Source organism: Pseudomonas sp. PVC-3-1 (assembly GCF_057444315.1).
Window position 1 is genome coordinate 1,127,114 of the sequence record NZ_CM172023.1, and the last position, 56,852, is coordinate 1,183,965.

Sequence of the window (56,852 nt, forward strand, 5' to 3'; positions counted from 1 at the left end):
TCAGACCGTCGTTGATCACGGTGTCTTCGAGGTCGCCGGAGAGGGTTACGCCGGAGAGCTTCTCGCCGGAAATCGTGCCGTGGTTTTCCAGGGTGGTGGAACTGAAGCCGCTGTTGCCATTGCCGTCGTCGACCAGGATGCCGCGGTCCACGCTGCGGATAATCGCACCGGCGTAGTTGATGATGGTGCCGCCGCCCATGGCGATGCCTTCGCTGCCGTTGGGCGAGCCGTCCTTGGAACCGGCAGCGCCGGTGCCTTCGATGATGCCGTGGTTCTCGATGTGGCCGGTGTAGTCGATGTCCACGCCATCGCCGTCGCCGTCCGGCACCAGGCCGTTGTAGGCGCCGGTGATGCGTCCGTAGTTGATCACGGTGCCGTCGCCGTCGGAACCGAAGCCCGAGCCGTTGCGGCCGATGATCACGCCGTCCGCGTAGTTGATCAGGGTGGCGCCGACGTCGGTGGTGATGCCGTGGCGGCCGCCGCTGATCAGGCCGTGGTTCTCCACATGGCCGCCCGCGGCACCCTGGAAGTCGATGCCGTCGTTCTTGGTGTCGGCGGTGATCATGTCCGAGCTGCTGATCTCACCGTAGTTGCTGATCGTCGCATTGCCGCCGGGACGGATGGCGTCGTTGCCGTCACTGTGGATCACGCCGCTGGCGCGGTTGATGATCGTGACGGTGGCCGCGCTCTGCAGTTTGTCGAAGTCCAGCGCCTGGCCGGTGGCAGAGGTGATGCTGCCGGCGTTGTCGATCAGCAGGCTGCCCGCGCTGAACGGGTTGTTCATGCGGATGGCATCGTCGTAGCCGACGATCCGCCCGCCCTCGCGGTTGATGATCTGGTAGAAGCGCGTGGTGCTGTCGCTGCCGGAGGTGTCGACCACGCGGCCGGTGGTGGACTGCATCAGGCCGCTGTTGTCGATGACCACGCCCGTGCCGGTGGCCGCGCCCTTTAGGTCGGCGCTCTTGCCGCTGGTGACCAGGCTGCCGGTGCTGGTGACGGTCAGCGTGTCCTGGTTGGCCAGGGTGCGGCTGCTGGTCTGGGCATTGCTGATGATGGGCGATACCGGAACGGCGTTGGCGGTTTCGGCGGCCAGGCTCGCCCCGAGGCCCGTCACAGAAAGTACGGCAATGCTCAGCGCGAGCGGGGAGGGCTTGTGCAGCATGGCGTGGCGTCCTTTTTCTTATCGAAGTGGCCGCCTGTTATAGCGATGGATTCTTACGCTTTTGTAACGGTGCTGGCTCATTGCCAATGCTGTCGCCGGGCAGGGACGGGAGAAACCTTATATACTCTGCGGTCTTTTTACCGTTTCCACTGTGAGAACCGCCGTGAGCCAGCTGCCGCCCTGCCCCAAATGCAACTCCGAATACACCTACGAAGACGGCGCCCAGCTGGTCTGCCCCGAGTGTGCCCACGAGTGGTCCGCTGACGGCTCGAGCGAGGGCGACAGCGATGCCCGCGTGATCAAGGACTCGGTCGGCAACCTGCTGCAGGATGGCGACACCGTTACCGTGATCAAGGACCTCAAGGTCAAGGGCTCGTCCTTGGTGGTGAAGGTCGGTACCAAGGTGAAGAACATTCGCCTGGTGGACGGCGATCACGACATCGACTGCAAGATCGACGGTATCGGCGCAATGAAGCTGAAGTCGGAGTTCGTGCGCAAGGTCTGAGCCTTTTGCGCAGCGATGAAAAAGCCCGGCCAAGTGCCGGGCTTTTTGTTGCCTGCCTGCCGCAATACCTCCGGCTTTTTGTAGGAGCGAGCTTGCTCGCGAACCGCCCAGCTTCGGTGCATGCCTGGAGCCCTGTTCGCGAGCAAGGACTGGGCGTCCCCCTCGCTCCTGCAGGTGACCCATGCCCCTCCGAGAACGGGTCTGAGGCACTTATTCCTTGTAGTAAACGATCTGGTTGCTGGTCGCCAGCAACTCGCCGGACTGGCTCCACAGCTGCGCGCTCTGGTCGAAGAAGCCGTTGCGGAATTCCTGGGCGCGGGCGTCACCCAGCAGGTAGCCGCTGCCCACTTCGGCCATCTGCGCGGCGTCGGTGTGGAAGTAGGTGGTGATCGACACGGTGCCGGCCGGCACTGGAGTGGCGCGGCGCAGCCACACGCGCGGGTAGAAGATATCGCTCATCGCCGCCAGGGACAGGAAGTCCAGCGGGCGGTCCTGGGCGTCACGCAGCCAGAGCTGGCTGCGGCTGGTCTCGCCGCTGCCGTCCCATTTCGTCGGGAAGGCGCCGGACACCGGACGCATCTCGTACTGCTTGGGCCAGGCCACGCCCTTGGCGGCCGGGCTCATCGGTTCGAAGTCGCTGGGCGGGGCGAAATCCGGCGCGGGGATATCGGTCAGGCTCCAGGTTTCTCGGCGCAGCGCGGTGACCAGGGTGGCGGTGGTGGTGACCTGCTGTTCACCGGTTTCATCGGCCTGGGTCAATTGCAACAGCCAGTGCTGGGTGGAACGGTTGGTGCGCACCGGGATGGCTTCGACCTGGAAGGCGCCGGCCACGACTGCAGCGGCGTAGTTCACCGTCAGCGACACCGGGCTGCCGAGCAGCTGCGGATGGCGCAGCGCGCCTTGCAGCAGGACCGCGGCGGTCACGCCGCCGAAGGGGCCGACCATGTTCCAGTAGTCCTGGCTGGTGTGGCCCTCGTAGAGGTTGGGCTGGCCGGCCACGGGTTGCAGGGCCACGGCGCGGTCGAACGGGTGCAAGGCAGTATCGGTCATGACTCTCTCGGCGCTTTTTGTTCTCGGAAGAGGGTCTTTTAGGGGAAAGCGCCGAGGCTGGTCAAGCGAACCGGAGGGTCAGGGCGTGACCTCGAACCGGAGCGTGCCGATGACTTGGCCGGCCTCCGTCAGCACCTGTACCTGCCATTTCCCGCTCGGGTCGTTGGGGAAATTCTGCTTGTGCGTCCAGGCGCGGTAGCCGGCTTCGCGGCCGCCCTTGATGTCCAGGGCGATGCGGTCGACTTCCTGGCCGTCCTTGCGCCAGGCGTGATAGATGCGCTCGTTCAGCCCGCGCGGTGCGTTGATCGCGGTGTAGGCATAGAGACCTTGGGCCTTGATCTGCGCGACGCTGACCGTCTCCAGGCTGTCGCCGGGGGTGCGCTGGGCGTTGTCGAAGCTCTCGGTCACCGCCATCTCGGTCATCCACAGGGTCGACGGCGGCACCCAGGCGCGGGCGAACCAGCCCACTGCGCCGATGGAGAGGGTCAGGCCGACCAGGGCGAACCAGCGCCACCATTTGTGGATCTTCACCGTCACCGCCAGGCTCGGGAACGACAGCAGCACAGCAATGCCCAGTGCCGCCTGGTAGCTCTGCGGGGTGCTCAGGTGGAGGATGATCGGCAGCGCGGTGAGCAGCACCGCGAACAGCGTCAGGGTGTGGTAGCCGAGGAAGGTCCAGCGCCGCACCGATAGCCACTTGTAGTAGACCGGGTCGGTGATCGCCGCGAGCCCCGCCAGCGTCAGCACGCCGGTGAACAGCGCCTGACCGCTGTTCCAGGTGGTGGTGACGAAGAAGAACGGCAGGCAGAAGAACAGGCTTTCCTGGTGGATCAGCTGGGTCGCATAGCGCAGCAGGCCGGGCGGCACTTCCCAGCCGAAGCGACTCTTGAAACGCTTGGTCAGGAGGTTTTCCAGCATCAGCCAGATCCAGCTGACCAGCATGACGATGGCCATGGCGCGGGCAAAACCGGCGCGGTGGCGGTCCACCATGATGAAGCTGAAGACCCCGGAGCAGAAGCCGAACAGGGCGATGACGCGCGGGTAGCGTTGCAGCAGGCCGAGGACGAATGTGATAAGGCGCTGCACGCGCTCTTTCCAGATCAGCATGGGGCGGGGCATTACGAAAACGAAAGGGGGCGAGATTGTAACGCTGGATGTCGGTGAGGGCACGGGGAGTGACGGGAGGGGCTCGGTGCCTGGGTGTTTCCCTCACCCCAGCCCTGCCTGTGCGCCCCGCTCCGAAGCCAGTGCGCGAGCACGCGCGCCCACAGGATAGCGCCGGTGGTATGCGTTGCGGCCAGGCGGCTCTTTGTAGGAGCGAGCTTGCTCGCGAACAGCACGGCGCCGGGGCGGGAAATCGCGGGCATGGCCCGCCCCGGCGCGGGCAGTCCTTGCGAGCAAACAGGCCTCGCAGTTGGGCGGGTTCGCGAGCAAGCTCGCTCCTACGAAAAGCGAAAAGCGAAAAGCGAAAAGCGAAAAGCGAAAAACGGCGTCAGTGCTTCCCGCTCAACTCTTCCCGCGCATAGTCGACGAACAGCTGTGCCGGCTTGGTCAGCTGGGCGCGCTTGAGCCAGGCGGCGACCAGGCCGGAGGCGCTGACGTCCTCGGCGATATTCACCATGACCACCTTCTTGCCGTCATAGGTGCACTCCGAGTGCGGGCGGGTCACCAGCACTGAGAAGCCGAAGCCCTGGCCGACCATGCCGCGCACCATCTCGATCGACGGCGAGCTGAAGGCGATGTGCGGGTTCAGCCCCAGTTCCTCGAAGATACGCACGAAGTAGGTACGGCTGGGCTGCACGTCCAGCAGGATCATCGGTTCCAGCACCAGGTCGCGCAGGGAGACCTTGTCCTGCTTGGCAAAACGGTGGTTCTCCGGCAGCAGCGCGTAGGGGCGCTGGGCGGGCATCAGCGGGTCGGTGGAGATGGTCGCGTCGAGGTCGTGCTCGTAGAGCAGCGCCAGGTCGAAGCGGCCGGCGGTGAGGCCCTGCACCAGTTCCTGCTGCTCGCCGTCGCTGATGCGGATTTCCACGCCCGGATAGCGTTCGCGGAAGCCCGAGATCAGGCGCGGCAGGTAGAGCGGGGCGACGGTCTCGAAGCAGCCAATGTCGATCTGCCCGGCCACCACGTCGTTGTCGGCCAGGGCGTTCTGCTCGAACTCATGGGCCATGCGCAGCAGTTCCTGCGCCTTGCGGTAGAAGCGCGCGCCACTGGGGGTGAGCGACACGCCCTGGGCGTGGTGGCGGATGAACAGCTGCACGCCGAAGCTCTCTTCCAGCCCCTTGATCGCCGTGGAGATGGACGGCTGCGCGATGTACAGCTTGCGCGACGCTTCGGCCACGCTGCCGCATTCCACGGTCGTCACGAAATACTTCAATTGCCGCAAGGTATAGGAAGCCACTGCACGCCTCGTTGATGCTTTTTTATACAAGATACAGCGTTGGGCCGGCCGGCGGGGGCGGCCCGTGGCGAAGATTTTCCTCGCCGGGGACCACATTTTTCATGGCCTTGGCCGCCTGCTGCGACCCTCCGGGCGCGGGCATACTCCAGCGCAGTCGGTGGAACGACCTGCAAATCCCGTACACGCAGCCTGGAGTAAAGCTCATGCGCATGGCCCTTTGGCAGACCTGCGGCCTCCCCGGCGATGTTGCCGGCAACCTCGACCAACTGGAGCGCCAGGCCGGCGCCGCGGCCGCCGCCGGCGCGCAACTGCTGCTCTGCCCCGAGCTGTGGCTGGGCGGCTACAACGTCCCGCAGCGCATGAATGAGCTGGCCGAGGCGGCGGCCGGGCCGTCGGCCAGGCGCATCGGCGAACTGGCGCGCAAGCATGGCGTTGCCATCGCCTACGGTTACGCCGAACGCCATCCGCAGGGCGGCAAACCGTACAACTCGGTGCAGGTGATCGGCCCATCCGGCAGCGCCATCGGGCACTACCGCAAGGCGCACCTGTTCGGTGCCATGGAGCGGGAAGTATTCAGCCCCGGCGATCTACTGGAAGCCCCGTTCGACTATGCCGGCTGGCGTATCGGCCTGCTGATCTGCTTCGACGTGGAGTACCCCGAGGCGGTGCGTACCCACGCGCTCAATGGCGCCGGGCTGATCCTGATCCCCACCGCATTGACGCCGGAATACGGCGCGGTGCCGGGCGTGATCGTCCCGGCGCGGGCGGTGGAGAACCAGCTGTTCGTCGCCTACTGCAACCATTGCGGCGTGGAGGACGGACTGGCCTTCCTCGGCGGCTCCTGCATCGTCGCGCCGGATGGTGAGCGCCTGGCTGCCGCCGGGCCCGCGGAGAGTCTGCTGGTCGTTGACCTGGACCCCGAGCAGCGTGCCCGCCAGGCCGAGACCTTCCCCTACCTGGCGTGCCGTCGCCCCCGGTTGTACGGCGCGCTGACCCGCTGAATACGGGCCCTGCAGCGGTGCGCAGGCACGCACCGCAATGGCGCGTCATGCTCTGCTCCGGTGCGAGGTTGCCCAGCTTTTTCATATAGGCCGAAGACAAATTTAATAATTTTCCTTGGCAAGGCCTTGGGCGACCATCCAATCCACATTCCAACAACAACGATCCTCTACGGAGTGCCCTGGTGTACGAGCTCAACGATTGGCGGCAGCGTGCTGCCCGGCAGACCTTCATCGACAGCGCGCTGATCGGCGGCCGCCGCGTGGCCGCGCAGGATGGTGCGACCTTCGCGTCCATCGACCCGGCGACCAATCGCCTGCTGGCCAATGTCGCCGCCTGTGGCGCGGCCGAGATCGACGCCGCCGTGCGCATTGCCCGCCAGGCCTTCGAGACCGGCCCCTGGGCGCGCATGGCGCCGCGTGAGCGCAAGGCCGTGCTGCAGAAGCTCGCCGAGCTGATGATGACCCACCGCGACGAACTGGCCCTGCTCGACACCCTGAACATGGGCAAGCCGGTGATGGACGCCTGGAACATCGACGTGCCTGGCGCCGCTGGCGTGTTCTCCTGGTACGCCGAAAGCCTCGACAAGCTCTACGACCAGGTCGCCCCGACTGCGCAGAACGCCCTGGCCACCATCACCCGCACGCCGCTGGGCGTGATCGGCGCCGTGGTGCCGTGGAACTTCCCCCTCGACATGGCCGCCTGGAAGCTGGCGCCCGCGCTGGCCGCCGGCAACTCCGTGGTGCTCAAGCCCGCCGAGCAGTCGCCGTTCTCCGCCCTGCGCCTGGCCGAGCTGGCGCTGGAAGCCGGCATCCCCGAAGGTGTGCTGAACGTCGTGCCGGGCCTGGGCGAAACCGCCGGCAAGGCGCTGGGCCTGCACCCGGACGTGGACGCCCTGGTGTTCACCGGCTCGACCCAGGTCGGCAAGTACTTCATGCAGTATTCCGCGCAGTCCAACCTCAAGCAGGTCTGGCTGGAGTGCGGCGGCAAGAGCCCGAACCTGGTGTTCGCCGACTGCCGCGACCTTGACTTGGCCGCTGAAAAAGCCGCCTTCGGCATCTTCTTCAACCAGGGCGAAGTCTGCTCGGCCAACTCGCGCCTGCTGGTGGAGCGTTCGATCCATGACGAATTCGTCGAGCGCCTGATCGCCAAGGCCCGCGACTGGGCGCCCGGCGACCCGCTGGACCCGGCCAGCCGCGCCGGCTCCATCGTCGACAACAAGCAGACCGCCGGCATCATGGCCTGCATCGACCGCGCCCAGAGCGACGGCGCGCAGCTCGCCTGCGGCGGCCGCCAGCTGAGCTTCAATGGCTCGGACAACTTCATCGAACCGACCATCTTCACCGGCGTGCGCCCGGAACAGTCCCTGGCCCGCGACGAAGTGTTCGGCCCGGTGCTTGCAGTCATCCCCTTCGATAGCGAAGAGGAAGCCGTGCGTATGGCCAACGACAGCATCTACGGCCTCGCCGCTTCGCTGTGGAGCGATGACCTGCACCGCGCTCACCGCGTGGCCCGCAAGCTCAATGCCGGCACCGTGTCGGTGAACACCGTGGACGCGCTGGACCCGGCGATTCCCTTTGGTGGCGGCAAGCAGTCCGGCTTCGGCCGCGACCTCTCGCTGCACTCGTTCGACAAGTACACCCAGTTGAAGACCACCTGGTTCCAGCTGCGCGACTGAAGACAAGACAGGCCGCCGGGGTCGAACCCGGCGCCTGAGCAATACCCCGATTGCTAACCGAACCGTTCGAGACGGCCGGTGAGACTGCCCAGGTAAGTCCGTCGCCCTCGATCCCCTGAAGACCCCTCAGGCCGGCTGCCGGAGCACCGCCGAGGGATAGAGGAGAAAGTCGATGACCGACAACACCCGCGCCCCGCGCGACACCCGTGAATACCAGAAAGCGGATGCGGCCCACCACATCCATGCCTTCCTCGATCAGAAGGCGCTGAACGCCGAAGGCCCGCGCGTGATGGTGCGCGGCGAAGGCCTGCACCTCTGGGACAACGACGGCAACAAGTACATCGACGGCATGTCCGGCCTGTGGTGCACCAACCTGGGCTACGGCCGCAAGGACCTGACCGCCGCCGCCACCGCCCAGCTCGACGAGCTGCCGTACTACAACATGTTCTTCCACACCACCCACCCGGCGGTGATCGAGCTCTCCGAGACCCTTTTCAGCCTGCTGCCCGACCACTACAGCCACGCGATCTACACCAACTCCGGCTCCGAGGCCAACGAGGTGCTGATCCGTACCGTGCGCCGCTTCTGGCAGATCGAAGGCAAGCCGCAGAAGAAGATCATGATCGGCCGCTGGAACGGCTACCACGGCTCCACCCTGGCGGCCACCGCGCTGGGCGGCATGAAGTTCATGCACGAGATGGGCGGCCTGATCCCGGACATCGCGCACATCGACGAACCCTACTTCTTCGCCGCCGGCGGTGACCTGACCCCGGCCGAGTTCGGCCGTCGCTGCGCCCTGCAGCTGGAAGAGAAAATTCTCGAGCTGGGCGCCGACAACGTTGCCGGCTTCATCGCCGAACCCTTCCAGGGCGCCGGCGGCATGATCTTCCCGCCGGAAAGCTACTGGCCGGAAATCCAGCGCATCTGCCGCCAGTACGACGTGCTGCTGTGCGCCGACGAAGTGATCGGTGGCTTCGGCCGTACCGGCGAGTGGTTCGCCCACCAGCACTTCGGCTTCCAGCCCGACACCCTGTCCATCGCCAAGGGATTGACCAGCGGTTACATCCCCATGGGCGGCCTGGTGCTGAGCAAGCGCATCGCCCAGGCGCTGGTGGAAGAGGGCGGCGTGTTCGCCCACGGCCTGACCTACTCCGGCCACCCGGTGGCCGCTGCCGTTGCCGTCGCCAACCTGCGCGCGCTGCGTGACGAGGGCTGGGTGAATGCGGTGAAGAACGACACCGGCCCCTACCTGCAACAGTGCCTGCGCGAGGTCTTCGGCAACCACCCGCTGGTGGGCGACATCCAGGGCACCGGCTTCGTCGCCGCGCTGCAGTTCGTCCAGGACAAGGCCACCCGCAAACGCTTCGACAACGAGAACGACATCGCCTGGCGCTGCCGCACCATCGGCTTCGAGGAAGGCGTGATCATCCGTTCCACCCTCGGCCGCATGATCATGGCCCCGGCGCTGGTCGCCGGCCGTGCCGAGATTGACGAGCTGGTCGACAAGACCCGCCGCGCGGTGGATCGCACGGCCCAGGAAATCGGCGTGCTGTAACGGCACCCGCTTCCGCTTTTTTTGAAGGAGCGAGCTTGCTCGCGAACCGTGCCTCGGGGGATGGCCCCTCTCCCTAACCCTCTCCCTGAAGGGAGAGGGGACTGGATCGGTGCAGGCTGATGCCGTGGTGTCAGCCGGCTCGGATAGCTCCCTCTCCCTTCAGGGAGAGGGCGGGGGAGAGGGAATCCGCTAGCGCCGATTGTTCGCGAGCAAGCTCGCTCCTACGAAGAACAAGCTCCAGAACAACGCCGCGAGCGCGAAGACGCCCGCGCGATGGAACCCTTTTGCCCGGCTTCTGGCCGGGAGTACTGCCCAGCAACACAACAACGCCAATCCGGCTGTGGGAGTCGTTCCATGAAAGTGTCCTTGCTCACGCGCATCTCCATCACCTGTGCCCTCGCTGCCGCTGTCGGTAGTGTTAACGCGCAGTCCCAAAGCATCACCGTCATCTCCTTCGGCGGCGCCACCAAGGCGGCCCAGGAGCAGGCTTACTTCAAGCCCTTCGAGGCCAGCGGCGCCGGCAAGATCGTCGCCGGCGAATACAACGGCGAGATGGCCAAGGTGAAAGCCATGGTCGACGTCGGCAAGGTCACCTGGGACGTGGTCGAGGTGGAAAGCCCCGAGCTGCTGCGCGGCTGCGAGGAAGGCCTGTTCGAGCGCATCGACCCGGCGGCCATCGGCGAGGAGAAGAATTTCGTCCCCGGCACCCTCAGCGAGTGCGGCGTGGCCACCTACGTCTGGTCCATGGTCATGGCCTACAACGGCGCCAAGGTCGCCAAGGCCCCGCAATCCTGGGCCGATTTCTGGAACACCAGCGAATACCCGGGCAAGCGCGGCCTGCGCAAGGGCGCCAAGTACACCCTGGAAATCGCCTTGCTGGCCGACGGCGTGAAACAGGACGACCTCTACAAGGTGCTCGGCACGAAGGAAGGCGTCGACCGTGCCTTCGCCAAGCTCGACCAGCTCAAGGGCAACATCCAGTGGTGGGAAGCCGGCGCGCAACCGCCGCAGTGGCTGGCCGCCGGCGACGTGGTAATGAGCGCCGCCTACAACGGCCGCATAGCCGCCGCGCAGAAGGAAGGTGTGAAGCTGGGCATCGTCTGGCCGGGCAGCCTGTACGACCCGGAATACTGGGCCGTGGTGAAAGGCACCCCGAACAAGGCGCTGGCCGAGAAGTTCATCGCCTTCGCCAGCCAGCCGCAAACCCAGAAGACCTTCTCCGAGAACATCCCCTACGGCCCCGTGCATAAAGGCACGCTGGACCTGCTGCCGGCGGACGTGCGCGATGCGCTGCCCACCGCGCCGGCCAACCTCGAGGGCGCCCGTTCGGTGGACGCGGCCTTCTGGGTCGACCACGGCGAAGAGCTCGAACAGCGCTTCAACGCCTGGGCCGCCCGCTGATCCTTTCCTGATCCAAGCCCGGCGTTTGCGCCGGGCCTGCCTTGCCAACGACGCGTGAGAACCACAATGACAACGACGCAAAACCAGGCGACGACTCTGGAGCTGAGCACCATCCAGCCCATCGCCGCACACGAACGACACGGCCGCGCCCGCGACCTCTTCACCATCTGGTTCGGCAGCAACATCATGCTGCTGACCGTGGTCACCGGCGCCCTGGCGGTCACCGTGTTCAAGCTGCCATTCTTCGCCGCCGTGCTGGCGCTGGTGCTCGGCAACCTGGTAGGTGGCGTGTTCATGGCCCTGCACTCGGCCCAGGGCCCGCAGCTGGGCGTACCGCAGATGGTGCAGACCCGCGGCCAGTTCGGTTCCTTCGGCTCCTTGCTGGTGGTCGCCCTGGTGGTGATCATGTACCTGGGCTTCTTCGCCTCCAACCTAGTGCTCGGCGGCCAGGCGCTGCATGCGCGCTTCGAGGTGATCGGCACCAACACCGGCATCCTGCTGGTGGGCGCGATCAGCGTGATCGCCACGGTGTTCGGCTACCGCCTGATCCACGGCTACACCCGCGTGATGTCCTGGCTGTCCGGCGCGGTGCTGCTGGTCAGCTTCGTCTGGCTGGTGTTCGTCCACGGCCTGCCGGCGGACCTGCTGCAGCGCAACGAGAACAACATCCCCGGCTTCCTCGGCGCGCTGTCCATCGCCGCCCTGTGGCAATTGGCCTATGCGCCCTACGTTTCCGACTACTCGCGCTACATGCCGCAGGGCACTGGTTCGCGCACCGCGTTCTGGTCCAGCTACTGGGGTTGCTGCCTGGGCTCGATCCTGCCGATGCTGCTGGGTGTGCTGGTCGGCCTGTCGGTGGGCGAAGGCGACGTCATTGCCGGCCTGATCGAGATGACCGGCGGCTTCAGCGCCATCATGGTCGCGGTGTTCTCCATCGGCATCGCCGCCACCAACTCGATGAACCTTTACTGCGGCACGCTCTCGGCCATCACCGTCGGCCAGACGCTGATCCCCGCCTGGTCGGCCAAGGCCGGCTGGCGCGCGGTGATCGCCCTGGCGCTGTTCGGCGGCTCTCTGACCATCGCCCTGCTCGGCCAGGACAACTTCATGGCCAACTACACCAACTTCATCCTGCTGCTGCTCTACGTGCTGGTGCCCTGGAGCGCGATCAACCTGGTCGACTACTACCTGATCGCTCACGGTGAGTACGACGTGCTGTCGTTCTTCCGCCGCGACGGCGGCATCTACGGCACCTTCAACTGGACCGCGGTGAACTGCTACATCCTCGGCATCCTGGTGCAGGTTCCGTTCATGTCCACCGCGCTCTACACCGGTGCGGCGGCGCAGGCCATGAACGGCGCGGACGTCTCCTGGGTCGTCGGCCTGGGCGTGGTCTCGCCGGTCTACTGGCTGTTCAGCCGCAAGCGCCAGCGTGCCCTGAAGGCGGCCCGCGCATGAGCCGTCGGACCGGGTTCTTCTTCGACGAGCGCTGCTTCTGGCATGCGACCGGGCTGCACGCGCTGATCCTTCCCGTCGGTGGCTGGTTGCAGCCGCCGGTGGGCGGCGGTCATGCCGAGTCGCCGGAGAGCAAGCGCCGGCTGAAAAGCCTGATGGACGTCTCCGGCCTGAGCAACCAGCTGCATCTGTCCAGCGCGCCGCTGGCCAGCGAGGAAGACCTGCTGCGCGTGCACCCGGCCAGCTACCTGGAGCGCTTCAAGGCCTACAGCGAAGCCGGCCACGGCGACATGGGCGAAGAGACCATGGTCAGCCATGGCACCTACGACATCGCGCGGCAGTCCGCTGGCCTGACCATCGCCGCGGTGGACGCGGTGCTGCGCGGCGAACTGGACAACGCCTACGCGCTGTCCCGTCCGCCGGGCCACCACTGCCTGCCGGATCGCGGCATGGGCTTCTGCTACCTGGCCAACATCGCCGTGGCGGTGGAGACGGCCAAGGCGCGCCATGGGATCAAGCGCGTGGCGGTGCTCGACTGGGATGTGCACCACGGCAACGGCACCGAGGCGATCTTCTACGGCCGCGACGACGTGCTGACCCTGTCGATCCACCAGGCCGACTGCTACCCCACCGGCACCGGTGCGGTGGGCGATATCGGCGAGGGCGCGGGCAGGGGCTACAACCTCAACGTGCCGCTCTATCCGGGCAGTGGTGACGATGCCTACCGCGTGGCCATGGAGACCATCATCGTGCCGGCGCTGGAGCGCTTCCAGCCGGAGCTGATCGTGGTCGCCAGCGGCTTCGACGCCAACGGCGTGGACCCGCTGGCACGCATGCTCGCCCACAGCGAGACCTTCCGCTTCATGACCGCCGCCGTGCGCGATGCTGCCGAGCGCCTGTGCGCTGGCAAGCTGGTGGTGGTGCACGAGGGCGGTTACGCGGAAGCCTACGTGCCGTTCTGCGGTCATGCGGTGATCGAGGAAATGGCCGGCGTGCGTACCGAAGTGGTCGATCCCTTCCTGCCGATGCTCGAAGGCCAGCAGCCCGACGCGGACTTCCGCGCCTTCCAGCGCCAGGCGCTGGAGCGGATGGCGGCGAAGCTGCTGGGCTGAGCTTGCCGCGTGCCTGAGTGGGCGGATCGAACCTGACGGTCGATCCGTCCACCAACGCTGGGCTTCTGTCCCGCGGCTGCCATTGCCGCTTCGGCAGACGCTGGCCGATGAGTGTTCGCAGACCCAGGCCCGGGGCGATCCCGGTGCTTTCCTCGCCTGATGCGAGTGGCCATCGGGTAGTGGACGCCGTTCTCACTCAGCACGAATAGTTCCTTCGAACGTCGCTGGGATGACGGGCGTCGCCCAGAATGCCCGAGTCTCGTTCGCACCGAACGACGCGCCAGTGGATTTCCGATTCAGCGAGGAACAACACCTGTCCTCAGGCGACCTGCCCGCAGGTTCGGTGCGCGCCAGTCCGCGTTTGGCGCCGCGCTGACGACGCCTTTCAGCACCCCCTGAAAAATCGTTACCCATCCTCTACAACAATCAGAACAGGAGGCCAGGTTCATGGACACGGAATACCTCGCGACACTGCCCAGCGCGATTCGCCACTTCGCCCAAGAGCGGGCCGGGGCCATTGCGTATGCCTTCGAAGGCCGCGAAACCACGTTTGCCGATCTGGATCGCCATACCGACCGTGTTGCGCAGGCGCTGCTGGCCGACGGGGTGAAGGCTGGCGACCGAATCGCCTATGTCGGCAAGAACAGCGACCACTATTTCGAACTGTTCTTCGGCGCGGCCAAGATGGGGGCCGTTATCACACCGGTGAGCTGGCGGCTGGCCGGGCCCGAGATCCAGTACATCGTTGCGCACTGCGACGCGACACTGGTCTTCGTCGGCGCCGAATCAGCGGCTTCGGTACGCAACCTGCTCCCGACGCTGCCGCTGGTTCGCCGTGCGGTGGCAATGGAGAGCGGGGAGCCCGACTGGCCGGCTTACAGCCACTGGCGCGACGCCTGCCCGAGTACCCCGCCGGCGCACGAGGCGAAGCCTGCCGACGTGGTGCTCCAGCTCTACACGTCGGGCACGACAGGTCGTCCCAAGGGCGTGATGCTGATGCATCGGAACCTGACCAGCGGAACCCGGATTTCGCTATGCGAGGGCGCGGACTGGTCGCTCTGGAGCGACGACGACGTCTCGCTGGTGGCCATGCCGGTCGCGCATATCGGCGGTTCGGGTTGGGGCGTGCGCGGCATTCTGTCTGGCTGCAAGGGGGTCGTGGCACGCGAGTTCGACCCGAGCAAGGTGCTCGACTACATCGCCCACGATCGGGTCAGCAAACTGTTCATGGTGCCGGCGGCCTTGCAGATCGTGCTGCGCGATCCACGTGTCCGCCAGGTGGACTACTCGCGGCTCAAGCACATGCTCTACGGCTCTTCGCCAATTCCTGCGGCGCTGCTGCGCGAGGGCATGGAGGTCTTCGGTTGTGGTTTCGTCCAGCAATATGGCATGACCGAGACCACGGGCACGATCGTGGCGCTGCCGCCGGAGGACCATACCCCCGCCGATGTTCCGCGCATGCGCGCCGCCGGCAAGGCCATGCCCGGTTGCGAGGTGGCGGTGGTCGGGGTGGACGGCCGCAGGCTGCCGCCCGGAGAGGTCGGCGAAGTGGTGATCCGCTCGCCACAGAACATGGCCGGCTACTGGAAGCAGGACGAAGACACGTCCCGCGTCATCGACGCTGATGGCTGGTTGCGCAGCGGCGACGCCGGCTACCTGGACGCGGATGGGTATCTCTATATCCACGACCGGGTCAAGGACATGATCATCAGCGGTGGGGAGAACATCTACCCGGCCGAGGTGGAGAGCGCCATCTACGGTCATCCGGCCGTTGCCGATGTGGCTGTGATCGGAGTGCCCGATGAGCGGTGGGGCGAGGCGGTCAAGGCGATGGTCGTGCTGCGCGCCGGCGTCGCAGCCGATGCCGACAGTATCCTGGCCTGGGCCCGTGAGCGTATCGCCAGCTTCAAGGTGCCCAAGAGTATCGACTTCATCGACGCCATGCCGCGCAATCCCGCCGGCAAATTGCTGCGCCGGGCGCTACGGGAGCCTTACTGGGTGGGGCGTACGCGTCAGGTCAACTAGGCAACCGGGATCGAGACAGTGTACGCAGTGATCCGGCAGGAGCGGGCCACTGGGTCAGGTCAAGCGGCTAGAGTAGGGGCTTCATCCAGAACAACGGACAGCGTCGCCATGAAGCTCCTGCTACTTCCCCTTGCCCTGCTGGCCCTCTGCGCCTCCGCCCAGGCCGCTTCCGACTGCGCCGACGCGCAAACCCAGGGTGAGATCAACGCCTGCACCGGCGCGGCCTACAAGGCCAGCGACAAACGCCTCAATGACCTCTACGGGCAGTACCGCCAACGGCTGGATGCCGGGCAGAAGAAGGCCCTGACCGCCGCGCAGAAAGCCTGGCTGAACTACCGTGACCTCAGCTGTAAATTCGAGACCTCCAGCGTCGAGGGCGGCTCCGGCTACCCGATGGCCTACGGCAACTGCCTGAAGGCCATGACCGATCAGCGCATCAAGGAGCTGCAGACGCTCTCGGACTGCCAGGAAGGCGACTTCAACTGTCCCGCTCCCAAGCCCTGACCGCTCTTCTGTAGGAGCGAGCTTGCTCGCGAACGGATTTCCCAGTTGCGCCGGCGTTGGGCGGGTTCGCGAGCAAGCTCGCTCCTACACGTCCCAGCCGTGCGCACAAAAAAAGGGAGCCTTGCGGCTCCCCTGGAGAGACGGCCACGCGGGGGAGCGTGGCCGGGAGCAAGTGCGCCGTCAGGCGGCGCGGAACAGGTTGTGCGGGTCGATGACGAATTTCTTCGGCACGCCGGCATCGAATTCGCCATAGCCCTTGGGCGCCTGGTCCAGGGTGATGACTTCCACCCCGACGACGTCGGCGATCTTGATGCGGTCCCACATGATCGCCTGCATCAGCTGGCGGTTGTACTTCATCACCGGGGTCTGGCCGGTGTGGAAGCTGTGCGACTTGGCCCAGCCCAGGCCGAAGCGGATGCTCAGCGAACCCTGCTTGGCCGCCGCGTCCACCGCGCCCGGATCCTCGGTGACGTACAGGCCCGGAATGCCGATCTTGCCGGCCACCCGCACCACGCCCATCAGCGAGTTCAGCACGGTGGCCGGAGCCTCGTGCTGCGAGCCCGAATGACCGTGACCGCGGGCCTCGAAGCCCACCGCGTCGACTGCGCAGTCCACCTCCGGCTCGCCCAGCAGATCAGCGATCTGCTCGTGCAGCGGGGTGTCCTTGGACAGGTCGGCAATCTCGAAGCCCTGCGCCTTGGCGTGGGCCAGGCGGGTCGGGTTGACGTCACCGACGATCACCACGGCGGCGCCCAGCAGGCGGGCCGAAGCAGCGGCGGCGAGGCCTACCGGGCCGGCACCGGCGATGTAGACGGTACTACCCGGACCGACGCCGGCAGTCACCGCACCGTGATAGCCGGTGGGGAGGATGTCGGAGAGGCAGGTCAGGTCGCGGATCTTCTCCATCGCCGCGTCGCGGTTGGGCAGGCGCAGCAGGTTGAAGTCGGCGTAAGGGACCATCACGTACTCGGCCTGGCCGCCGACCCAGCCGCCCATGTCGACGTAGCCATAGGCGCCGCCGGCGCGGGACGGGTTGACCGTCAGGCAGACGCCGGTGTGCTGCTCCTTGCAGGTGCGGCAGTGGCCGCAGGCCACGTTGAACGGCACCGAGACCAGGTCGCCGATCTTCATGGTTTCCACGCCACGGCCGATCTCCACCACCTCACCGGTGATCTCGTGGCCCAGCACCAGGCCTTCCGGCGCGGTGGTACGGCCACGGACCATGTGCTGGTCGGAGCCGCAGATGTTGGTGGAAACCACGCGAAGGATCACCCCGTGGTCGATCTGCTTGCCCTGCGGGTCCTGCATCTTCGGATAGGGGATGTTCTGGACCTCGACCTTTCCCGGGCCGAGATAAACCACACCACGATTGCCAGACATACGCATTCCTCATTGTGTTTGTGGGTACAAAGGCGGGCCTTGCGGCGCGCGGTTCTGCACTGGGATGTCGTGTGTTGCGCGACAGGGCCGGTCGGTACTGCAGGCAGCCGGCTGGGCTGTCGGTGTTGCTCGGTGCTTGGGAGCGGGCTTCAAGACCCTCTCCCCAACCCTCTCCCTGAAGGGAGAGGGGGCTGTACGGTGTGGCCGGATGGCACGGAGCCCGGCCCTCGCTCGGATATCCCCTCTCCCTTCAGGGAGAGGGCCAGGAAGAGGGCGCTCTACAGCGCGCGCCGCACTCCGAGGTGACACGTAGGGCGGATGAGTCCCATCCATCCGCCGTTGCAGGCGTCATGGCGGATAACGCCTGTGGCGTTATCCGCCCTACAGGTACGGGCTGTGCTTACAGCACTACTGTCCTATTGGCATTCAGGAACACGCGTTTCTCGATGTGGTAGCCCACGGCCTTGGCCAGGGTCAGGCATTCCACGTCGCGGCCCTTGGCGATCAGGTCCTCGGGGTAGTGGGAGTGGTCCACGGGCTCGACGCCCTGGGCGATGATCGGGCCCTCGTCGAGGTCGTTGTTGATGTAGTGGGCCGTGGCGCCGACCAGCTTCACGCCCTTCTGGTAGGCCTGGTGGTAGGGCTTGGCGCCCTTGAAACCGGGCAGCAGCGAGTGGTGGATGTTGATCGCCCAGCCGTCCAGGCGGCGGCACAGCTCGGGGGACAGCACCTGCATGTAGCGAGCGAGGATCACCAGTTCGGCGCCGGTTTCCTCGATCACCTGCCAGACCTTCGCCTCCTGCGCGCCCTTGTCGTTCGGGTCGAGGGCGAAGTGGTGATAGGGGATGCCATGCCAGCGCGCCAGCGGCTCCAGGTCCGGGTGGTTGGAGACCACCGCCATCACGTCCATCGGCAGTTGGCCGATGCGCTGTCGGTAGAGCAGGTCGTTCAGGCAGTGGTCGGCCTTGGAGACCATGATCACCACCTTGCTGCGGTAACCCGGCGGAGTCAGTTCGACGTTCATCTGGAAGGGCGAGACGCGATCGGCGAGGCCAGCGCGGAAGGCCGCTTCGTCGAAGCCGTCGCCGGCGCGGAATTCGATGCGGATGAAGAAGCGCTGCGCCAGGCGATCGTCGAAGGAGTGGTGCTCGGTGACGTAGCAGCGCTGTTCGAACAGGTAGCGCGTGACCACGTCCACCGTGCCCAGCAGGCTCGGGCTGTCGGCGGTGAGGATCCAGGTATCGGGGGTGCGGCTCATGGTCTGGCTCCGAAGTTTTCCGCTGGTCGCAGAGGTTGGAGTGGGGTTTCCCTCACCCCGGCCCTCTCCCGGTGGGAGAGGGGGAAGCGCGTTTCTTACGCAGCTATCTGCAGGCCGTACTCGGCGCAGGCGTCCTGCAGCCACAGCCAGATGTAGTCGGAGAAGCTGCGGCGCACCACCAGTTCCCAGGTGTGCTCGCCGGTATGACGGATCACCAGCTGGGACTTGGCGAAGTTCGTACCCACCGCCTTGCCCACCGGGAAGTTGCTCGGGTGCACGTCGTAGCCGGTGGACTTCATCAGCACTTCGCGGACCTTGGCGCCTTCGAGCTCCAGCAGGGTCTGGCCGCCGCTGACGTTGATCACCGAGTAGTGCAGGTCCTCGCCGAGTGCTTCGCGCAGGCGCTGCTCGACGGCAAATTCCTCGCCACCGGGGACGATCAGCAGCCACTCGTCCGGGCCGAGCCACTGCAGCGAGGTTTCGTCCTTGGCTACCAGGCCCAGGGCCACCGGCAGCTCCAGGCCCAGGGCTTTGTGCACGCCGCCGGCGAAGGCCGGGTCGTGGGCGTCGCCACGCAGGGTCAGGTGGCCGAGGAATTTCTTCTCGCGCAGGGTCACGCCGGCGTTGGCCACCTTGCGCGCAGCGAGCTTGTCCAGCTCGGCGTGGTGCAGGGGGGACTCGGCCTGGATGCCGTCTGCGGGGCGTTGCTGGTAGAGGTTGGCTTTGCTCATGTTCTGTTCACCTTGGGGGCGCGGAGCGCCCTGGAAGCCTGTCTGCCCTCTCCCTAGCCCTCTCCCTGAAGGGAGAGGGGATGTCCGTGCGTACTGATACACGGTGCCATCCGGGAGCTTCAGTCACTCCCTCTCCCTTCAGGGAGAGGGCGGGGGGAGAGGGGCGAACCCCACTCCGATCAATCCACGTTCTGCCGTTCGCCTTTCGGGTCGTAGAACACCGAGCTGCAGATTTCCGCCTCGATCACGCGGCCGTCCGCCAACGGGGCGTAGACCTTCTCGCCCAGGCGCTTGATGCCGCCCTTCACCACCGCCAACGCGAAGCTGTAGCCCAGGCTGCTGCTCATGTAGCTGGAGGTGACGTGGCCGACCATGGTCGCCGGGACGGTGTGCTGCGGGGTGAACAGCAGCTGCGCGCCTTCGGGCAGCAGGTCCATGGGGTTGGTGGGCTTCAACCCCACCAGCTGCTTGCGGTCCTCGCGCTGGCAATCGGCGCGGTTCATGCCGCGCCAGCCGATCCAGGAGAACGGCTTGGTGCGACCTACCGCCCAACCCATGTTCAGATCGTCCGGGGTAACCGAGGCGTCGGTGTCCTGGCCGACGATGATGAAGCCCTTCTCGGCGCGCAGGACGTGCATGGTCTCGGTGCCGTACGGCGTCAGGTTGTACTTCGCGCCGGCGGCGACGATGGCCTCCAGCACACCCATGGCGTAGTTGGCCTGGATGTTCACCTCGTAGGACAGCTCGCCGGTGAAGGAGATGCGGAACACCCGCGCCGGCACGCCGGCGACCTTGCCTTCCTTCCAGGTCATGAACGGGAAGGCGTCCTTGTCCAGGTCGATGTCGGTAACCTCGGCCAGCAGCTTGCGGCTGTTGGGGCCGGACAGGGTCAGGGTGGCCCAGTGGTCGGTGACCGAGGTGAAGTACACCGCAAGCTCCGGCCATTCGGTCTGGTGGTACAGCTCCAGCCACTCCAGCACGCGCGCCGCGCCGCCGGTGGTGGTGGTCATGACGAAGTGGTTGTCGGCCAGGCATGCGGTGACGCCATCGTCGAAGACCATGCCGTCTTCCTTGCACATCAGGCCATAGCGGGCCTTGCCCACGTCCAGCTTGGTCCAGGCATTGGTGTAGACGCGGTTGAGGAACTCGCGGGCGTCCGGGCCCTGGATGTCGATCTTGCCCAGGGTCGAGGCGTCGAGCAGGCCGACCGACTCACGCACGGCGCGGCATTCGCGGGCCACGGCGGCGTGCATGTCTTCGCCGCGCTTGGGGAAGTACCACGGGCGCTTCCACTGGCCGACGTCCTCGAACTCGGCGCCGTTCTTCACGTGCCAGGCGTGCAGGGCGGTGAAGCGCACCGGCTCGAACAGGTGACCGCAGTGACGGCCGGCGACGGCGCCGAAGGTCACCGGGGTGTAGTTGGGGCGGAACATGGTGGTGCCGGTGTCGGCGATGCTCTTGCCCTGGGCGCGGGCGGCGATCGCCAGGCCGTTGATGTTGCCCAGCTTGCCCTGGTCGGTGCCGAAGCCCAGCGCGGTGTAGCGCTTGACGTGCTCGATGGACTCGAAGCCCTCGCGGCAGGCCAGCTCGATGGCGGCGGCGGTGACGTCGTTCTGGGTATCGACGAATTGCTTGGGCGCGCGCGCCGTGGATTTTTCGTGGGGCACCTGGAACAGCGCGAGGGTGGCATCCTCGGCGCGCTCGGCGACCACCGGAAGCTCGCCTTCGACCGCCTTGAAACCGCCGTCGACAGCGGCCTGGCTGCCGGCCTGGTAGCCGTCGGCCAGGGCATCGGCGAGACGGAACACGCCGTTCACCGCGCCGGCACAGAGGCGTTTCTGGAAGGCCAGGCCGGGCACGAAGGCAAGGATGTCCTCGCGCCATTCCGGCTTGCCGCCCAGGTGCGAGGCCAGGTGCACCACCGGGCTGTAGCCGCCGGAGCTGGCGACCAGGTCGCAGTCCAGCCACTCACCGGGCGCATTGACCTTGTGACGGAAGGTGTCGATGGACGCCACCTTCGCGCCGCTCACGCGTTTGCTGCCGCGTGCCTCGATCACTGCGCTGCCAGTGATGACCCGCATACCGCGCTTGCGCGCTTCCTCGACCCATTCGCCGCGCGGATTGGGGCGGGCGTCGGCGATGGCGACCACCTGCAGACCGGCTTCCTGCCAGTCCAGGGCGACGCGGTAGGCGTAGTCGTTGTTGGTGGACAGCACCAGCTTCTTGCCCGGTGCCACGCCGTAGCGGCGCACATAGGTGGAGACGGCACCGGCGAGCATGTTGCCCGGCACGTCGTTGTTGCCGTAGACCAGCGGGCGCTCGTGGGCGCCGGCGGCGAGTACCACGCGGTTGGCGCGAACGCGGTGCACGCGCATGCGCACCTGGCCCAGCGGAGCGGTCTCGCCCAGGTGGTCGGTGCGACGCTCGTGGATGGTGAGGAAGTTGTGGTCGTGGTAGCCGTTGACCGTGGCGCGTGGCAGCAGGACCACGTCCGGGTTGCCTTCCAGCTCGGCGATGGCCTTGGCCACCCACTCCTCGGCCGGCTTGCCGTCGAGGGTTTCGCGGGTGTCGAGCAGGCTGCCGCCGAACTCTTCCTGTTCATCGGCGAGGATTACCCGCGCACCGCTGCGCGAGGCGGCCAGGGCGGCGGCGAGGCCGGCGGGGCCGGCGCCGACGATCAGTACGTCGGCGTGGCGATTCATCCAGTCGTAGCTGTCCGGGTCCACTTCGGTGGGCGCGCGGCCGAGGCCGGCGGCCTTGCGGATGTACTTCTCGTAGGTCAGCCACATGGACTGCGGGTACATGAAGGTCTTGTAGTAGAAGCCGGGCGGCATCAGCTTGCCGCCGACCTTGCCGAAGATCCCCATGAGGTCGTTCTGCACGTTCGGCCAGCCGTTGGTGGCGGTCGACACCAGGCCGTTGTACAGCGCCTGCTGGGTGGCGCGCACGTTGGGCACCTGGGTGGATTCGCGCGAGCCGATCTGCAGGATGGCGTTGGGCTCTTCGGCGCCGGCGGCGACGATGCCGCGCGGGCGCGAGTACTTGAAGCTGCGGCCGAGGATGTCGACACCGTTGGCCAGCAGCGCAGCGGCCAGGGTGTCACCGGCGAAGCCCTGGTAGCTCTGGCCGTTGAAGCTGAAGGTCAGCGGCTTGTTGCGGTCGATGCGACCGCCACGGGACAGGCGATTGATCTGGCTCATTAGGCCTTCTCCACGGCGGGCTGGACGGCGGATTTCTTCTCGGAGTCGGCGGCGGTGATGCTGGGCTTTTCGCCGATCTTGTAGGTTTCCAGAATCTCGTAGGTCACCGTGTGGCGGGTGACGTTGAAGTACTGGCGGCAGCCGGCGGCGTGCACCCACAGCTCGTGGTGGATGCCGCGCGGGTTGTCGCGGAAGAACATGTAGTCGCCCCACTCGGCGTCGGTGCAGGCGGCCGGATCGAGCGGGCGCGGGATGTGCGCCTGGCCCTTGGCGTGGAATTCCTCTTCGGAACGCAGCTCGCCGCAATGGGGGCAGAAGATATTCAGCATTTTGTAGCCTCCGGAAACTGATCTTGCCGGCTGACCGGCACCCTCTCCCATCAGGGAGAGGGTTGGGGAGAGGGTCGCTCTCCCGTTGTTTCGTTTCAGTCGAGGGTCGGCTCGCGCCTTCAGCACCCTCTCCCGCCCTTCGGGCACCCTCTCCCTGAAGGGAGAGGGTCATCAGATTTCGCCCTTCGGGCGGCTTTTAGTGAGCTACGGCCGCGGCGCCGTGTTCGTCGATCAGCGCGCCGGTGTGGAAGCGTTCGATGGAGAAGGGCGCGGCCAGCGGATGCGGCTCGCCCTTGGCGAGGGTGGCGGCGAAGACGTTGCCCGAACCGGGTGTGGCCTTGAAGCCGCCGGTGCCCCAGCCGCAGTTGAAGAACAGGTTCTTCACCGGGGTCTTGCCGATGATCGGGCAGGCGTCCGGGGTGGTGTCGACGATGCCGCCCCACTGGCGGTTCATGCGTACGCGCGAGAGCACCGGGAACATCTCGACGATGGCCTGCAGGGTGTGTTCGATCACCGGGTAGGAACCGCGCTGGCCATAGCCGTTGTAGCCGTCGATGCCGGCGCCGATGACCAGGTCGCCCTTGTCCGACTGGCTGATGTAGCCGTGCACGGCGTTGGACATGATCACGCTGTCGATGATGGGTTTCAGCGGCTCGGAGACCAGCGCCTGCAGCGGGTGCGATTCGATCGGCAGGCGGAAGCCGGCGAGCATGGCCATGTGCCCGGAGTTGCCGGCGGTGACCACGCCGACGCGCTTGGCGCCGATGAAGCCGCGGTTGGTCTCGACGCCGATCACCGCGCCGTCCTGCTTGCGGAAGCCGATCACTTCGGTCTGCTGGATCAGGTCCACGCCCAGGGCGTCGGCGGCACGGGCGAAGCCCCAGGCCACGGCATCGTGTCGGGCGACGCCGCCACGGCGCTGCACGGTGGAGCCCATGACCGGGTAGCGGGCGCTCTTGGTGCAGTTCAGGTAGGGAATCTCTTCGGCCACCTGCTGGGCGTTGAGCAACTCGCCGTCCACGCCGTTGAGGCGGTTGGCGCTCACGCGGCGCTCGCCATCGCGCATGTCCTGCAGGGTGTGGCAGAGGTTGTAGACGCCGCGCTGGGAGAACATGACGTTGTAGTTGAGGTCCTGAGACAGGCCTTCCCACAGTTTCATGGCGTGTTCGTAGAGCAGCGCCGACTCGTCCCACAGATAGTTGGAACGCACGATGGTGGTGTTGCGCGCGGTGTTGCCGCCGCCCAGCCAGCCCTTCTCGATCACCGCGACGTTGGTGATGCCGTGCTCCTTGGCCAGGTAGTAGGCAGTGGCCAGGCCATGCCCGCCGCCGCCGACGATGACCACGTCATACACCGGCTTGGGCGTGGGCGTGCGCCACATGCGCTGCCAGTTCTCGTGGTGGCTCAGGGAATGCTTGAACAGGCCGAAGCCGGAGTAGCGTTGCATGGGGTGCTCCTGAATATCTCTTGTCGCGGTGCCGCTCTTCGTAGGAGCGAGCTTGCTCGCGAATGGCCTCGCGGCGGGGCTGGTTCGCGAGCAAGGGCTAGGCGCCCCCCTCGTTCCTACAAAAGCGTGGCCGGAAGACTTAGCGGTAGACCGGGAAGTCCGCGCACAGCCCGGCGACCTGGGTGGCGACTTTCGCCTCCACGTCGGCGTCGCCCAGGTGGTCCAGCACGTCGCTGATCCAGCCGGCCAGCTCGCGGCACTGTTCTTCCTTCAGCCCACGGGTGGTGACCGCCGGGGTGCCGATGCGGATGCCGGAGGTGACGAACGGGCTCTGCGGGTCGTTCGGCACGGCGTTCTTGTTCACGGTGATGCCGACGCGGCCGAGGGCGGCGTCCGCTTCCTTGCCGGTCAGGCCCTGCTTCACCAGGCTGATCAGCATCAGGTGGTTGTCGGTGCCGCCGGACACCACGTCGTAGCCACGCTCGATGAATACCTTGGCCATGGCCTGGGCGTTCTTGATCACCTGGGCCTGGTAGTCCTTGAAGCCGGGCTCCAGCGCTTCCTTGAAGCACACCGCCTTGGCGGCGATCACGTGCATCAGCGGGCCACCCTGGGCACCGGGGAAGACGGCGGAGTTGAGCTTCTTCTCGATCTCTTCGTTGGATCTGGCCAGGATCAGGCCGCCACGCGGGCCGCGCAGGGTCTTGTGGGTGGTGGTGGTGACCACGTCGGCGTAGGGCAGCGGGTTCGGGTACAGGCCGGCGGCAACCAGGCCGGCGACGTGGGCCATGTCGACGAACAGCAGCGCCCCGACCTTGTCGGCGATGGCGCGGAAGCGCGGGAAGTCCAGCGTCTTGGAGTAGGCGGAGAAGCCGGCAACGATCATCTTGGGCTTATGCTCCAGCGCCAGGCGTTCGACCTCGTCGTAGTCGATCAGCCCGGTGTCGGTGTTCAGGCCGTACTGCACGGCGTTGTACAGCTTGCCGGAGGAGGAGACCTTGGCGCCGTGGGTCAGGTGGCCGCCGTGGGCCAGGCTCATGCCCAGGATGGTGTCGCCGGCGTTGATCAGCGCGAGATACACGGCAGAGTTGGCCGAGGAGCCGGAGTGCGGCTGGACGTTGGCATAGTCGGCGCCGAACAGCTGCTTGGCGCGGTCGATGGCCAGCTGTTCGACCTTGTCCACATGCTCGCAGCCGCCGTAGTAACGCTTGCCCGGATAACCTTCGGCGTACTTGTTGGTCAGCCCGCTGCCCTGAGCCTGCATGACGCGCTTGCTGGTGTAGTTCTCCGAAGCGATCAGCTCGAGGTGGTCCTCCTGGCGCGCTTCCTCGGCATCCATCGCCGCGAGCAGTTCGTCGTCATAGCCCTGGATCTGATCTTGCTTGCTGAACATCGCTGGTCTCCCTGCGGCGCGCTGGAGCGCCATGGCTGGTGCGAGGCGCAAACTGGCCCCCTTGGCAGCGATGGTATGACTGGCTCATTCGGTCCAGATGCCTGCGCACGTCGCGGGTAGGTGCGTTTGCGACATGCCGTGAAGGGCGTAAAAGCGACCGGGTGCGTGGAATTGCGCGCAGCGGCTGGTCAGAATGCGACATGCCCGCGCCAGGACGGCGCGGCCCGCGGAGCCCTGGCGATGAAACGCTGCTGTCTATCCGGATCGCTGTGCCTTGTCCTGCTGATGCCGCCGGCCTGGGGCATGTCGCGTTTGTTCGACGGCGACGCCAACGTCTGGGTGCGGGGCCGGACCCTGTGCTTCGGCGGCGCGGCGTTCAAATCGCCCGGCCTGTTCTTCAACCGGACGCTGCAGGTGGATGAACGGCAGGTGGCGGTGCAGTCCATCGAGATCTCCCGTGAGCCTTACGAGCCGTTCTGGTCGTCGGCCAGCCTCGAACCGAACCAGGGCGTGCCACTGCGCAGCGATACCTGCTTCGCCTATGGCCAGGGAATCACCGGCTTCCGCGAGAAAGTCCCGGCGCGGCCCCTGGAGCCTGGCCTGTACAACGTCACCCTCGGCGGGCGCGACAGTGCCGGGGATGGTCAGCGTGCGACCTTCATGAAGACCTTCTGCCTGGAAGCGCGCGGCGCCGGGGTGGCGGTGATCGATGCCGGCTATGACGAGAAGCAGGGGCGCTGGGTCTGCAAACCCCCGCAATGAAGCTGCCGATAGGAACCATTGGGCCAAGGGACTAAACTGCGCCCCTCACGAAATGCGAGGACGCCATGAACCGTTCCCTGACTCTGCTTTCCGCCCTGCTGCTCACCGCGACGCTGCAGGGCTGTGGTGACGACAGCAAACCCGCCAAGGCCGAGGCGCCTGAAGCCGCCAGCACTGCCGCCGCGGCCACCCCGGCCGGCGACAGCTGCACTGGCCATGTGCTGGAGAAGGCGCTGCCGCCGACCAAGGCCATCTACGGCTACCCCTACCTGTCCCGCGAGTGCGGCTACGACGACGCCACCATCGTCTACGGCAAGGCCGACGGCAGCCAGCACCTGGTCGTGACCCTGACCGACACCGGCCTGCCGGCGCCGGGCGCCGACCAGCAGGGCGAGGCCGCCAAGCAGTACCTGGCCGCCCAGGCCAAGCTGCGCGACACCACCGCCAAGAACGTCTCACTGCTCAACCAGGCCCGCCAGGCCGCACTGCAGAACGGCACCGCCGCGCAGTTCGGCGGCGAGCAGTACCTGCCGGTGATCGACAGTACGCGCATGGGCGACCCGCTGGCCATCAGTGTGCCGGGCCCGGACGACAAGGCTGGCGAGTCGAGCATGACCGGCCTGATCAAGGGCCGCTACGTGCTCAACATGATCTCGCCGGACAAGCCCAACGGCGGTACCGCCCAGTCCCTGCGTGAGCTGTTCGTGCCGATCTCCGAGCAGATGGCACTGACCAAGCTGCCCTGACAGATAGAGAGATATCTGACAGTAAGTCATTCCAGTTTCTGATCCTCCATCTCACCTAGCTCTTAGGAAAATTCTCGGCATCGCTCATTACCGATCGCCAGAGACAGAGGTGGAGGATCATGAAATTCAAGCTGAGAGGTCTGCCGCTACTGCTGGCGACCGCGCTTTCGCTGGCTGCTCAGGCGGTGCCGGTGCCCGCGACCCCCCTGCCTGAGGTCAAGGCCTACAGCGGCGCGGATGGCGTCAAGGTCTGGCTGGAACAGATCGGGCCACGCCGGGCCAACATGTTCCTGGTGCGCATCGGTGGCGTCGACCACGCCTGGAACATGCGCATCCTGCGCATGGATGGGCTCAGTCTCCTGGACGAATCACTGTTCAAGCTGCATTCCCAAACCACTGAACAGCAGATTGCCCTGGTGCTGCGCGGCGATTGCGGCGAGGTGATGTTGCCGGGCGAAGCCCATGGCCGGAAGGTCTGCTACGACCAGGAGCTGTCGGCCACCCAGGACGCCAAGCAGTTCGTGACCGCCTACGTGACCCAGCGTCTGTAAGCTGCCGGGTGCACGAGACGTGGGGTTTTCGCTACGCTGCTGACTGACATTTTTTGTGCAGTGCCGAGGCAGCCCCATGACCGACAACACCCAACAGTTCGCCAGCGACAACTACTCCGGCATCTGCCCCGAAGCCTGGGCGGCGATGGCCGAGGCCAACCACGGCCACGAGCGCGCCTACGGCGACGACCAGTGGACCGCCCGCGCCTCGGACTACTTCCGCGAACTGTTCGAGACCGACTGCGAAGTCTTCTTCGCCTTCAACGGCACCGCCGCCAACTCCCTGGCCCTGGCGGCGCTGTGCCAGAGCTACCACAGCGTGATCTGCGCCGAGACTGCCCACGTCGAGACCGACGAGTGTGGCGCGCCGGAGTTCTTCTCCAACGGCTCCAAGCTGCTGCTGGCGCGTACCGATGCCCAGGGCAAGCTGACCCCGGAAGCGATCCGCGAGATCGCCCTCAAGCGCCAGGACATCCACTACCCGAAGGCGCGCGTGGTCACCATCACCCAGGCCACCGAGGTCGGCACCGTCTATCGCCCTGACGAGCTGCAGGCGCTCAGCGCCACCTGCCGCGAGCTGGGCCTGCACCTGCACATGGACGGCGCACGCTTCTCCAATGCCTGCGCCTTTCTCGGCGCGACGCCGGCCGAACTGACCTGGAAGGCCGGCGTCGAAGTGCTCTGCTTTGGCGGCACCAAGAACGGCATGGCGGTGGGCGAGGCCATCCTGTTCTTCAATCGCGAACTGGCCGAAGGCTTTGACTACCGCTGCAAGCAGGCCGGCCAGTTGGCCTCGAAGATGCGCTTCCTCGCCGCACCCTGGGTCGGCGTGCTTCAGGACGACGCGTGGCTGCACTACGCCAGCCATGCCAACCGTTGTGCACAACTGCTGGCCGAGCGCGTCGCCGATGTGCCGGGCGTGCAGCTGATGTTCCCGGTGGAAGCCAACGGGGTGTTCCTGCAGATGTCCGAGCCCGCCCTGGAAGCCCTGCGCCAACTGGGTTGGCGCTTCTACACCTTCATCGGCGCCGGTGGCGCGCGCTTCATGTGCTCCTGGGACACCGAGATCGCCCGTGTCGAGGCGCTGGCGGCGGACATCCGGAAAGTCATGGGTGCCTGAGTTGTCCCCAGGCGCTGGGGAAGGTTGCTCGCGCAACCTGTCTCAAACCTGTGGATGAATGCTTGCAGGCCGTGGGCGGCAAGGCTTGCAAAGGTCTGGTCAATATTTGAGCGTCGTGGGTCTTATTGTAGGAGCGAGCTTGCTCGCGAACCGTATTCCGCCTGATCTCACGGTGTGAAGCGAAGCTACGGATATTCGCGAGCAAGCTCGCTCCTACAAGTCGGCAACCGGTGTGGTTTCCTCAGATACGCACCGCCGTCCCGCTTACGCTGACCATCAGCATGCTGCCGTTCTGCCCGACCACCTCGTAATCCAGGTCGATGCCGACCACGGCGTTGGCGCCCAGCTCCTGGGCGCGCTCCTGCAGTTCCTCGAAGGCGATCTCCCGCGCCCGGCCCAATTCCTTTTCATACGCACCGGAACGCCCGCCAATGATGTCGCGCAGGCCGGCGAACAGGTCGCGGAACACGTTCGCGCCGAGGATCGCCTCGCCAACCACGATGCCGCGGTATTCCTGGATGGTCTTGCCCTCGATGGTGGGGGTGGTGGTCAGGATCATGGGGCTGGCTCCTCTGCTGGGGAAATCCAGCATAGCCCTGCACTGCACTGAAGGCCGCGCCGGCTATGTTTCAGCGTTTGGCGAAAATCCGCGGCAACCTTGTGATAAAGCTGTGGACAACCTGGTGGAAAATGTCGGCGGCATGACACTTTCATGAACGGCGCGTTTTCATCGTTCATTTTCATGAAATCCCCGTTATTCGTGGCTTACAGGGGTGACGGAAGGGGTTGTGAAGATCTCCACAGCCGCTGTGGAGGCAAGCTTGTCCAACCTGTGGAAAAACTGTTGGGAGGTGCCTGCAAAGCTGATGGCGCGTGGCTTGCCGAAAGCTGGCTATTTTCTGATCAAGCCCGTCTTTTCAATCACTTGTGAGCCTGTGTATCGATTGCAGCGATTTTTCTGTGCACGATCCTTTCACCGCTATCCCCGGTTTATGTTGACCCTCCTGTGCGCCTCCTGTGGAAAACATCGCCAGCGCATTGTCCTGCGAGGCTTCCAGAGGGTTGTTCAAGGAGTGATCAGCTTTGTCGGCAAACGACTGATCCACAGCGACTTTTCCCCAGCCGCAGGGGCTGCATGAAACTTTCCACAATGCCTGTTGGCTGAATCTCGCAGAAGGTGTGGACAACCTGTATCCAGATCGCTGGAGGCCATGCGGAGCGCGCCCCTGCTTCTTCTGTGTGTTTTTTGACCAAATGCCGAAAGTAGCGGCGTTACTGGCTTTCAGCGAATTTCCCGACGGTTTTTCCACAGTGGCTGTGCAGCGTTCTGCCAGGAACTTGTGGGCGGGTTGTGGATGGATCGCTGAGAGGCCCGCTAATGTTGGTCTGCGCGAGGGTGATCAATATTTGTCCAGGGCCCCGGGGGCTGCTGCCTATACTCCAGAGAGCCCTGGGGGCGGGAGATTCAGCATGTCCAGTTACTCGGTGGAACAGATCCGCACCGTGGCCCTGGTCGGCCACGGCGACAGCGGCAAGACCCTGCTTGCCGAAGCGCTGCTGCAGCACTGCGGCGCGATTCCCAGCATGGGCTCGCTGGAGCGCGGCGATACCCTTTGCGACTCCGACCCCATGGAGCGCGAATACCACCATTCCCTCGCCGCTGCTCTGGCGTACTTCGAGCATGAAGGCGCGCACATCCGCTTGATCGATGCGCCTGGCTATCCCGACTTCATCGGCCACGCGTTGCCGGCCCTGGCGGCGGTGGAAACGGCGCTGGTGGTGGTGAACGCGCAGAACGGCATCGAGCTGAGCACCCGCCGCATGATGGACTGGGCTGGCGAGCGCGGGCTGTGCCGGATGCTGGTGGTGAACAAGATCGACGCCGAGCGCATCGACCTGCCGGGACTTCTGGCGGGTTTGCGCGAGTCGTTCGGCAAGGAGGTATTGCCGATCAATCTACCCGCGGAGGGCGGTACGCGGGTTGTGGATTGTTTCTTCAATCCCGATGGCGAGGCGGATTTCTCCTCGGTGGCCGAGGCGCACCAGGCGCTGGTGGACCAGGTGGTGGAGGTCGACGAAGCGCTGATGGCGCACTATCTGGAAGAGGGCGAAGTGGCGCCCGAGGCGCTGCACGAACCCTTTGAGCGTGCCCTGCGCGAAGGCCACCTGATTCCGCTGTGCTTTGTCTCTGCCCGTACCGGCGCCGGTGTGTCGGAGCTGGCAAACATCCTTGCGCGCCTCGCACCCAACCCCACCGAGGGCAATCCGCCGCTATTCCTGCGCAGCGATGACAAGGGTAGGGAACAGCCGGTGACCTGCCAGCCCGATCCCAAGGCCCATGTGCTGGCCCACGTGTTCAAGGTGGTGATCGACCCCTTTGTCGGCCGCCTGGCCGTGTTCCGCGTGCACCAGGGCACGATCCGCCGGGAAATGCAGCTGTTCGCCGGCGACGGACGCAAACCATTCAAGGTCGGCCACCTGCTACGCCTGCAGGGAAAGAAGCATGAAGAGGCGCCATGGCTGATCCCCGGTGACTTCGGCGCGCTGAGCAAGGTCGACGAGCTGGAGTACGGCGTGGTGCTGCACGACTCCCATGATGAGGACCATATCCACCTCAAACCGCTGGACTTTCCCGAGCCGATGCAGGGCCTGGCCATCGAGGCGAGCCGGCGCGGCGACGAGCAGCGTCTGGCGGAGATACTCCAGCGCCTGCAGGCCGAAGACCCCTGTGTACGCCTGGACTACAACGCCTCCACCCAGGAAACCGTGTTGCGCGGCATGGGCGAAATGCACCTGCGCTACCTGCTGGAGCGCATGGCCGGCCAATACAAGCTGGAAGTGCAGACCCGCGCCCCCAGCGTGCCCTACCGCGAGACGGCGACTCGCAGCGCCGAAGGCCACAGCCGGCACAAGAAGCAGACCGGCGGCGCAGGGCAGTTCGGCGAGGTGTTCCTGCGCATCGAGCCGTTGCCGCGCGGCGAAGGCTTTGCGTTCGTCGATGCGATCAAGGGCGGGGTGATTCCCGGCAATTTCATCCCTTCGGTGGAGAAGGGCGTGCGCTCGGCACTGGCGGCCGGGCCGCTGGCCGGCTTTCCGGTGGAGGATGTGAAGGTCACGGTGTTCGACGGCAAGAGTCACTCTGTGGATTCCAAGGACATCGCCTTCCAGGCCGCCGGACGCAAGGCCATGCTCGATGCGCTGCGCAATGCCGGTGGCATCGTGCTGGAGCCGGTTATGCAGATCGAGGTGACGACGCCGGATACCCACCTGGGCGACATCACCGCCGACCTGACCGGCCGCCGCGGCCAGGTGCTGGGCACCGAATCGCTGTCGGCCAGCGTCGCGCTGGTACGTGGGCAGGTGCCGCTGGCGGAGCTGGACGGTTACGCCAATCGGCTGAAATCCATTACGGCCGGCCAGGGCCTCTATAGCCTTTCCTCCAGCCATTACAGCGCCGTCCCACAGGACGTGCAGCAACGCCTGTCCAGTGGTTACAAGGCCGCCCCGGAAGAAGATTGAGCGAATGTGGATATTCGTCGCAGCCGGCGCCTGAAAAGGCCCGTGGCTGGGCACCTGCGCGCGTGCACCGGGCGTGCTCCCGTGCAAGGCGAAAGTCAGGTGGCATGCGGGTTGCAGGCGGGATCGAGGCGGCCAGGTCGTTCGGCCAAAGGTGTCTCCGAGCTTGCCTCGGGACACCTTCTTCCTGTGGATAACTCAGTGGGTAACGTGTGGGACGGATGGGGGCAGGCTGTGATCAGTACTCGATCACCACGTCGCCCTTGGGCACGCTGCAGCAGGACAGGATGTAGCCTTCGGCGACGTCTTCGTCGGTGATCCCGCCGTTGTGCTCCATCTCCACCTCGCCCGAGCGCTTCATCACCTTGCAGGTGCCGCAGATACCCATGCCGCAGGCCTTCGGAATATGCAGGCCGAGTTGGGCGGCGGCGGCGTGGACGGTCTCGCCGGGCGCCACGCGGATGCTCTTGCCGGTCTCGCAGAACTCGACGAGGTTCTGATCGGCCAGCGGCACGGCCGGCGCCTCGGCAGCTTCGGCGGCCAGCTCCTTCACGTCGGCGCGCACTTCCGGCGGGGTCGGGCCGAAGGCTTCCTCGTGGTAGCGCGACATGTCGTAGCCCTCGGCTTCGAGCAGGCGCTTCACCGCGTGCATGTAGGGCGTCGGGCCGCAGCAGAACACCTCGCGCTCGAGGAAGTCAGGCGCCATCAGTTGCAGCATCGCCTTGTTCAGGAAGCCCCGGTAGCCGGCCCAGGACTCGCCCATTTCGTACTTCTCGCAGATCAGGTGCAGCTTGAAGTTGTTGATCCGCGAGTTCATGTGCTCCAGCTCGCGGTGGTAGATGATGTCCTTGGGCGTGCGCGCACTGTGCACGAAGACCATGTCGACGTTGCCGTTGGTGTCGAAGAACCAGCGCGACATGGACATCACCGGGGTGATGCCGACGCCGCCGGAGAGGAATAGCACCTTTTCGGCGGGAAAATCGATGGCGTTGAAGTTGCCCACCGGCCCGTGCACCGGGACCTGGTCGCCTTCCTTGAGGTTGTCGTGCAGCCAGTTGGAGACCTTGCCGCCGGGCACGCGCTTGATGGTGATGGAGAAGCTGTAGGGCACCGAGGGCGAGCTGGAGATGGTGTAGGAGCGCATGATCGGCTGGCCTTCGATCTCCAGCTCCAGGGTGACGAACTGCCCCGGCTTGAAGAAGAACATGATCGGCGCGTCGGCCATGAAGCAGAAGGTGCGCACATCCCAGGTTTCCTGGATGGCTTTCACGCAGCGCACCAGGTGGCGGCCGTTGGCCCAGGTCTGGGTGTTGACCGGGTTGAGGAAGGTGTTCGTCGACATGCTGTCTCTCCGCGCACGCGGGCCGTGCTGGGCCTGATGGGGCAGCGCCGGGCCCCATTCGCCTACGTCGCTTGAGCGTAGAAAGCACGGGGCCTTTCGGCATGCCTGATGGGGCGGATTGTGTGCACGACGTCAGCCGCTGCATTTACCTGCCAGCGACATTTGCATGCTTATCGCGACCTGCCGCCTGGCACGTGCCCTTGCGCGTCGGGAAATGATCTGGCCGTGTCGCCCATGGATAAGGGTATTCCCGGCTCGCGGCCCCACACTCAGCTCCATGCCGAGCAACCCCAAACGGTTGAACGAGGACAGCGGGAAAGCGCACTCGGCGCGCTGCGCACCTGCTGCCAATGCCCTGCGTGGCAAACCGTATCAGCCACTTATTTCCGCCGGCAGCCAGCGCGGCTGCGGCATGAGGACTAGCAATGGACGTCACTACTACCCTGAGTCTGGGCGACCCGCTGGAACCGGCCCGCAAGGCCACCGCCGAGATGCTGCGCAGCCGCGACCACAGCTTCTCGCTGCCGCAGCCCTTCTACAACGACGAGCGCCTGTTCCAGCTGGACATGCAGGAGATCTTCCACAAGGAATGGTTGATCGCCGGCATGACCTGCGAGATCCCCGCCAAGGGCAACTTCCTCACCCTGCAGATCGGCGACAACCCGGTGATCGTCCTGCGCGGTGCCGAGGGCAAGATCCACGCCTTCCACAACGTCTGCCGCCACCGTGGCTCGCGCCTGTGCGTCAGCGACAAGGGCAAGGTCGCCAAGCTGGTCTGCCCCTACCACCAGTGGACCTACGAGCTGGACGGCCGCCTGCTGTTCGCCGGCACCGAGATGGGCGCCGACTTCGACATGAAGGACTACAGCCTGAAACCGGTGAACGTGAAGACCGCCGGCGGTTACATCTTCATCTCGCTGTCGGAGAACCCGCCGGCCATCGATGACTTCCTGCGTACGCTCGAGCACTACATGGAGCCGTACGACATGGAGAACACCAAGGTCGCGGTGCAGACCACGCTGATGGAAAAGGCCAACTGGAAGCTGGTGCTGGAGAACAACCGCGAGTGCTACCACTGCAACGGTTCGCACCCGGAGCTGCTGAACACCCTGCTGGAGTGGGACGACGTTACCGACCCGCGCGCCAGCCAGGCGTTCAAGGACCAGGTTGCCGCCTGCACCACCGCCTGGGATGCCGAGAAGATTCCCTACGCCCACGCCAGCTTTGGCCTGCGTAACCGCATCGTGCGCATGCCGCTGCTGCAGGGCACCGTGTCCATGACCATGGACGGCAAGCAGGGCAGCAAGAAGCTCATGGGCCGCATCCAGAACCCGGACCTGGGCTCGATGCGCATCCTGCACCTGCCGCACTCGTGGAACCACTGCATGGGCGACCACCTGATCGTCTTCACCGTGTGGCCGATCAGCGCGCAGCAGACCATGGTCACCACCAAGTGGCTGGTGCACAAGGATGCGGTGGAAGGCGTCGACTACGACGTCGCCCGCCTGCGCGAAGTCTGGGATGCCACCAACGACCAGGACCGTCGCCTGGCCGAAGAGAACCAGCGCGGCATCAACTCCACCGCCTACCAGCCGGGGCCGTACTCCAAGACCTACGAGTTCGGCGTGATCAACTTCCTCGACTGGTACAGCGAGCGGATGCTCAACAACCTGGGCGAAGAGTCCGCCCACGCCCGCCTGGTCGCCGAGAAGTAAGCCCTAGCCACCTAGCGCCCCCGTTTCGGGGGCGTTGTCGTTGCGCGCTGTCGTAACTGAGGAATCCACGTGGACGCCATGCTCTTCTACAGCAGCTCCGCTTTCGTCACCGGCCTGGTGGCGTGGAACCTCTTTGCCTGCTGGCGCAAGCGCTGAAGGCGGCTTTCCGTAGGAGCGAGCTTGCTCGCGAACCTCTTCCTGGCGGGCTAGGCACCGCCGCCGTATCACCCACTCCCCAGCCAGGGTTAGGGAGAGGGCGCTCTCAGCTCTCACGCTGCGTCCCGTAACGAAGAGCGTTCGCGAGCAAGCTCGCTCCTACAGGGAGTGCGAGCCAAGCCATTCGCGCCCTCCAGCTCCCGCATTCCCCAGCACGACGCAAACGCTGTCGCCCATGTCGCGAGGTTGACGCTTTCGGCACGACCCTGGTCGTTTTCGAACCGGGTCGCCTCCGGGGGCAGGGATATCCTGCCTGCAAAGCGTGGGCACAAGTCCCGCCGCACCAGCCTTGCCTGAATAGAGAGACGCCAAGATGAGCCCAGCCGAACTTCACGCCGACAGCATCGTCATCGATGGCCTGATCATCGCCAAGTGGAACCGCGAGCTGTTCGAGGACATGCGCAAGGGCGGCCTGACCGCCGCGAACTGCACCGTGTCGGTGTGGGAAGGTTTCCAGGCCACGGTGAACAACATCGCCGCCAGCCAGAAGCTGATCCGCGAGAACAGCGACCTGGTGATTCCGGTGCGCACCACCGCCGACATCCGCCGGGCCAAGGAACAGGGCAAGACAGGCATCCTCTTCGGCTTCCAGAACGCCCATGCGTTCGAGGACCAGATCGGCTACGTCGAGGTGTTCAAGCAGCTGGGCGTGGGCATCGTGCAGATGTGCTACAACACCCAGAACCTGGTCGGCACCGGCTGCTACGAGCGCGACGGCGGCCTCTCCGGCTTCGGTCGCGAGATCGTCGCGGAGATGAACCGCGTCGGCATCATGTGCGACCTGTCCCACGTCGGCTCGAAGACGTCCGAGGAAGTCATCCTCGAGTCGAAGAAGCCCGTCACCTATTCCCACTGCCTGCCGTCGGGCCTGAAAGAGCACCCGCGCAACAAGTCCGACGCCGAGCTGAAGTTCATCGCCGACCACGGCGGCTTCGTCGGCGTGACCATGTTCGCGCCCTTCCTCGCCAAGGGCATCGACTCGACCATCGACGACTATGCCGAAGCCATCGAGTACGTGATGAACATCGTCGGCGAGGACGCCATCGGCATTGGCACCGACTTCACCCAGGGCCACGGCCAGGACTTCTTCGAGTGGCTGACCCACGACAAGGGTTACGCCCGTCGCCTCACCAACTTCGGAAAGATCGTCAACCCGCTGGGCATCCGCACCGTGGGCGAATTCCCCAACCTGACCGAAACCCTGCTCAAGCGCGGCATGCCCGAGCGCGTGGTACGCAAGGTCATGGGCGAGAACTGGGTGCGCGTCCTCGGCGAAGTCTGGGGCGAGTGATCCGCTTTTCCCCCTCTCCCTCTGGGAGAGGGCCGGGGTGAGGGCTGCTGCGCTCACCCGTAGAACCCCTCACCCCAACCCTCTCCCCCAGCGAGAGGGAGCCAAAAGAATTGGAGCGAAACCTCATGGCCAAACACGCCCCCGAACTGCCCATCGAAGTCGACAGCGAAACCGGCGTCTGGACCACCGACGCCCTGCCGATGCTCTACGTGCCGCGGCACTTCTTCGTCAACAACCACATGGGCATCGAGGAAGAGCTGGGCGCCGAGCGCTATGCCGAAATCCTCTACAAGGCCGGCTACAAGTCCGCCTGGCACTGGTGCGAGAAGGAAGCCGAGTGCCACGGCCTGGTCGGCGTGGAAGTCTTCGAGCACTACATGAAGCGCCTGTCCCAGCGCGGCTGGGGCCTGTTCCAGATCGAGCAGATCGACCTCGATGCGGGGACTGCGCAGGTGCGCCTGAAGCACTCGGCCTTCGTCTACGTCTACGGCAAGGTCAACCGCAAGGTCGACTACATGTTCACCGGCTGGTTCGCCGGCGCCATGGACCAGATTCTCCAGGCCCGCGGCAGCGACATCCGCACCGTGGCCGAGCAGGTCTACAGCGGCGCCGAGGAAGGCCATGACGACGGCCTGTTCGTCGTCAAACCCCTCTGATCCTTCGCCCTTGTAGGAGCGAGCTTGCTCGCGAACAAGCAGCCGCAAGGCCGCCAGACAACAAGAAACCTCTGATCCCGTGAGGATGCCGCAATGGCTTTCGAGTCTATGTTCCAGCCGATCCAGATCGGCAAGCTGACCATCCGCAACCGCGTGCTCTCCACCGCTCACGCCGAGGTCTACGCCACCGACGGCGGGATGACCACCGAGCGCTACGTGAAGTACTACGAGGAGAAGGCCAAGGGCGGCATCGGCCTGGCCATCTGCGGCGGTTCCTCCGTGGTCGCCATCGACAGCCCGCAGGAATGGTGGAGCTCGGTGAACCTCTCCACCGACCGCATCATCCCTCACTTCCAGAACCTGGCTGACGCCATGCACAAGCATGGCGCCAAGATCATGATCCAGATTACCCACATGGGCCGCCGCTCGCGCTGGGACGGTTTCAACTGGCCGACCCTGATGTCGCCGTCGGGCATTCGCGAGCCCGTGCACCGCGCCACCTGCAAGACCATCGAGCCGGAAGAGATCTGGCGGGTGATCGGCAACTACGCGCAGGCCGCACGCCGGGCGAAGGAAGGCGGCCTGGATGGCGTCGAGCTGTCCGCCGTGCACCAGCACATGATCGACCAGTTCTGGAGCCCGCGCGTCAACAAGCGGACCGACGAGTGGGGCGGCACCTTCGAAGGCCGCATGAAGTTCGGCCTGGAAGTGCTCAAGGCCGTGCGCAAGGAAGTCGGCGACGACTTCTGCGTCGGCATGCGGATCTGCGGTGACGAGTTCCACCCGGACGGCCTCACCCACGACGACATGAAGCAGATCGCCAAGTACTACAGCGATACCGGCATGATCGACTTCATCGGCGTGGTCGGTTCGGGCTGCGACACCCACAACACCCTGGCCAACGTCATCCCGAACATGACCTACCCGCCGGAGCCGTTCCTGCACCTGGCGGCCGGCATCAAGGAAGTGGTCAACGTACCGGTGCTGCACGCGCAGAACATCAAGGACCCGAACCAGGCCACGCGCATCCTCGAAGGCGGCTACGTGGACATGGTCGGCATGACCCGCGCGCACATCGCCGACCCGCACCTGATCGCCAAGATCAAGATGGGCCAGATCGACCAGATCAAGCAGTGCGTCGGCGCCAACTACTGCATCGACCGCCAGTACCAGGGTCTGGATGTGCTGTGCATCCAGAACGCCGCCACGTCCCGTGAATACATGGGCGTGCCGCACATCATCGAGAAGACCACCGGCGTGAAGCGCAAGGTCGTGGTCGTCGGCGGTGGCCCGGCCGGCATGGAAGCGGCGCGCGTCGCCGCCGAGCGGGGTCACGACGTCACCCTGTTCGAGAAGAAGGAGCAGCTTGGCGGGCAGATCACCACGGCCTCGAAAGCGCCGCAGCGCGACCAGATCGCCGGCATCACCCGCTGGTACCAACTGGAGCTGGCGCGGCTGAATGTCGACCTGCGCCTGGGCACCGGCGCGGACGCCGACACCATCCTGGACCTGCGCCCCGACGTGGTGGTGCTGGCCAACGGCGGCCATCCGTTCCTCGAGCAGAACGAACACTGGGGCGCCGCCGACGGGCTGGTGGTCAGCAGCTGGGACGTGCTCGACGGCAAGGTGGCGCCGGGCAAGAACGTGCTGGTCTACGACACCATCTGCGAATTCAGCGGCATGTCGGTGGCGGACTTCCTCGCCGACAAGGGCGCCCAGGTCGAGATCGTCACCGACGACATCAAGCCCGGCGTAGCCATCGGCGGCACCACCTTCCCGACCTACTACCGCAGCATGTACCCCAAGGAAGTGATCATGACCGGCGACCTGATGCTGGAAAAGGTCTACCGCGAGGGCGACAAGCTGGTGGCGGTGCTGGAGAACGAATACACCGGCGCCAAAGAGGAGCGGGTGGTCGACCAGATCGTCGTCGAGAACGGCGTGCGCCCGGACGAGAGCCTGTACTACGCGCTCAAACAGGGCTCGCGCAACAAGGGGCAGATCGACGTCGAGGCGCTGTTCGCGATCAAGCCGCAGCCGTGCCTTTCCGAGCCAGGCGAAGGTTACCTGCTGTTCCGCATCGGCGACTGCGTGGCACAGCGCAACACCCATGCGGCGATCTATGACGCGCTGCGCCTGTGCAAGGACTTCTGATTCAGGCCCGCTAAGGACCTCCGGTTGGCTCGGATAGCTCCCTCTCCCGCTTGCGGGAGAGGGCGGGGGGAGAGGGTGTTTCAGGCCATGCGCAGTGCCGGCTCGAACGCCCTCTCCCTAACCCTCTCCCTGAAGGGAGAGGGGACTGCTCTGGAGTCCCCATTTCGGTCCCTGCGAGGAGACCAATGACAATGCTCAACATCATCCTCCCCATCCTGCTCTTCGCCGCCCTCGGCCTCGCCGTGCTGGGCGCCGTGAAGCGCTTCGCGATGTGGCGCCGTGGCCGGCCCGCCCAGGTTGACTGGATCGGCGGCCTGCTGAAGATGCCGCGTCGCTACCTGGTGGACCTGCACCATGTGGTCGAGCGCGACAAGTACATGTCGAAAACCCACGTGGCCACTGCCGGCGGCTTCGTGCTGGCCGCGCTGCTGGCCATCCTGGTGCACGGTTTCGGCCTGCACAGTCGCATTCTCGGCTTCGCCCTGCTGGCCGCCACTGCGCTGATGTTCTGCGGCGCGCTGTTCGTCGCCAAGCGCCGCCTCGACCCGCCGTCACGGCTGTCGAAAGGCCCGTGGATGCGCCTGCCGAAAAGCCTGCTGATGTTCTCGGCGAGCTTCTTCATCGCCACCCTGCCGGTGGCGGGCATCCTGCCGGAAGGTTTCGGCGGGTGGTTCCTCGCAGCCATCCTCGCCATCGGCGTGGCCTGGGGCGTGTCCGAGCTGTTCTTCGGCATGACCTGGGGCGGCCCGATGAAGCACGCCTTCGCCGGTGCCCTGCACCTGGCCTGGCACCGTCGTTCGGAGCGCTTCGGTGGCGGCCGCTCCACCGGCCTCAAACCGCTGGACCTGCAGGACCCGATGGCGCCGCTGGGCGTCGAGAAGCCCACCGACTTCACCTGGAACCAGTTGCTCGGTTTCGACGCTTGCGTGCAGTGCGGCAAGTGCGAGGCCATGTGCCCGGCCTTCGCCGCCGGCCAGCCGCTGAACCCGAAGAAGCTCATCCAGGACATGGTCATCGGCCTCGCCGGTGGCAACGACGCCAACTTCGCCGGCTCCCCTTACCCATCCCTTGACGGCAGGGGTAAGCCATTGGGCGAACACAGCGGCGGTCCGCACCAGCCGATTGTCGCGCTGGACGGCAAGGCACTGGTGGATGCCGAAACCCTCTGGTCCTGCACCACCTGCCGCGCCTGCGTCGAGGAGTGCCCGATGATGATCGAGCACGTCGACGCCATCGTCGACATGCGCCGCCATCTCACCCTGGAAAAGGGCGCGACCCCGAACAAGGGTGCCGAGGTGCTGGAAAACCTCATCGCCACCGACAACCCCGGCGGCTTCGCTCCCGGCGGGCGGCTGAACTGGGCGGCGGACCTGAACCTGCCGTTGCTGGCCGACAAGCCGCAGACCGATGTGCTGTTCTGGGTCGGCGACGGCGCCTTCGACATGCGCAACCAGCGCACTCTGCGGTCCTTCGTGAAGATCCTCAAGGCCGCCAACGTCGACTTCGCCGTGCTCGGCCTGGAAGAGCGCGACAGCGGCGACGTGGCCCGTCGCCTGGGTGACGAAGCCACCTTCCAGACCCTGGCCAAGCGCAACATCGCCACCCTGGCCAAGTACCGCTTCAAGCGCATCGTCAGCTGCGACCCGCACAGCTTCCATGTGCTGAAGAACGAGTACGGCGCGCTGGGCGGCAACTACCAGGTGCTGCACCACACGACCTTCATCGATGAACTGGTGCAGAAGGGCTCGCTGAATCTCGGCCAGAGCAAGGCCGGCAGCGTGACCTACCACGACCCGTGCTACCTCGGCCGCTACAACGGCGAGTACGAAGCGCCGCGCGCCGTGCTCAAGGCCATCGGTATCGAGGTCAAGGAAATGCAGCGTTCCGGCTTCCGCTCGCGTTGCTGCGGCGGTGGCGGCGGCGCGCCGATCACCGACATCCCCGGCAAGCAGCGGATTCCCGACATGCGCATGGCCGACATCAAGGAAACCGGCGCTGAGCTGGTGGCCGTCGGTTGCCCGCAATGCACCGCGATGCTCGAAGGCGTGGTCGCGCCGCGCCCGGAGATCAAGGACATCGCCGAACTGGTCGCCGAGGTCCTCATCGAGGCCACCGAGGTGCCGGCAAAAAAGCCTTCGCTGGCGCGCCGTGAAGAAACGGCGGAGGTGCACTGATGACTCTCCAGACTCGTACGCTGCACGAACCTGTAGGAGCGAGCTTGCTCGCGAACCGCCCCAACTTCGGTGCTGATCCGTTCGCGAGCAAGCTCGCTCCTACAATAAAGAACCGCCCTCTGGAGGCCCAGCCATGAGCGACATCATCCGCCGCGACCCGCGCGCCGAGTGGATCGCCCGCAACCGCCTGCACCCACTGCATGCGGCCATGCAGTCGGCCCAGGGCGGCGAAACCCGCTGGATGGGTCCCAACGGCGTGCTGCGCAAGAACCCCCACGCCGTCGGTTTCATCGGCCCCAATGGCGTCAAACGAATCGACCGCTCCGGTGGTCAGCAGGGCACGGGCGGCAAGCGCAGCAGCGCGCCGGAAGTGGTGCAGCTGCCGCTGGTAACCCTCGAGCAACCGGCCTTCCTGATTGCCGTGGTGCCGGACATGGTCGGCGGCCGCCTTTCCAGCCACGACCGCGACCTGCTGGGCCTGGCTCGTAAGCTCGCCGGCAGCGACGGCGCGGTGCTGGCCGTGATCTTCGGCGAGCACAAGGAAAGCGCCTTCGATACCGCCGGCGTCGACCGTCTGCTGCAGATCGAGGGTAACGAATACGACGGCTATGCGCCGGAGCAACGCGTCCTGGCGCTGCGCTCGGCCAACAGCCAGTTTGCCCCGCGCCACTGGCTGCTGCCCGACAGCCGCAGCGGCGGCGGCGAACTCGGCCGCCGATTGGCCGCGAGCCTGGGCGAACGCCCGGCGACCCGCGTCTGGCAGGCCGAGGGCGAACGCTGCGTCGGCCGCGCCGGCGCCGGCCAGCAGGACCTGCACCGCGAGCTGCCACGCCTGATCCTGGCCGCCGCCGAGTGCGCCGAGCCGGTCAGCGAGACTCGTCATGAAGCCCGCGCGGTGGAGCTGGATTCCAGCGTTGCGCGCAATATCCCGCGCATCGAAGACCTCGGCCCGGTGGCCGTGGACCCGGCGCAGATTCCCATGGCCGAAGCGGAATTCATCCTCTCCGGCGGCAATGGGGTGAAGGACTGGGACCTGTTCCACCGCGCCGCTGTCGCCCTTGGCGCCACCGAGGGTGCTTCCCGCGTGGCGGTGGACGACGGCCACATGCCGCGCGCGCGCCAGGTCGGCGCCACCGGGACCTGGGTCACCGCGCGGGTCTATCTGGCGGTCGGCATTTCCGGGGCGATCCAGCATCTGCAGGGCATCGGCTCCTGCGACAAGGTGGTGGCGATCAACATGGACCCGGGCTGCGACATGATCAAACGCGCCGATCTCTCGGTGATCGGTGATTCCACGGCGATCCTCAAGGCGCTGATGGCCCTGGCCGACGCCCATCGCAATGGAGCGGCGCGCGATGCAGCCTGAATCCGGAATGCCCTTCGCAGGAGCGAGGGGGACGCCATCGTCATTGCTCGCGAACCTGCCAAGCCCAGAGATTCGCGAGCAAGCTGGCTCCTACACCGCTTCCGAGGTGTCTCATGAATGACCTGAACATCGTCGCCCTGGTTTCCATCGGCGCCCACCCGGCCTCCGGTCGTGCGCGCCGCGCCGACCAGGATGCCCGCGCGGTAGAGCTGGGCATGGGCCTCGCCGGCAAGCGCCTGCGCGTGGTACATGCCGGTGATGCCGCAGAGGAGGCGCTGCGCAGCTACCTCGGCATGGGCCTGGACGAACTGGCCGTGCTCGAGCAACCCGCTGGCGCCGATGCCCTGCCGGCGCTGGCGGTCTACCTGGGCGACAGCGATGCGCAACTGGTGCTCACCGGCACCCAGGCGGAAACCGGTGAAGGCTCCGGCATGTTGCCGTTCCTGCTGGCCGAGCGCCTGGGCTGGCCGCTGGTGGTCGGTCTGGCGGAAGTGGAGAAGGTGGAAGGCGGAAGCGCCCAGGTATTGCAGGCACTGCCCCGTGGCCAGCGCCGCCGGCTGAAGGTGCGCCTGCCCTTCGTCGCCAGCGTCGATAACGCCGCGCCGGTGGCTCGCCAGAGCGCTTTCGGTCCGGCTCGCCGTGGCTATCTGGAGGCGCACGAAGTTGAGGTAGTGGAAGATCCACTGCTCGCCGAGGGCAACCTGCAACCGGCGCGCCCGCGTCCCAAGCGCCTGAAGGTGATCAAGGCCAAGACCGGCGCCGAGCGTATGAAGGCCGCCACCGCCAAGGCTTCCGGTGGTACCGGGCAAGTGCTCAAGGACGTTACGCCGGAGGCCGGCGCGGAGGCGATCTTCAAGCTGCTGCGCGAGGAAGGCGTGATTCGCATCTGACGTTACAGCTTTGGTAGGAGCGAGCTTGCTCGCGAACAATCCCCGCAGCGGGGCAATTCGCGAGCAAGCTCGCTCCTACAAAATCTCTCCTTTGCTTCCGTGCGAGCGGACCTTGTCCGCGAATTACCTGTCCAAATCGCGGTGGCAGTCGGAAATCGTTGAAATAGCACGAGAATTATCTCGTAAGCTATTGAATTGACAGCATACGGCTTGTCAGAAGATCGCCGTTTCCGCTGGCCCCGCCGCGCCCCTTTCTTTATCCTCCGCACCCTTTGAAAGGCTTTGCGGAGGCTCCCATGCTCGATTCCACCCTCGAACAACTTGAACAGCTGGTCGCCGAACTGCTGCAGCAGAATGAAGTGCTGGTGCAGGACAACGCCACTGTGCGTGAAGAGCTGCTCAAGGCCCGTGAGGAAAACGACACGCTGCAACTGTCGCTCATGGAGCAGGAAGAGAAGCACAACGCGACCGCCGCTCGCCTGCAGGCACTGATCCGCCGCGTCAGCGACAGCCGCGCCTGCGCATGAGTGGCGACGGCGTCCGCGTCCTGCGCATTCTCGGGCGCGAATACAGCGTCCGGGCGCCGGCCGGTGAAGAGCGCCGGCTGCAGGACGCGGCCGCGCTGTTGCAGGCGGAGATCAGCGCCAGCAAGAAGAAATTCCCCTACGTCACCAGCAATGAGCTGATGGTGCTCTCCGCGCTCAACCTCTGCGCCCGCCAACTCGGCGCGCCGGACGAGGAGGGCGACGAGGCGGACGCCGTGGAGCGTATCGCCGCCCTCAATCGGCGGATTCTCGATCACCTGCAACGGCAGGACTGACCGTCTCTTCGTAGGAGCGAGCTTGCTCGCGAACCGCTCTTGCACCGATATCACGGGGTGTGGGGCGTGTTCGCGAGCAAGCTCGCTCCTACAGGTCTGTGCCCTGCGGTACCGTTCTGAGTCGCTGCCGTCTTCGCCTGGAAATTTGTGCCTACGCTTCCCCTCCCTCAGGAGTGGGACGCGCAGCCAGGGGGCGCGTGAGAACCGACCGTGGCGTACGAGCGGACTCGGTCCGCGATGCTTTGCGCCAATCCCAAATCCCAGGCAAAAAAATAGGGACACCGGGGTAAGCGGTGTCCCTTCTAAAGGAGAGTGGGCCAAGAGGCCCCTCAACCGGTGAGACGTGGCGCTTCGGGCAGGCCCGCAGCGCCGGGTATAAAAGAAGGGATCGGGGGTAACCAATCCCTGAAAGGTGAGGGAGGAATACTCCCCCTCAACCGGTGAGACGTGCCCGGCTCGCGCCGGGCGGATGATCAGGCGCGCAGCGGAATCAGGCGCGGGGCGATCATGTTTTCCGGCAGCAGGATGTCGGCCAGGGTGGCTTCGTCCAGCAGCTTCTCCTCGCGAACCAGTTCCAGTACGCCGCGGCCGGTTTCCAGCGCGGTCTTGGCGATGCGAGTGGAGTTCTCGTAGCCGATGTACGGGTTCAGCGCGGTAACCAGGCCGATGCTGTGCTCCACCAGCTGGTGGCAACGCTCGACGTTGGCGGTGATGCCGGTGATGCAATGCTCGCGCAGCATGTCCATGGCGCGCTGGAGCAGGCGGATCGAGTCGAAGATCTTGTAGGCGATCAGCGGTTCCATCACGTTCAGCTGCAGTTGGCCGCCTTCGGCCGCGATGGTCAGCGCCAGGTCGTTGCCCATGATTTCGAAGGCGCACATGTTCACCGCCTCCGGGATCACCGGGTTGACCTTGCCCGGCATGATCGAGCTGCCCGGCTGGCGCGGCGGCAGATTGATCTCGTTGATGCCGGTGCGCGGGCCGCTGGACAGCAGGCGCAGGTCGTTGCAGATCTTCGACAGCTTGACCGCGGTGCGCTTGAGCATGCCGGAGAACAGCACGAAGGCGCCCATGTCGGAGGTGGCTTCGATCAGGTCGGCAGCCGGGACGACCGGGTGGCCGCTGATTTCAGCCAGGCGCTCGACGGCGAGCTTCTGGTAGCCGGGGTCGGCGTTGATGCCGGTGCCGATCGCGGTGCCGCCGAGGTTCACTTCGGTCAGCAGTTCCGGCGCCAGGCGACGCAGGCGGTCGAGGTCTTCGCCCAGGGTGGTGGCGAAGGCATGGAATTCCTGGCCGAGGGTCATCGGCACCGCGTCCTGCAGCTGGGTACGGCCCATCTTCAGTACGCCGGCGAACTCGACGCCCTTGGCGGCGAAGGCCTGGATCAGGCTGTCGAGGCTGGCCAGCAGGGTGTCGTGGCCGAGCAGCAGGCCCAGGCGGATGGCGGTCGGGTAGGCGTCGTTGGTCGACTGCGCCATGTTCACGTCGTTGTTCGGGTGCAGGTACTTGTACTCACCCTTGGTGTGGCCCATGGCTTCCAGCGCGATGTTCGCGATCACTTCGTTCGCGTTCATGTTGGTGGAAGTACCGGCGCCACCCTGGATCATGTCCACCACGAACTGGTCGTGGAAGTCACCGCGGATCAGACGGGCACAGGCTTCGCTGATGGCAGCGTGCTTCTCGTTCGACAGGTGGCCAAGCTGGTGGTTGGCATCGGCTGCCGCTTGTTTGACCATCGCCAGGCCTACGACCAGCTTCGGGTAGTGCGACAGCGGCACGCCCGAGAGGCGGAAGTTGTTCACAGCGCGCAGGGTCTGGATGCCGAAGTAGGCGTCAGAAGGTACTTCGAGGGTGCCGAGGAGGTCTTTCTCGATGCGGAACGATGCAACAGGGGACATGACGGGGATTGTCTCAGGGAAACACGGCCAGTGCCGCGATGCCCGGTAGACTAGGGTTTTCGCCTTTCGTCGGCCAATGCTGTTAAAGGCTGCCTCATGCACGAACGGCATAATGTACCCTGTGACGAATTGATGACGGCGAGCGTGTGACTGTGCTACGCGCGCCCGGCTCCTGACCAATCGATCAACGTGTGAATGCGTTGGAGTTGACGTGAACCTCGAGACCAAATGGCTGGAAGACTTCAGCACCCTGGCCACCACCCGCAGTTTTTCCCAGGCCGCTGAAAAGCGCTTCGTTACCCAGCCGGCCTTCAGCCGGCGCATCCGCAGCCTGGAGGATGCCCTCGGCCTGACCCTGGTGAACCGCCAGCGCACGCCCATCGAGCTGACCGAAGCGGGGCAACTGTTCCTCGTCACCGCCCGCGCAGTCGTCGAGCAACTTGGCCAGGTGGTGCGCCACCTGCACCACCTGGAAGGCGGGCAGGGCGAGGTGCTGCAGTTCGCCGCCGCGCACTCCCTGGCGCTGGGTTTCTTCCCGGCCTGGATCTCGCGGCTGCGCTCCGAGGGCTTGAACATCGCCAGCCGCCTGGTGGCGACCAACGTCGGCGAGGCGGTACACCTGCTGCGCGAAGGCGGCTGCGACCTGATGATGGCCTTCTATGACCCGGACGCCGCGTTGCAGATGGACCCGGAAGTCTTCCCCTCGCTGCACCTGGGGCGCACCGAGATGCTGCCGGTGTGCGCGGTGAACTCCGCCGGCGTGCCGCTCTACGATCTGGACAGCGGCCAGAGCGTGCCGCTGCTGGCCTACAGTGCCGGCGCCTTCCTCGGTCGCGGGGTCAACCTGCTGCTGCGCCAGCGCAACCTGCGCTACACCACCGTCTATGAAACGGCGATGGCCGACAGCCTGAAGAGCATGGCGCTGCAGGGCATGGGCGTGGCCTGGGTGCCGCGCCTGAGCATGGAGTCGGAGCTGGCGCGCGGCGAGCTGGCCCTGTGCGGCGGCCCGCACTGGATCGTCCCGCAGGAAATCCGCCTGTACCGCTGCGCGCTGGTGCGCAAGGCGCAGATTCGCTTGCTCTGGCGCAAGCTCGAAGGTGGTCTGGGGCTGGACGAAACGCCATGACGGCGAGGCGGACGATCGGGGCTGTTCCGTTTATTTGATAAGCATTATCATTTGCGGCTTTCCAGGGTCTTCCCCTCGCGCCGGCTTCGGTGCGGACCGCTGGCGAGCACGCACCCCCGATGTCTCATTCCGACCGCCCGGCCGAGCCCTGCGCGGCGGACGCCCCGGCGTCCGCCGAATCGCTGCCGCGCGAGGATTTCCTCCGGGTATTCCTCTCCCAGCGTCCGCGTATGGAAGCCCTGGTGCGGCGCCGTGTCGGCTGCCGCGCCACGGCGGCGGACCTGGTGCAGGACTTGTTCCTGCGCTTCTGGAAGCGTCCGCAGGCCCCGGTGGAAGAGCTCGGCAGCTACCTGCTGCGTAGCGCTCGCAATCTCGCCATCGATCACCTGCGTGGGGAAGATTCGCGCGGCCGCACGCTGAGCGCGCTGCTACCCGATGAAGATGACGCCCAGCCCTCGCTGGAACAGGCGGTAGAGGCGGGCGCCGAGCTGGACCTTATAGAGGACGCGTTGCGGCAGTTGCCCGCGCGCACCCGCCACATCTTCCTGCTCAGCCGCGTACACGGCCGCACTTACGCTGAGATCGCCACCGCCATGGGGCTTTCCCAGAGCGCGGTGGAAAAACATATGATGCGCGCCCTCGATGCCTGCAAGGCGAGTCTTGAACTTGCCGCGCCGACCCATCGCCGTGGAGCCGCCGACCGATGAAATCCGAAATCGCCACCTCTGCCGAGGAAGCCCTGCGCCAGGCGCGCCAGTGGCTGCTGCGTTTGAACGACGCCGGTGGTGAAGCGTGGCTGGGCGCTTTCCAGGCTTGGCTGGCGGCCGATCCCAAGCACGCCCGTGCCTATGCCGAGGTCGATGCCTTGTGGCAGGCCAGCGCCGAGCCGGCGAAGCGGCTGGCGGCGGAAGAGGGCGATGCGCTGCACGCCTACCTGACTGCGTTGCACCGGCCCGTCCCACGCCGTGTGCAACGCAACCACCGACGCTGGGCCTACCCCCTGACTAGCGTGGCCTGCCTGCTGCTGATGCTCTGGGCCGGCGGCTGGTGGAAGTCGGGTAACTGGCTGACGGACCTTTCCGCCGATTACGTCAGTGCGCCGGGCGAAGTGCGCGAGATCACCCTGGACGACGGCTCGCGCCTGACCCTGGATGCGGACAGCGCCGTCGCCGTCTCCCTGGACGGCGAACAACGCCGCGTCGAGCTGCTGCGCGGCGCCGCTTCGTTTGCCGTGAAGCATCTGCCCAAGCCCTTCGTGGTGCGCGCCGGCGAGGGCGAAGCGCGAGTGCTGGGGACTGAGTTCGAAGTGCGTCGCCTGGGCGAGCAGACCCGTGTCACGGTCGCCGAAGGCCGCGTGTCGGTACGCGGCAGCCATGCGGTCGGCGTGCCGGAAGTGGTGCTGGGCGCGGGCGAACGCGTCAGCATCGATGGCACGAAACTGGGCAACGCACAGCCCGCCGACGCCCAGGCCGCACTGGCCTGGCGCCAGGGTTGGCTGACTTTCTATCGCGCGCCGCTGGGCGAGGTGCTGGAGCGCCTGGGCACCTACTACCCGGGGCGCATCGTGCTGCTCGACCAGGAGCTGGCGCAGCGCCGGGTCAGCGGCAGTTTCCGCAGCGCCGACCCGCAGGCTGCGCTGGATTCGCTGCAGGCGGTGGTGGGCTTCCGCCAGCAGCCGTTGCTCGGACGCTTCGTGCTGATTCGCTGAGCGCGAAAAATATTTTCGAAGAAGGGGTGAGGTACCGAGGCGGCTGCTCCGTGTAGTGGTTATGAATGCGATTTATTCGCATGTGGAATCGACCTTTCGAGCAAGTGAGCCCCCGATGACCCCGCTGCGCCGCGCTGTCCCCGAACTGCCCCTGAAACCGCTCGCTGCCTTCCTGCTCGGCACCGCCCTGGCTGTCGCGCAGGCTCCGGCCGCATTGGCCGAAGATGCTGCCGCCAGTTCCGCCCTGCAGGCGCGCTTCGGATTCGCCATCGCCGCCCAGCCGCTGCCCCAGGCACTCAGTGAGTTCAGCCGGGTGACTGGCCTGAGCGTGGTCTATACCGACGAGGCACCCTACGACCTCAAGGCTCCGGCGATTTCCGGCCAGCTCAGTGCCAACGATGCGCTGAACCGCCTGCTCGCCGGTTCAGGCTACCGCTTCCGCGCCCTCGATGGCCGCACTCTGACCCTGGAGCGCGTGCCGGCCGATACCCTGAGCCTCACCGACACCACCGTCACCGGCCAGGCCGCGTCCACCAGCTACCAGCCGGTGCCGGTGGCCTCCATCGGCCGCACTGACACGCCGGTGCTGGAAACCCCGCAGAGCATCGTCACCGTGCCGGCCCAGGCGCTGCGCGACCAGAAGCCACGCAACCTCGACGACGCGCTGGGCAACATCAGTGGTGTGACCCAGGCCAATACCCTCGGCGGCACCCAGGACGCGGTGATGAAGCGTGGCTTCGGTGACAACCGCGACGGTTCGATCATGCGCGATGGGCTGCCCTCGGTGCTGGGCCGCAACCTCACCGCCACTGCCGATCACGTCGAAGTGCTCAAGGGGCCGGCCTCACTGCTCTACGGCATCCAGGACCCGGGTGGCGTGGTCAACGTGGTGAGCAAGAAACCACAGTTGCAGCAGTACAACGCCGTCACCCTGCGTGGCTCGACCTACGCCCATGGCAAGCAAGGCAGCGGCGCGCAGATCGACACCACCGGCGCGCTGGGCGAGAGCAACCTGGCCTACCGGCTGATCGTCGATCACCAGGACGAGAACTACTGGCGCAACTTCGGCCAGCAACGCGAGACCCTGGTCGCGCCTTCGCTGGCCTGGTTCGGCGAGGACACCACGGTCAACCTCAGCTACGAACATCGCGAGTTCAAGACGCCGTTCGACCGTGGCACCGCCATCGACCCGCGCACCAACAAGCCGCTGGATATTCCGCGCACGCGCCGTCTGGACGAGCCATTCAACATCACCGAAGGCCGCTCCGACCTGACCCGACTGGACGTCGAGCACCGCATCGACGATGCCTGGAAAGCGCACTTCGCCTACGGCTGGACCCGCGAGACCTACGACGACAACCAGGCGCGGGTGACCAAGGTCAACAGCAACGGCACCGTTACCCGCCGTGTCGACGGCACCCACGGCGCGGTGAGTAGCGACAGCTTCGCCACCGCCGGGCTGAACGGTGACCTGCAGCTGGGCGGTTTTCGCCATGAAGTGACCTTCGGCATCGACAGCGAGAAGCGCAAGATCTACCGCGCCGACCTGATCCGCGACACCAAGAACACTACCTTCAACTACCTCGATCCGGTCTACGGGCAGATTTCTCCCGCCACCAGCGTCAGCGCCAACGACAGCGACCAGACCGACAAGCTGCGCAGCGATTCGCTGTTCCTGCAGGATTCCTGGCACCTGGACGAGCACTGGATTCTGGTGGCCGGCGGGCGCTACCAGATGTATGACCAGTACGCCGGGCGCGGCCGGCCGTTCAAGGCCAATACCGACATCAGCGGGCAGAAGTGGGTGCCGCGCGCGGGCGTGATCTACAAGATCAACGACGAGATGTCGCTGTATGGCAGCTACACCCAGTCATTCAAGCCCAACTCCACCATCGCGCCGTTGTCCACCGGCGAGGTGATCGACTCGGCGATCCAGCCGGAAGAGGCGACCTCCTGGGAGATCGGCGGCAAGCTCGACATCCCCGGTCGCGTCACTGCGAACCTGGCGTTCTTCGATATCCGCAAGCGCAACGTGATGGTCACCCAGCTCGACGCCAACGGCGACAGCCGCGTCAGCACCGCCGGCAAGGTGCGCTCCTATGGCGCGGAACTGGATGTCACCGGCCAACTGAGCGAGAACTGGAGCCTGATCGGCAGCTACGCCTGGCTGGATGCCGAGGTGACCGAAGACCCGGAGCTCGAAGGCAACCGCCTGCAGAACGTGGCCAAGGAAACTGCCTCGCTGGCAGCGGTGTATGACGCAGGCTCGATCTTCGGCGGCGACAACCTGCGCCTGGGCGGCGGCCCGCGCTACGTCGGCAAGCGCGCGGGCGACCCGGCCAACTCCTTCGAGCTGCCGTCCTATACCGTCACCGATGCCTTTGCCAGCTATGACACCCAGCTGGGCGGGCACAACGTCGGCTTCCAGTTCAACGTGAAGAACCTGTTCGACCGCGCCTACTACCCGTCGGCGGCGAACAACCTCTACGTCGCCGTCGGCGAGCCGCGGCAGTTCGAGATTTCCACGACAGTGGAGTTCTGAGGCAGGAGTGCTCGTTCGCCTGGCAAATACGCCGAGCCGCTGTTGCTCTTCGTAGGAGCGAGCTTGCTCGCGAACCCTGTGGCAGTGGCGTTACCTTGCAGAAGTGCCGCACGCTTGGTTGTGGACATTGCCTGTTTCCAACGGGATGTATTGATGCAAGGGCCGCCCCTCACCCCAGCCCTCTCCCTGCGGGAGAGGGCGTAGGTCTTGCCAGTTGACGCTGAGGTTTCAGCCGACACCGAACGGTCCCCTCTCCCGCTTGCGGGAGAGGGTTAGGGTGAGGGGCTTTTGATCTTCAGCGTGCTCCCGGGGATCCGGTTCGCGAGCAAGCTCGCTCCTACAGGACGAGAGTCTGGAGATGGGCTACATCTCGACGACGATCCGCCCTTCGATCTGCCCGGCGCGCATGCGGTCGAGGATGGCGTTGATGTCATCCAGCTTGCCGGCGGCGACGGTGGCCTTCACCAGGCCCTCGCCGGCGAAGTCCAGGGCTTCCTGCAGGTCCGCGCGAGTGCCGACGATGGAGCCGGTGATGTGCAGGCCCTTGAGCACCACATCGAAGATCGGCGTTGGGAAATCGCCCGGTGGCAGGCCGACCAGCGACACCGTGCCGCCACGGCGGGCCATGCCGATGCCCTGGCCAAAGGCGCTGTTGGATACGGCGGTGACGACCACGCCGTGGGCGCCGCCGATATCGCGCTGCACCACTTCGACCGGGTCTTCCTTCTTCGCATTGACGGTCAGGCTGGCGCCGAGCTTGCGCGCCAGTTCCAGCTTCGCGTCGTCGACATCCACGGCCACCACATGAAGGCCCATGGCCTTGGCGTACTGCACGGCGACGTGACCCAGGCCACCGATGCCGGAGATCGCCACCCATTGGCCAGGACGTGCCTCGGTTTCCTTCAGTGCCTTGTAGACGGTGACGCCTGCACAAAGAATCGGCGCAATCTCGGTAAAGCCGACATTCTTCGGCAGGATGCCGACATAGTTCGGGTCCGCCAGCACGTACTCGGCGTAGCCGCCGTTCACCGAGTAGCCGGTGTTCTGCTGGCTCTCGCAGAGGGTTTCCCAGCCGGTCAGGCAGTGCTCGCAGCAGCCGCAGGCAGTGTACAGCCAGGGCACGCCGACGCGGTCGCCTTCCTTCACGCGGGTCACGCCGGCACCGACGGCAGCGACGAAGCCGACGCCTTCATGGCCGGGAATGAACGGCAGGCTCGGCTTCACCGGCCAGTCGCCTTCGGCAGCGTGCAGGTCGGTGTGGCAGACGCCGGAGGCCTCGATCTTCACCAGTATCTGCCCGGGGCCGGGCAGCGGGACTTTGACTTCCTCGATCCGCAGTGGCTCGCCAAAGGCGTGGACGACAGCGGCTTTCATGGTCGTGGGCAGGGTCGTGGACATTGCGCTCGCTCCTTGAAGGGTGAGGGACCTGCCCCGTCCGGGCAGGTTCGTGTCAGACGAGTCTGAGCCTCTGAGCCTAGGCCATCTTGAGCTGCGGCAAGCTTTTCCCTTGTCTCTTGCGAAAGGTCTCGCGCCGTGCCGCTTGAGGTCGCCGTGGGCCTTGTCGCTGCCGGAATGACGAAATCGGGACCAACGGTCATGCCCAGTGCACTCCGGCGTGCCCTTTGCGGTATACTGCGCCGCCTTCAAGCCGGCACTGCCCGCCGGTTTGGCCACGTACAAGCCACGCCCTCACGGAGTCGTGGCTTGTTGGTTTCTGACGCGCCCAAGAGCGCACTTGAGAGAGGCACGACGATGAGCGCACTGGTTGGCGTGATCATGGGTTCGAAATCCGACTGGAGCACCCTGAGCCACACCGCAGACATGCTGGACAAGCTCGGCATTCCGTATGAAGTGAAGGTGGTTTCCGCCCACCGTACTCCGGACCTGCTGTTCCAGTACGCCGAAGAAGCCGATGGCCGCGGCATCGAAGTGATCATTGCCGGCGCCGGCGGTGCCGCCCACCTGCCGGGCATGTGCGCCGCCAAGACCCACCTGCCGGTTCTCGGCGTGCCGGTGCAGTCCTCCATGCTCTCGGGCGTCGATTCGCTGCTGTCCATCGTGCAGATGCCTGCGGGCGTCCCGGTCGCCACCCTGGCCATCGGCAAGGCCGGTGCCACCAACGCAGCCCTGCTGTCCGCCAGTATCCTGGGCGCCAAGTACCCCAAATACCATGAGGCGCTGAAGCAGTTCCGCGCCACCCAGACCGAGACGGTGCTGGACAATCCCGACCCGCGCGAGGCCTGAGCAGAACCATGAAGATCGGTGTCATCGGTGGCGGCCAGCTGGGCCGCATGCTGTCCCTGGCGGGCACTCCGCTGGGCATGAACTTCGCCTTCCTCGACCCGGCGCCGGACGCCTGCGCGCAGTCCCTGGGCGAGCACATCCGCGCCGACTACAGCGACCAGGACCACCTGCGCCAACTGGCCGATGAAGTCGACGTGGTGACCTTCGAGTTCGAGAGCGTGCCGGCCGAAACCGTGGCCTTCCTCTCGCAGTTCGTGCCGGTCTATCCGAACGCCGAGTCGCTGCGCATTGCCCGCGATCGCTGGTTCGAGAAGTCCATGTTCAAGGACCTGGGGATTCCGACCCCGTCCTTCGCCGACGTGCAATCCCAGGCCGACCTCGACGCCGCGGTAGCCAGCATCGGCCTGCCGGCGGTAATGAAGACCCGCACCCTGGGCTACGACGGCAAGGGCCAGAAAGTCCTGCGCAGGGCCGAGGACGTCACTGGCGCCTTTGCCGAACTGGGCAGCGTGCCGTGCATCCTCGAAGGCTTCGTGCCCTTCACCGGCGAAGTCTCGCTGGTGGCGGTACGCGCCCGCGATGGCGAGACGCGCTTCTACCCGCTGGTGCACAACACCCACGAGAACGGCATCCTGCGCCTGTCCGTGGCGAGCACCGACCACCCTCTGCAGGCACTGGCCGAAGACTACGTCGGCCGGGTGCTGGACAAGCTGCAGTACGTGGGCGTGATGGCGTTCGAGTTCTTCGAGGTCGACGGCGGCCTGAAGGCCAACGAGATCGCCCCGCGTGTGCACAACTCCGGCCACTGGACCATCGAAGGTTCCGAGTGCAGCCAGTTCGAGAACCACGTGCGGGCCATCGCCGGCCTGCCGCTGGGCTCGACGGCGAAAGTGGGCGAGAGCGCCATGCTCAACTTCATCGGCGAAGTGCCGCCGGTGGCCGAGGTGCTGAACATCGCCGACTGCCACCTGCACCACTACGGCAAGGCCTTCAAGGCCGGGCGCAAGGTTGGCCACGCCACCCTGCGCAGCGCCGACCTGCCGACCCTGAAGGCGCGCATTGCCGAGGTCGAGGCGCTGATCGCCAAGGGCTGACCGTTACGCTGCTCCGAACGAAGCCGCGTCAATCACTGACGCGGCTTTTTTCATGGTGGGCTCACGCATTGCTGTAAGGCCCGCGAAACACGGGTAGTCGCTCTGGATCGCGGCAAAACACGGAACGCTGGCGTTTCCTACACTGTCCCATGACAGGCGCGCACCCACCGCGCTCAACCCACAAGGAGGGACTGTCATGGGATTAATCGGAACCATCGTCATCGGCCTGATCGTAGGACTCATCGCTCGCTTTCTGAAGCCGGGCGACGACAGCATGGGCTGGATCATGACCATCCTGATCGGCATCGGCGGCTCGCTGCTGGCGACCTATGGCGGCCAGGCACTGGGCATCTATTCGGCCGGACAGGCGGCAGGCTTTATCGGCGCGGTGATCGGCGCCATCGTGCTGCTGGTCATTTACGGCCTGATCAAGAAGAATTGACGGTGATTTCCGGCCCTCTCCCGCTAGGGGGGAGGGTGCTGGAGGAATATCCCGCCTGTGCCCGACCGGGCCTTTCGAGTCCACGATGCGCCGATCATTGCTCGCCTGCTGTCTGATAGTGCTGACTTCCCTGGCGTCCGCCGCCGAACTCCCCGAAACCGACTGGCTTTCCCTGATGCCGCCCAGCGACCGCAAGGCGCTGGAAAACATGCCGGAAATTACCCACAACGGCCCCGAGGCCAACGGCACCTTCACCAACAAGGGCGGGCTGAAACAGACCGACAAGAAGCTGCCGCAGGTGATGTATTCGACCAAAACCGTTGCCGCGCTCAACGGCAAGGCGCTGCGCCTGGGCGGCTACCCCGTGCCCCTGGAAAACGACGCCAAGGGCCGCGTGACCGAGTTCTTCCTGGTGCCCTATCCGGGCGCCTGCATCCACGTGCCGCCGCCGCCGCCGAACCAGATCGTGCTGGTGCGCTACCCCAAGGGGATCCAGATCGACGATATCTACAACCCGATCTGGGTCAGCGGCACGCTGAAGGTCGAAACGGTCAGCAATGACCTGGCAGATGCGGCCTACGCCATCGACGACGCCAAGGTGCGGCCGGTGGAGGAGAGCGACCTGTAAGAGCTCTTCGTAGGAGCGAGCTTGCTCGCGAAGGGGTCTCGCAGCGGGGCACGTGTTCGCGAGCAAGCTCGCTCCTACACGCGCAATAAAAAAGCCCGGCGGATGCCGGGCTTTTTTATTGGAGGGCCGCAGGCGGATCAGCCTTACAGCGGCTCGCTCCAGATCTCCACGCTCATGGTTTCGCTGCGCCCTGGCGCGACGCTCAGGGCGTCGTCCATCACCCGTGCGGTCTCGATGCAGAGCATGTCCTTCCACGCGCCGTCGGC

The 56,852-nt window shown here is 65.8% G+C and carries 49 protein-coding genes and 1 pseudogene (2 of these 50 running past the window's edge); 34 read left to right on the top strand and 16 right to left on the bottom strand.

The features are described from left to right. Positions 1-1,162, bottom strand: partial view of an autotransporter family protein gene (locus AC2T4A_RS05360; protein ID WP_486742877.1) — the start only. The gene continues 1,826 nt to the left of window position 1, outside the view; 1,162 of the gene's 2,988 nt are visible here — the first part of the coding sequence; it begins with the start codon at positions 1,160-1,162; the stop codon falls past the left edge of the window. A 163-nt stretch (positions 1,163-1,325) separates the two neighbouring features. Here AC2T4A_RS05360 and AC2T4A_RS05365 point away from each other — a divergent pair, with 163 nt between their 5' ends. Beyond that, entirely contained in the window at positions 1,326-1,667 is a 342-nt protein-coding gene (locus AC2T4A_RS05365; protein ID WP_416744283.1) for a zinc ribbon domain-containing protein YjdM, read from the top strand. 210 nt (positions 1,668-1,877) lie between these two features. Here the strand turns inward: AC2T4A_RS05365 and AC2T4A_RS05370 are convergent, their stop codons facing one another. The 3 genes from AC2T4A_RS05370 to AC2T4A_RS05380 form a co-directional block, all read right to left on the bottom strand. Beyond that, positions 1,878-2,717 carry an acyl-CoA thioesterase gene (locus AC2T4A_RS05370; RefSeq protein WP_416744284.1) on the bottom strand — a complete coding sequence of 280 codons (840 nt, stop codon included), beginning with the start codon at positions 2,715-2,717 and terminating at the stop codon, positions 1,878-1,880. Between the two features lie 78 nt (positions 2,718-2,795). Then, positions 2,796-3,824, bottom strand: coding sequence for a DUF5924 family protein (locus tag AC2T4A_RS05375; protein WP_416744285.1), 1,029 nt, complete (start codon positions 3,822-3,824; stop codon positions 2,796-2,798). 385 nt (positions 3,825-4,209) lie between these two features. Beyond that, positions 4,210-5,118 (bottom strand): LysR substrate-binding domain-containing protein, encoded by a 909-nt coding sequence (locus tag AC2T4A_RS05380; RefSeq protein WP_416744286.1) that lies wholly within the window; start codon positions 5,116-5,118, stop codon positions 4,210-4,212. Between the two features lie 203 nt (positions 5,119-5,321). On the opposite strand from AC2T4A_RS05380, the gene AC2T4A_RS05385 reads away from it, so the two are divergent. From AC2T4A_RS05385 to AC2T4A_RS05425, 9 genes and pseudogenes are all read left to right on the top strand, one after another. After that, a complete protein-coding gene (locus AC2T4A_RS05385; protein WP_486742878.1) occupies positions 5,322-6,119 on the top strand; it encodes a carbon-nitrogen hydrolase family protein in 798 nt (265 codons plus the stop codon). A 182-nt stretch (positions 6,120-6,301) separates the two neighbouring features. Continuing rightward, positions 6,302-7,795: an aldehyde dehydrogenase gene (locus AC2T4A_RS05390; protein ID WP_478376990.1), complete on the top strand. Its 1,494-nt coding sequence runs from the start codon at positions 6,302-6,304 to the stop codon at positions 7,793-7,795. 59 nt (positions 7,796-7,854) lie between these two features. Next, a pseudogene (locus AC2T4A_RS05395) lies at positions 7,855-7,955 on the top strand (hypothetical protein); the annotation flags it as partial. A 12-nt stretch (positions 7,956-7,967) separates the two neighbouring features. Beyond that, on the top strand, positions 7,968-9,350 hold the full coding sequence (locus AC2T4A_RS05400) for an aspartate aminotransferase family protein (RefSeq protein ID WP_253441418.1): 1,383 nt from the start codon (positions 7,968-7,970) through the stop codon (positions 9,348-9,350). A gap of 354 nt (positions 9,351-9,704) precedes the next feature. Beyond that, positions 9,705-10,751: an ABC transporter substrate-binding protein gene (locus AC2T4A_RS05405; RefSeq protein ID WP_478376991.1), complete on the top strand. Its 1,047-nt coding sequence runs from the start codon at positions 9,705-9,707 to the stop codon at positions 10,749-10,751. Between the two features lie 66 nt (positions 10,752-10,817). Then, entirely contained in the window at positions 10,818-12,209 is a 1,392-nt protein-coding gene (locus AC2T4A_RS05410) for a purine-cytosine permease family protein (RefSeq protein ID WP_486742879.1), read from the top strand. Then, positions 12,206-13,318, top strand: coding sequence for a class II histone deacetylase (locus AC2T4A_RS05415; protein ID WP_486742880.1), 1,113 nt, complete (start codon positions 12,206-12,208; stop codon positions 13,316-13,318). The genes AC2T4A_RS05410 and AC2T4A_RS05415 overlap by 4 nt, the downstream gene beginning before the upstream one ends. A gap of 447 nt (positions 13,319-13,765) precedes the next feature. Continuing rightward, the gene (locus AC2T4A_RS05420; RefSeq protein WP_416744296.1) at positions 13,766-15,343 is read left to right on the top strand and encodes a fatty acid--CoA ligase; all 1,578 of its coding nucleotides are present in this window, start codon (positions 13,766-13,768) and stop codon (positions 15,341-15,343) included. A gap of 108 nt (positions 15,344-15,451) precedes the next feature. Further along, positions 15,452-15,847 (top strand): lysozyme inhibitor LprI family protein, encoded by a 396-nt coding sequence (locus tag AC2T4A_RS05425; RefSeq protein WP_478376994.1) that lies wholly within the window; start codon positions 15,452-15,454, stop codon positions 15,845-15,847. A gap of 180 nt (positions 15,848-16,027) precedes the next feature. On the opposite strand, the gene fdhA is transcribed toward AC2T4A_RS05425, so the two are convergent. The 7 genes from fdhA to glyA form a co-directional block, all read right to left on the bottom strand. Next, positions 16,028-17,227, bottom strand: a complete 1,200-nt coding sequence (gene fdhA, locus AC2T4A_RS05430) for a formaldehyde dehydrogenase, glutathione-independent (protein ID WP_045214055.1) — start codon at positions 17,225-17,227, stop codon at positions 16,028-16,030. A 400-nt stretch (positions 17,228-17,627) separates the two neighbouring features. Beyond that, positions 17,628-18,485, bottom strand: coding sequence for a formyltetrahydrofolate deformylase (locus AC2T4A_RS05435; RefSeq protein WP_478376995.1), 858 nt, complete (start codon positions 18,483-18,485; stop codon positions 17,628-17,630). A gap of 95 nt (positions 18,486-18,580) precedes the next feature. Beyond that, positions 18,581-19,216, bottom strand: a complete 636-nt coding sequence (locus AC2T4A_RS05440; protein WP_486742881.1) for a sarcosine oxidase subunit gamma — start codon at positions 19,214-19,216, stop codon at positions 18,581-18,583. 179 nt (positions 19,217-19,395) lie between these two features. Then, entirely contained in the window at positions 19,396-22,416 is a 3,021-nt protein-coding gene (locus tag AC2T4A_RS05445) for a sarcosine oxidase subunit alpha (protein ID WP_486742882.1), read from the bottom strand. After that, a complete protein-coding gene (locus AC2T4A_RS05450) occupies positions 22,416-22,745 on the bottom strand; it encodes a sarcosine oxidase subunit delta (protein WP_478376998.1) in 330 nt (109 codons plus the stop codon). Before AC2T4A_RS05450 ends, AC2T4A_RS05445 begins: the two co-directional genes overlap by 1 nt. Positions 22,746-22,941: 196 nt before the next feature. Next, positions 22,942-24,192 carry a sarcosine oxidase subunit beta gene (locus tag AC2T4A_RS05455; protein WP_045214067.1) on the bottom strand — a complete coding sequence of 417 codons (1,251 nt, stop codon included), beginning with the start codon at positions 24,190-24,192 and terminating at the stop codon, positions 22,942-22,944. Positions 24,193-24,331: 139 nt separating this feature from the next. After that, positions 24,332-25,585, bottom strand: coding sequence for a serine hydroxymethyltransferase (glyA, locus tag AC2T4A_RS05460; protein WP_478376999.1), 1,254 nt, complete (start codon positions 25,583-25,585; stop codon positions 24,332-24,334). Between the two features lie 240 nt (positions 25,586-25,825). On the opposite strand from glyA, the gene AC2T4A_RS05465 reads away from it, so the two are divergent. The 4 genes from AC2T4A_RS05465 to AC2T4A_RS05480 all read left to right on the top strand — a co-directional run bounded on the left by AC2T4A_RS05465 (position 25,826) and on the right by AC2T4A_RS05480 (position 28,764). Continuing rightward, entirely contained in the window at positions 25,826-26,347 is a 522-nt protein-coding gene (locus AC2T4A_RS05465; RefSeq protein WP_486742883.1) for a hypothetical protein, read from the top strand. Between the two features lie 65 nt (positions 26,348-26,412). Further along, positions 26,413-27,093: a hypothetical protein gene (locus AC2T4A_RS05470; RefSeq protein WP_416744308.1), complete on the top strand. Its 681-nt coding sequence runs from the start codon at positions 26,413-26,415 to the stop codon at positions 27,091-27,093. Between the two features lie 119 nt (positions 27,094-27,212). After that, positions 27,213-27,644 (top strand): hypothetical protein, encoded by a 432-nt coding sequence (locus tag AC2T4A_RS05475; protein ID WP_416744309.1) that lies wholly within the window; start codon positions 27,213-27,215, stop codon positions 27,642-27,644. A gap of 76 nt (positions 27,645-27,720) precedes the next feature. Further along, a complete protein-coding gene (locus AC2T4A_RS05480) occupies positions 27,721-28,764 on the top strand; it encodes a threonine aldolase family protein (protein WP_416744311.1) in 1,044 nt (347 codons plus the stop codon). A 241-nt stretch (positions 28,765-29,005) separates the two neighbouring features. Here the strand turns inward: AC2T4A_RS05480 and AC2T4A_RS05485 are convergent, their stop codons facing one another. Further along, the gene (locus AC2T4A_RS05485) at positions 29,006-29,323 is read right to left on the bottom strand and encodes a heavy metal-binding domain-containing protein (protein WP_017521552.1); all 318 of its coding nucleotides are present in this window, start codon (positions 29,321-29,323) and stop codon (positions 29,006-29,008) included. Between AC2T4A_RS05485 and AC2T4A_RS05490 the strand changes: the two genes are divergently transcribed. The 3 genes from AC2T4A_RS05490 to fusA all read left to right on the top strand — a co-directional run bounded on the left by AC2T4A_RS05490 (position 29,322) and on the right by fusA (position 32,283). Continuing rightward, positions 29,322-29,480, top strand: coding sequence for a hypothetical protein (locus tag AC2T4A_RS05490; protein ID WP_416744312.1), 159 nt, complete (start codon positions 29,322-29,324; stop codon positions 29,478-29,480). The two genes, AC2T4A_RS05485 and AC2T4A_RS05490, sit on opposite strands and share 2 nt — an antisense overlap. A 105-nt stretch (positions 29,481-29,585) precedes the next feature. After that, entirely contained in the window at positions 29,586-29,903 is a 318-nt protein-coding gene (locus tag AC2T4A_RS05495; protein WP_486742884.1) for a hypothetical protein, read from the top strand. Positions 29,904-30,234: 331 nt separating this feature from the next. Further along, positions 30,235-32,283 carry an elongation factor G gene (fusA, locus tag AC2T4A_RS05500; RefSeq protein WP_486742885.1) on the top strand — a complete coding sequence of 683 codons (2,049 nt, stop codon included), beginning with the start codon at positions 30,235-30,237 and terminating at the stop codon, positions 32,281-32,283. Positions 32,284-32,518: 235 nt separating this feature from the next. On the opposite strand, the gene gbcB is transcribed toward fusA, so the two are convergent. Beyond that, on the bottom strand, positions 32,519-33,622 hold the full coding sequence (gene gbcB, locus AC2T4A_RS05505) for a glycine-betaine demethylase subunit GbcB (protein ID WP_416744317.1): 1,104 nt from the start codon (positions 33,620-33,622) through the stop codon (positions 32,519-32,521). A 425-nt stretch (positions 33,623-34,047) separates the two neighbouring features. Here gbcB and gbcA point away from each other — a divergent pair, with 425 nt between their 5' ends. The 9 genes from gbcA (at position 34,048) to AC2T4A_RS05550 (ending at position 44,904) form a co-directional block, all read left to right on the top strand. After that, positions 34,048-35,337, top strand: coding sequence for a glycine-betaine demethylase subunit GbcA (gbcA, locus tag AC2T4A_RS05510; protein WP_416744318.1), 1,290 nt, complete (start codon positions 34,048-34,050; stop codon positions 35,335-35,337). A 529-nt stretch (positions 35,338-35,866) separates the two neighbouring features. Continuing rightward, positions 35,867-36,844, top strand: coding sequence for a dipeptidase (locus AC2T4A_RS05515; protein WP_416744320.1), 978 nt, complete (start codon positions 35,867-35,869; stop codon positions 36,842-36,844). Positions 36,845-36,969: 125 nt separating this feature from the next. Continuing rightward, positions 36,970-37,500, top strand: coding sequence for a 4-vinyl reductase (locus AC2T4A_RS05520; RefSeq protein ID WP_017521557.1), 531 nt, complete (start codon positions 36,970-36,972; stop codon positions 37,498-37,500). A gap of 93 nt (positions 37,501-37,593) precedes the next feature. After that, positions 37,594-39,654: a dimethylglycine demethylation protein DgcA gene (gene dgcA / locus AC2T4A_RS05525; protein WP_486742886.1), complete on the top strand. Its 2,061-nt coding sequence runs from the start codon at positions 37,594-37,596 to the stop codon at positions 39,652-39,654. Between the two features lie 191 nt (positions 39,655-39,845). Further along, on the top strand, positions 39,846-41,828 hold the full coding sequence (gene dgcB / locus AC2T4A_RS05530) for a dimethylglycine demethylation protein DgcB (protein WP_478377026.1): 1,983 nt from the start codon (positions 39,846-39,848) through the stop codon (positions 41,826-41,828). 133 nt (positions 41,829-41,961) lie between these two features. After that, positions 41,962-43,194 (top strand): electron transfer flavoprotein subunit alpha, encoded by a 1,233-nt coding sequence (etfA, locus tag AC2T4A_RS05535; RefSeq protein WP_486742887.1) that lies wholly within the window; start codon positions 41,962-41,964, stop codon positions 43,192-43,194. Between the two features lie 113 nt (positions 43,195-43,307). Then, a complete protein-coding gene (etfB, locus tag AC2T4A_RS05540; protein WP_486742888.1) occupies positions 43,308-44,084 on the top strand; it encodes an electron transfer flavoprotein subunit beta in 777 nt (258 codons plus the stop codon). A 296-nt stretch (positions 44,085-44,380) separates the two neighbouring features. Further along, positions 44,381-44,611, top strand: a complete 231-nt coding sequence (locus tag AC2T4A_RS05545; RefSeq protein ID WP_486742889.1) for a hypothetical protein — start codon at positions 44,381-44,383, stop codon at positions 44,609-44,611. Continuing rightward, a complete protein-coding gene (locus tag AC2T4A_RS05550) occupies positions 44,608-44,904 on the top strand; it encodes a cell division protein ZapA (protein ID WP_416744331.1) in 297 nt (98 codons plus the stop codon). The genes AC2T4A_RS05545 and AC2T4A_RS05550 overlap by 4 nt, the downstream gene beginning before the upstream one ends. A gap of 473 nt (positions 44,905-45,377) precedes the next feature. Here AC2T4A_RS05550 and AC2T4A_RS05555 read toward each other — a convergent pair whose 3' ends face one another. Further along, positions 45,378-46,802 carry an aspartate ammonia-lyase gene (locus AC2T4A_RS05555; protein WP_045214106.1) on the bottom strand — a complete coding sequence of 475 codons (1,425 nt, stop codon included), beginning with the start codon at positions 46,800-46,802 and terminating at the stop codon, positions 45,378-45,380. 211 nt (positions 46,803-47,013) lie between these two features. On the opposite strand from AC2T4A_RS05555, the gene AC2T4A_RS05560 reads away from it, so the two are divergent. The 4 genes from AC2T4A_RS05560 to AC2T4A_RS05575 all read left to right on the top strand — a co-directional run bounded on the left by AC2T4A_RS05560 (position 47,014) and on the right by AC2T4A_RS05575 (position 52,178). Then, positions 47,014-47,928, top strand: coding sequence for a LysR substrate-binding domain-containing protein (locus AC2T4A_RS05560; protein ID WP_045214108.1), 915 nt, complete (start codon positions 47,014-47,016; stop codon positions 47,926-47,928). Between the two features lie 119 nt (positions 47,929-48,047). Continuing rightward, positions 48,048-48,635, top strand: coding sequence for an RNA polymerase sigma factor (locus AC2T4A_RS05565; RefSeq protein ID WP_486742890.1), 588 nt, complete (start codon positions 48,048-48,050; stop codon positions 48,633-48,635). Then, on the top strand, positions 48,632-49,636 hold the full coding sequence (locus AC2T4A_RS05570; protein ID WP_486742891.1) for a FecR family protein: 1,005 nt from the start codon (positions 48,632-48,634) through the stop codon (positions 49,634-49,636). The genes AC2T4A_RS05565 and AC2T4A_RS05570 overlap by 4 nt, the downstream gene beginning before the upstream one ends. A gap of 151 nt (positions 49,637-49,787) precedes the next feature. Continuing rightward, complete coding sequence (locus AC2T4A_RS05575; protein ID WP_486743651.1) at positions 49,788-52,178, top strand: TonB-dependent siderophore receptor; 2,391 nt, start codon at positions 49,788-49,790, stop codon at positions 52,176-52,178. 363 nt (positions 52,179-52,541) lie between these two features. Here AC2T4A_RS05575 and adhP read toward each other — a convergent pair whose 3' ends face one another. After that, positions 52,542-53,576 (bottom strand): alcohol dehydrogenase AdhP, encoded by a 1,035-nt coding sequence (gene adhP, locus AC2T4A_RS05580; protein ID WP_038803792.1) that lies wholly within the window; start codon positions 53,574-53,576, stop codon positions 52,542-52,544. 354 nt (positions 53,577-53,930) lie between these two features. On the opposite strand from adhP, the gene purE reads away from it, so the two are divergent. The 4 genes from purE to AC2T4A_RS05600 all read left to right on the top strand — a co-directional run bounded on the left by purE (position 53,931) and on the right by AC2T4A_RS05600 (position 56,586). Then, a complete protein-coding gene (gene purE / locus AC2T4A_RS05585; RefSeq protein WP_024766741.1) occupies positions 53,931-54,422 on the top strand; it encodes a 5-(carboxyamino)imidazole ribonucleotide mutase in 492 nt (163 codons plus the stop codon). An 8-nt stretch (positions 54,423-54,430) separates the two neighbouring features. After that, positions 54,431-55,516, top strand: a complete 1,086-nt coding sequence (locus AC2T4A_RS05590; RefSeq protein WP_486742892.1) for a 5-(carboxyamino)imidazole ribonucleotide synthase — start codon at positions 54,431-54,433, stop codon at positions 55,514-55,516. Positions 55,517-55,712: 196 nt separating this feature from the next. Then, positions 55,713-55,958 carry a GlsB/YeaQ/YmgE family stress response membrane protein gene (locus tag AC2T4A_RS05595; protein WP_169935442.1) on the top strand — a complete coding sequence of 82 codons (246 nt, stop codon included), beginning with the start codon at positions 55,713-55,715 and terminating at the stop codon, positions 55,956-55,958. 85 nt (positions 55,959-56,043) lie between these two features. Then, positions 56,044-56,586: a DUF3299 domain-containing protein gene (locus AC2T4A_RS05600; RefSeq protein WP_416744342.1), complete on the top strand. Its 543-nt coding sequence runs from the start codon at positions 56,044-56,046 to the stop codon at positions 56,584-56,586. Between the two features lie 143 nt (positions 56,587-56,729). On the opposite strand, the gene AC2T4A_RS05605 is transcribed toward AC2T4A_RS05600, so the two are convergent. Further along, positions 56,730-56,852 carry the 3' portion of a D-hexose-6-phosphate mutarotase gene (locus AC2T4A_RS05605; protein ID WP_416744344.1) on the bottom strand. The gene runs 783 nt beyond the window's last position, so the window shows 123 of its 906 coding nt (coding positions 784-906); the start codon falls outside the window, past its right edge — the gene reads right to left on this strand; its stop codon occupies positions 56,730-56,732.

What these genes read in the sequence shown, in the direction of transcription:
- AC2T4A_RS05370 (WP_416744284.1), bottom strand. Translation starts at nt 2,717, where the DNA reads ATGACCGATACTGCCTTGCACCCGTTCGACCGCGCCGTGGCCCTGCAA.
- AC2T4A_RS05375 (WP_416744285.1), bottom strand. Translation starts at nt 3,824, where the DNA reads ATGCTGATCTGGAAAGAGCGCGTGCAGCGCCTTATCACATTCGTCCTC.
- AC2T4A_RS05385 (WP_486742878.1), top strand. Translation starts at nt 5,322, where the DNA reads ATGCGCATGGCCCTTTGGCAGACCTGCGGCCTCCCCGGCGATGTTGCC.
- AC2T4A_RS05400 (WP_253441418.1), top strand. Translation starts at nt 7,968, where the DNA reads ATGACCGACAACACCCGCGCCCCGCGCGACACCCGTGAATACCAGAAA.
- AC2T4A_RS05405 (WP_478376991.1), top strand. Translation starts at nt 9,705, where the DNA reads ATGAAAGTGTCCTTGCTCACGCGCATCTCCATCACCTGTGCCCTCGCT.
- AC2T4A_RS05410 (WP_486742879.1), top strand. Translation starts at nt 10,818, where the DNA reads ATGACAACGACGCAAAACCAGGCGACGACTCTGGAGCTGAGCACCATC.
- AC2T4A_RS05415 (WP_486742880.1), top strand. Translation starts at nt 12,206, where the DNA reads ATGAGCCGTCGGACCGGGTTCTTCTTCGACGAGCGCTGCTTCTGGCAT.
- AC2T4A_RS05420 (WP_416744296.1), top strand. Translation starts at nt 13,766, where the DNA reads ATGGACACGGAATACCTCGCGACACTGCCCAGCGCGATTCGCCACTTC.
- AC2T4A_RS05425 (WP_478376994.1), top strand. Translation starts at nt 15,452, where the DNA reads ATGAAGCTCCTGCTACTTCCCCTTGCCCTGCTGGCCCTCTGCGCCTCC.
- fdhA (WP_045214055.1), bottom strand. Translation starts at nt 17,227, where the DNA reads ATGTCTGGCAATCGTGGTGTGGTTTATCTCGGCCCGGGAAAGGTCGAG.
- AC2T4A_RS05435 (WP_478376995.1), bottom strand. Translation starts at nt 18,485, where the DNA reads ATGAGCCGCACCCCCGATACCTGGATCCTCACCGCCGACAGCCCGAGC.
- AC2T4A_RS05440 (WP_486742881.1), bottom strand. Translation starts at nt 19,216, where the DNA reads ATGAGCAAAGCCAACCTCTACCAGCAACGCCCCGCAGACGGCATCCAG.
- AC2T4A_RS05445 (WP_486742882.1), bottom strand. Translation starts at nt 22,416, where the DNA reads ATGAGCCAGATCAATCGCCTGTCCCGTGGCGGTCGCATCGACCGCAAC.
- AC2T4A_RS05450 (WP_478376998.1), bottom strand. Translation starts at nt 22,745, where the DNA reads ATGCTGAATATCTTCTGCCCCCATTGCGGCGAGCTGCGTTCCGAAGAG.
- AC2T4A_RS05455 (WP_045214067.1), bottom strand. Translation starts at nt 24,192, where the DNA reads ATGCAACGCTACTCCGGCTTCGGCCTGTTCAAGCATTCCCTGAGCCAC.
- glyA (WP_478376999.1), bottom strand. Translation starts at nt 25,585, where the DNA reads ATGTTCAGCAAGCAAGATCAGATCCAGGGCTATGACGACGAACTGCTC.
- AC2T4A_RS05465 (WP_486742883.1), top strand. Translation starts at nt 25,826, where the DNA reads ATGAAACGCTGCTGTCTATCCGGATCGCTGTGCCTTGTCCTGCTGATG.
- AC2T4A_RS05470 (WP_416744308.1), top strand. Translation starts at nt 26,413, where the DNA reads ATGAACCGTTCCCTGACTCTGCTTTCCGCCCTGCTGCTCACCGCGACG.
- AC2T4A_RS05475 (WP_416744309.1), top strand. Translation starts at nt 27,213, where the DNA reads ATGAAATTCAAGCTGAGAGGTCTGCCGCTACTGCTGGCGACCGCGCTT.
- AC2T4A_RS05480 (WP_416744311.1), top strand. Translation starts at nt 27,721, where the DNA reads ATGACCGACAACACCCAACAGTTCGCCAGCGACAACTACTCCGGCATC.
- AC2T4A_RS05490 (WP_416744312.1), top strand. Translation starts at nt 29,322, where the DNA reads ATGGGGCTGGCTCCTCTGCTGGGGAAATCCAGCATAGCCCTGCACTGC.
- AC2T4A_RS05485 (WP_017521552.1), bottom strand. Translation starts at nt 29,323, where the DNA reads ATGATCCTGACCACCACCCCCACCATCGAGGGCAAGACCATCCAGGAA.
- fusA (WP_486742885.1), top strand. Translation starts at nt 30,235, where the DNA reads ATGTCCAGTTACTCGGTGGAACAGATCCGCACCGTGGCCCTGGTCGGC.
- gbcB (WP_416744317.1), bottom strand. Translation starts at nt 33,622, where the DNA reads ATGTCGACGAACACCTTCCTCAACCCGGTCAACACCCAGACCTGGGCC.
- gbcA (WP_416744318.1), top strand. Translation starts at nt 34,048, where the DNA reads ATGGACGTCACTACTACCCTGAGTCTGGGCGACCCGCTGGAACCGGCC.
- AC2T4A_RS05515 (WP_416744320.1), top strand. Translation starts at nt 35,867, where the DNA reads ATGAGCCCAGCCGAACTTCACGCCGACAGCATCGTCATCGATGGCCTG.
- AC2T4A_RS05520 (WP_017521557.1), top strand. Translation starts at nt 36,970, where the DNA reads ATGGCCAAACACGCCCCCGAACTGCCCATCGAAGTCGACAGCGAAACC.
- dgcA (WP_486742886.1), top strand. Translation starts at nt 37,594, where the DNA reads ATGGCTTTCGAGTCTATGTTCCAGCCGATCCAGATCGGCAAGCTGACC.
- dgcB (WP_478377026.1), top strand. Translation starts at nt 39,846, where the DNA reads ATGCTCAACATCATCCTCCCCATCCTGCTCTTCGCCGCCCTCGGCCTC.
- etfA (WP_486742887.1), top strand. Translation starts at nt 41,962, where the DNA reads ATGAGCGACATCATCCGCCGCGACCCGCGCGCCGAGTGGATCGCCCGC.
- etfB (WP_486742888.1), top strand. Translation starts at nt 43,308, where the DNA reads ATGAATGACCTGAACATCGTCGCCCTGGTTTCCATCGGCGCCCACCCG.
- AC2T4A_RS05545 (WP_486742889.1), top strand. Translation starts at nt 44,381, where the DNA reads ATGCTCGATTCCACCCTCGAACAACTTGAACAGCTGGTCGCCGAACTG.
- AC2T4A_RS05550 (WP_416744331.1), top strand. Translation starts at nt 44,608, where the DNA reads ATGAGTGGCGACGGCGTCCGCGTCCTGCGCATTCTCGGGCGCGAATAC.
- AC2T4A_RS05555 (WP_045214106.1), bottom strand. Translation starts at nt 46,802, where the DNA reads ATGTCCCCTGTTGCATCGTTCCGCATCGAGAAAGACCTCCTCGGCACC.
- AC2T4A_RS05565 (WP_486742890.1), top strand. Translation starts at nt 48,048, where the DNA reads ATGTCTCATTCCGACCGCCCGGCCGAGCCCTGCGCGGCGGACGCCCCG.
- AC2T4A_RS05570 (WP_486742891.1), top strand. Translation starts at nt 48,632, where the DNA reads ATGAAATCCGAAATCGCCACCTCTGCCGAGGAAGCCCTGCGCCAGGCG.
- adhP (WP_038803792.1), bottom strand. Translation starts at nt 53,576, where the DNA reads ATGTCCACGACCCTGCCCACGACCATGAAAGCCGCTGTCGTCCACGCC.
- purE (WP_024766741.1), top strand. Translation starts at nt 53,931, where the DNA reads ATGAGCGCACTGGTTGGCGTGATCATGGGTTCGAAATCCGACTGGAGC.
- AC2T4A_RS05590 (WP_486742892.1), top strand. Translation starts at nt 54,431, where the DNA reads ATGAAGATCGGTGTCATCGGTGGCGGCCAGCTGGGCCGCATGCTGTCC.
- AC2T4A_RS05595 (WP_169935442.1), top strand. Translation starts at nt 55,713, where the DNA reads ATGGGATTAATCGGAACCATCGTCATCGGCCTGATCGTAGGACTCATC.
- AC2T4A_RS05600 (WP_416744342.1), top strand. Translation starts at nt 56,044, where the DNA reads ATGCGCCGATCATTGCTCGCCTGCTGTCTGATAGTGCTGACTTCCCTG.